The sequence below is a fragment of the Rhizobium sp. 05N430 genome, from assembly GCF_056396985.1.
This window is the reverse complement of the sequence record NZ_JBFTMO010000005.1, coordinates 1-56294: the sequence shown is the minus strand read 5'-3', so window position 1 is coordinate 56294 and position 56294 is coordinate 1. Positions and strand designations below refer to the sequence as shown.

Here is a 56294-nt window from a genome sequence, read left to right as displayed (position 1 = left end):
CCGCTTGCGGGAGGGCGTGAAGATGGCAATCGCCAAGCCGACGCCGGCAAGCTGCAGGATCGAGCCGCCCGCTTCGGCAATCGTCGGCAGCCGCTGCTCGAACAGGAAGCCGAAGATCAGGCCGAATACGGTTTCCGCCACGATCAGCTGCGCGGCAAGCGCCAGCGGCAGCCGCTTGGAGGCGATCATCCAGAGCAGGGTTGCAAGCCAGGCGCCGGCCAGCCCCATGATCAGCGACCAGAGGATGAAGCGCAGAAGTTCCGCTCCGGTGAAGACGATATCGGTCCCGATCGAGGTAAAGGGAATGAGCACCAGGCAGCCGATCCCGGCGCCGATGCCCTGCAAGCCCGTCCATTGCAGGATATCGGGCGCATCGGGCGATTGCATCGCTGCCGTGCTTGCCAGCCCGTAAATCACCCAGAGCGTCAGGCCAATCAGCGCCGATCCGATGCCGAGCCAGATCGCGCTCTGGTCGCCCGAAGGCGTTGCCGCGAAGATCGAGACATTGACCCAGCCGATGCCGATCGCGATCAGGATCAGCGGCAGCGCCAGCAGCTTCCAGGCAACCGAGCGGTCGCGCAGGTTGGCGATGATGGCGAGCAACACCGGCATGGTGCCGATAACGAGCGGCGGAATGGCCGCCCCCGCAAGCCGCACCGCATAGGCGACGCTGACGAAATAGCCGACATAGCCGATGCCGCCGAGCAATAGGGCGGTGATCGCCATGCGCGGCCTGATATTCTTCGGCCGGAACCGCGGGCTGACCATCAGCACGATGCTGGCCAGCGCAAATAGTCCGTAGCGCGTGACCGTCAAATCCATGGTCGTGAACGGCGCGATGGCGCGGGGCACGACGAAGGTCAGTCCCCACAACGCACAGGTGGCGAGGCCGCAAAGAATACCGAGAAGCATGGGGCACCGGAGGCGCGAAGGCCGGAAGATGAAATGGATTTCAGCATCGTTGATAGGCCTGGCCGCACCCGGAAACAAGTCTCACCCGCGACATCTAGCGGGCGATTTCGGCGCAGAAGTCGATGAAGGCCCGGACCTTGGCCGGCACATGATGCCGCGAGGGGTAGAAGCAGTGCAGCGGAAAGGTTTCGCCCGGCCAATCCGGGTAGAGATCGACCAATTGCCCGCTGTCGAGATAGGGCTTCATGCCGAGCGAAAACACCTGGGCAATGCCGATGCCGGCGAGACATGTGGCAAGCGTCGTCCCGGCATCGTTGACGAGGATCCGCCCGCGCGTGGCGATCGGCACCACTTCCTCGCCGCGCCGCAATTCCCATTCGAAGGGCTTTCCGGTCAGCGGATCCTGATACTGGATGCAGGTGTGGTCGGCGAGATCGGACGGAAGTCTGGGGCGTCCATAGCGTTCGAGATAGGCGGGGGCCGTGACCGTGATGACCCGTGTGCGAAACAGCTGCCGGGAAATCAGCGCGCTTCTGGCCGGGATCTCTCCGAAGCGCACCGCCACATCCATGCCATCGGCCACCAGGTCGCCGATCTCGTTGCGGGTGATGATTTCGAGCTGGAGATCAGGATAGCGATCAAGAAAGGTGCCAAGCTCCGGTGCCAGGATCAGCCTGGAGAAATAGGGATCGGCGTTGACACGAAGGCGCCCGCGCACCGTCTGTGCGGTGCCAGCGGCATAACTGGCCGCTTCTTCGATGCCGCCGAGCAGGGGTACGACTTGTTCGTAGAAGCGCGAGCCGTCATCGGTCAATCTGAGCGACCGCGTCGTCCTGTCGAGGAGCCGGACGCCGATCCGCCCCTCCAGCCGCGATACGGCACGGCTGACCCCCGATGCGGTCAAACCGAGTGCCTCGGCGGCACGCGCAAAACTGCCGCTTTCGACCACCGCCGCCAGCACGCTGACACCATTCAGCAGTCGTCCGTCCAACATCATCTAACCCGTGATTTTCTGTCATGAATAATATGACAAAATCGCAATTCAGTCAAAAATGAATTGCGTGCATCTTCCGCGCATCGCGGCAGCCTGTTGCTGCCGGAAAAGGAGCGTGACGATGTTTGCAGTAACTGGAGTGACGGGTCAGGTCGGCGCGGTGGTGGCCGGGCGATTGCTGGCTGAAGGCCATGCCGTGCGCGCCGTGACGCGCAATGCGGAAAAGGGAAAGACGTGGCGGGATCGCGGCGCTGAAATCGCGATCGCCGAGATGACGGATGCGGACGCGCTCGCCAAGGCTTTCGAGGGTGCCGAAGGCGTCTTCGTGCTGCTGCCGCCTGCCTTCAATCCGGCGCCGGGCTTTCCGCAGGCGCGCGCCATCATTGAGGCGGTGAAGGCAGCGGTGATTGCGGCAAGCCCGAGGAAGATCGTTTGCCTCTCCACCATCGGCGCTCAGGCGCAGCAGGAAAATCTTCTGACCCAGCTCGGTATTGCCGAGCAGGTCTTTTCCGCGCTGCCGGTGCCGGTCGCGTTCCTGCGGGCCGCCTGGTTCATGGAGAATTCCGCTTGGGATATCGCTTCAGCGCGGGAAAGCGGCGTCTTGCCGAGCTTCCTTCAGCCGCTCGACAAGCCGGTGCCGATGGTCGCGGTTCGCGATGTCGGCGCGACCGCCGCCGAAATGCTGCAGGAAACCTGGACGGGGAGCCGCATCGTCGAGCTGGAAGGTCCCTGCCGCATCACGCCGTTACAGATGGCGGAAGCTCTTTCGCTAGCACTCGGCCGGCAGGTCCATGCTGAGGCGGTTGCAAGGGAAAGCTGGAATGAACTGTTCCTTTCGCAGGGCATGCAGAACCCCGGCCCGCGTATGCGCATGCTCGATGGTTTCAACGAAGGCTGGATCGAGTTCGAAGCCGGCGCGAGCGCTTCGCGAAAGGCAAAGACGGATTTCGAAACGGCGATCCGCACGCTGATCGAAACCCGCTGACGCGAGAGGCCGCGGTGCTCTCGTGCCGCGGCCTTGCTTCGATGTTGAAAGGCTTACGTGCGGGTGATCGATGCGCCGCCATCGACCAGCGATGCCGTGCCGCTGACGAAGCTCGAGTCGTCGGAGGCGAGGTAGAGCACCGATTGGGCAATCTCTTCCGGCTTGGCGACGCGCTTCAGCGCATGCAGGTTGGTGATGAAGCCCTGCTTGTCTTCGGTGTCGTTCATCTCGCGATACATGTCAGTGTCGACGCCACCGGGCAGCACGGCATTGACGCGCACATTCTCCGCCCCGAATTCGGCGGCAAGCGTCTGTGTCAGGCCGATCAGGCCGGATTTGCTGGCTGCATAGCCGGCAACGCCGGGGAAGGAGAAGCTGTAGCCGACGAATGTCGAGGTGAAGATCACCGAGCCGCCGCCAGTCTTGACCATGGCGCCGATCTGGTGCTTGGCGGCAAGGAAGGAGGCGACGAGGTTGATCGTCAGCGCTTCGGTAAAGCCTGCTTCGGAAACCTCGGTGCTCGGGCCGGCTTCGCCGAGGATGCCGGCATTGTTGAAGGCGATGTCGAGCTTGCCGTAATTGCCGACGGCAGCGTCAACGAGTGCCTTGTGGTAATCCTCCGAGCGTACGTCGCCCGCAACCGCGATGGCAGTGCCACCGGCCTCCTTGATTTCGGCAACGAGGCTATCGAGCTCCGCCTGACGGCGGGCGCCGACCACGACCTTGGCGCCTTCGGCGGCAAACAGTTTGGCCGTCGAACGTCCGATACCCGAGCTTGCGCCGGTTACGATTGCAACTTTGTTGTTCAGGCGGTTCATAATTCCATCTCCTATTTGCGGGGCGTTGTGCCCCTTCGATGATTGGAAGATGGCATTTTCTATTTGTTCGGATTAGTCTGCAAATGGTGGAACTCGATTTCGGAAATACCGAACAATGATCAAGATTGAGGGAATTGCGGCTTTCGTCGCCGTGGTCGAGGCAGGTTCGGTGAGCGAAGCGGCACGTAGGCTCCGCCTGTCGAAATCCGTCGTCAGCGAACGCCTTGCGGAACTTGAGAAAACGCTGGGCGGCCTGCTTCTCCATCGCACCACCCGCAAGCTGACGCTGACGGAGGATGGGACTGCCTTTCTGGAGCGCGCGCTGCGCATCGTCCACGAGGTCGAGGAGGCGTCGGCCAGCATGGCGGAGCGCCGCGGCACGCTCGCCGGTCCGCTGCGGATTGCCGCCCCCGTCACTTTCGGGCGCATGCATCTTGGGCCTGCCCTCTATCCGTTTCTCGCCGAACATCCGGAGATCGCCCTGACGCTCGATATTGACGATCGCCGCGTCGATGCGGCATCGGAGGGCTACGACGCCATCATTCGCAACGGCCCCATCGCTGACTCGCGTCTTGTCGCCTGGAAGCTCGCTCCGAGCCGCCGCATGCTTGTCGCCTCGCCGGACTATCTTGCCAAGGCGGGCATCCCGCGCACTCTGGCTAGTCTTCAGGAGCACAGGGGACTATTCTACACCAATCGCGGTGTTGCCGACTGGCGCTTCCAGACCGCAGAGGGTATGGCTGTGGTGCGCGCTCAACTGGCGATGGGCATGAACAATGGCGACATGCTGCGCGATGCAGCGATCGCAGGTCTCGGGATTGCGCTTCTGCCGGCCTTCATCGCCGGACCGGCCATTCGCGAGGGTGCGCTTGCCGAGATCGACATCGGCAGCACGCCAGAACCGGAATTCATCTACATGGCCCATCCCGAAGGCCGCAATCCTTCTGCCAAGCTGCGCGCCATTGCCGATCACCTGAAGAAGGTTTTCGGCGATCCGCCCTATTGGGATCGGCCCGCATCCTGAAGCTGGAGATCTAGAGCAGGCTCATCAGGTTTTCTGTGACCGGCGAGCGCTGAGTCTTGAGTACTGCAAGCGCCAGCCGGGCAACGGCCGGCGGTCCCTCGATCGGCCGGTACGCGACGCCGTCGAGCCTGATCTGCGCTATCGATTCCGGAACGATGGACACGCCGAGTTCCGCGGCCACCAGATTGACGACCGATGAGATTTGCGGCGCTTCCTGCGCCACTTCAAGTTCGAAGCCCGCTTTCCGGCAGGCGAGCACAACGTCGTCGAACAGGCTGAGCCCCACAAGCCGCGGAAAGAGGATGAACGGCTCGTTGGCGAGCAGCGAGAGCGGCAGTGCGGCGCGCTTTGCCAGCGGATGACTTGCCGGAAGTGCGATAACCATCGGTTCGTCGGCAAGCCGCTTCAGCCGGACACCGGGCGGATCATCTAGGCTCGGGCGCATGAAAGTCGCGTCGAGTTCGCCGCGGTGCAGTTTCTCCATCAGCGCCAGCGTGTTCATCTCGGTCAATGACAGCCGTACCCCAGGCCATTGTGCCTGGAAGCGCCGGATCGTCGCGCTGACCACGGTGTTGAATGCCGAGGACGCGGTGAAGCCTAGTGCCAGCCGCCCAGTCTCGCCGCGGTTCGCCCGTTGCGCTGCAAGCTTGGCTTTCTCGGCGGCGGCGAGCGATGCTTTCGCCTCACCGAGAAAGGCTTCACCGGCCGCCGTCAGTTCCGCCCCGTGCGGCACTCGATGAAAAAGCGCAGCCCCCACTTCCGCCTCCAGATCGCGGATCTGCTGGCTGAGCGGAGGCTGGCCGATGCCGAGCTTGGCTGCGGCGCGGGTGAAATTGCGCTCCTCGGCAACGGCCAGGAAATAACGGATATGCCGGAGCTCCATCTGTGCTATCTCCGAAAGCTATCGAGAATGGTTGTTCCATATATTGGACAAATTGCGCACTGCTGGCTAGATCAAAGGCGAAAGGCGCCTGATATGCCAAAGACAGCAGCAAGAATGAGCGACATTTCTCCGGTTGAGGCGCAGGCGATGGCGCCTGCAAGGGATTATCTGACCCGCGGCACCGCGTCCTACCGGCGGGCGAGTCTTGCCTTGTTCCTGTCAGGCTTCTCGACCTTCTCGCTGCTTTATTGCGTCCAGCCGCTGCTTCCCGTCTTCGCCTCCGAGTTCGCCGTCAGCCCGGCGGAGAGCTCTCTGGCGCTGTCGCTTTCGACAGGATTTCTGGCAATCGCCATCGTCTGCGCCGCCGCCGTTTCCGAAGGTCTCGGCCGCCGCAGCCTGATGGCGATTTCGCTCATCGGTGCCGCGTTCCTGACGATCGCCGCCGCTTTCTCTCCGGATTGGCACTTGCTGCTGGTGCTGCGGGCCATGCAGGGCTTCGTTCTCGGCGGCGTGCCCGCTGTGGCAATGGCCTATCTCGCCGAAGAGATCGATCCGAAGGGGCTCGGCGCCACCATGGGCCTCTATGTCGGAGGAACCGCCTTCGGCGGCATGTCTGGCCGGGTGCTGACGGGAATTTTCGCCGAATATCTGAGCTGGCGCCTGGCGATGGCGCTGATGGGTGCGATCGGGCTGGCCGCAGCGATCGGTTTTATCCTGCTGCTCCCTGCGTCGCGCAATTTCATCCGCCGCGCGGGCTTCGACCCACGCTTTCATCTCCAGGCATGGATCGGCCACCTCCGCAATCCGGCACTTCCCTTCGTCTTCGCGATCGCCTTCCTGGCGATGGGCTCCTTCGTGACGATCTACAATTACACCGGCTTCCGGCTCGTCGCGCCGCCCTATGCGCTGACGCAGACCGAGCTTGGCCTGATCTTCACAGTCTACATGTTCGGCATCGGCGCCTCATCGATCGGCGGCATCCTCGGCGATCGTTTCGGCCATTTCGCCGTGCTGCTCGCCGGCCTTGCCGTCACCGCAGCCGGAAGCGCACTGACGCTCTCGGCCTCGCTGCCTTTCATCATCCTCGGCATCATCGTGCTGACCAGCGGCTTCTTCATGAGCCACTCGATCGCCAGCGGCCTGGTCGGCAAGCTGGCAAAGGGTACCAAGGGCCACGCGTCCTCGCTCTACATGCTCGCCTACTACGTCGGCTCCAGCGTCATGGGCTCGGCGGGAGGCTGGTTCTTCTCGGCTGAAGGATGGTCGGCGGTCGTCTTCTTCACGCTCGCCATGCTCGCCTGCGCTTTTGCCGCTGCCTATGCGGCAAGGCGGCTTTCGAGCGTTCAGAGTTAGGCGAAATCTCAACCAAGCCGGATATACGGCACGTCCTTCTTGGCAACCTCGTCAAGCGCATCCTCGTATCCGGCGTCCGCGTAGCGCATGACGCCGAGCGCGGTGTCGTTGGTCAGCGCGTGGTCGAGGCGCTCGTCGGCGTCATCGGTGCCGTCGGCAACGACGGTGACGCCACAGCTCGTCATGTAGCCGGCATAGCCGCCGCCGCCGGAATGGACGACGACAAGATCGGCCATCGACGAGCAGAGCATCATGGCGTCGATCAGAGGCCAGTCGGCGATCGCGTCGGAGCCGTCCTTCATCCGCTCGGTCATGATATTCGGATGTGCCATGGCGCCGGCATCCAGGTGGTCGCGGGAGAAGGCGACAGGCCCCTTCAATTCGCCACTGGCGACCAGCTGGTTGACCCTCCGCGCCAGCGCCGTGCGCTCGCCATGGCCAAGCCAGGCGATACGGGCGGGAAGGCCTTCGAAGGGCACATGTTCGCGCGCCAGCCGGATCCAGTTGGTGATGATCTTGTTGTCAGGAAACATCTCGAGCAGCAGATCGTCGATGCGGGCGATATCGCTCTCCTCACCCGACAGCGCCATCCAGCGGAAGGGACCGATGGCGCGGGCAAACAGCGGGCGCAGATAGGCCTCGGTGAAGATCGGAATGTCAAAGGCGTTCTGAACGCCGCCTTCCTTGGCCTGGGTGCGGATCAGGTTGCCGTTGTCGAAAACTTCGGAGCCCTTCCTCTGGAATTCCAGCATGGCCGTGACGTGCTGCACGATCGAGGCGCGGCTGGCCGCCATCAGTTGCCCCTGACCGTCGTCGCGCAATTCTTTCACCTGCGCGATGCTCATGCCCTTTGGCACGTAGCCATAGACGAGGTCGTGCGCCGAGGTCTGGTCGGTGACGACGTCGGGCACGATGCCGCGCCGGGCAATCTCCGGGTAGACTTCGGCCGCGTTGCCGACGAGGCCGACGGAAAGCGCGCGCTTTTCCTTCACTGCGTCATCGATCATCTGGAGAGCCGTATCGAGGTCAGGCGCGATTTCCTGCAGATAGCCGATCTCCTGGCGCTTTTTCGCCCTGTCGGCATCGATATCGACGCAGAGGATCGCGGCACCCGCCATGCGTCCGGCGAGCGGCTGCGCGCCGCCCATCCCGCCGAGGCCCGCCGTCAGCACGAAGCGGCCCGAGAGATCGCCGCCGAAACGGCGCTCGGCGATGCGCATGAAGATCTCGTAGGTGCCCTGGATAACGCCCTGGCTGCCGATATATTGCCAGGCGCCCGCCGTCAGCCCGCCCCAGCAGATCAGCCCCTTGCGCTGCAGTTCATAGAAAACCTCGGCTTTTGCCCATTGGCCGACAATGTTGCAGTTCGCCATGATCACCAGCGGTGCCTTGGCGTGTGTCTTCACCAGGCCGATCGGCTTGCCGGATTGGATCAGCAGCGTCTGGTCCTCGTCCATCTCGGTCAGCGCCTTGACGATGCCCTTGTGGGCCGCCCAGTTGCGTGCCGCTTTGCCGAGGGCCGCGTAGACGATGAGATTTTCCGGGTCTTCGCCGACCGAGAGCACGTTTTCGAGAAGCCGCAGCAATGCCTCCTGCCGCCAGCCCTTGGCGCGCAGCTCCGGCCCGCCGGGGATAGGAAATTTCGGGTGGCGTGGATTCTGCTTCGGCATCGTAATGTTCCTCGTAATATGGTTCCCGCTTCTCCCCGCTGGGGAGAAGGGAATGCTCAGGCCTTAGATGCCAGCGCGTAGCGCGCGATCTCGATGCCCATCGCCTTTTCGACGGAGGGATAGACCGTCGGGTCGAGAACGCTGGCCGAAAGCGGAATGATCTCCATCGGCACATGCAGGATGAAGATATGCATGCCTGCCTGCAGCTGGCCGACAGACAGCGGCTCGCCGTCGGGAGAGAGCGTGGTGATGACGGACGGGAAGGTCGCGACGCGCGTACCGCCAGCGTCGTCCACGGCCATATATTCGTTCATCACATGCATCGTCACTGCATTGTCGCCGGAGCCGACGACGATGGTGCCGATATCGAAGGCTTCCTTGGTATAGACCACGTCCTTCTTGGTGATGATGCCTTCGGTGAGAATGCTGCCGCCTGTTGTCTTGCAGATCGCGTCGATCACCGCCGATCCGCCCTTCTTCTCGGCAGCGATGATCGCCTCGCCGAGCGCCAGCGCCATCGAGATGCCGCCGAGTGCGGCATTCTTGCGCACATAGGAGGCACGCAGCGGGTTGCGGCAGGAGGCGATGAAACCGCCGGATTGATCGGATGCGGCGCGCAGGATCGGCGAGATCTTCGCCGTCGCACCCTTCACCACCAGTTCGATATAGCGGTTCTCGGCGCGATTGCCGCCGACCGCCGTCTGGATCATCTGCTCCGGAGAGCCGGCCATGCCGATCGAGCCCATATCGCCGGTCGGGTGCGCGCGGATATCGCCGACCGCGTCGACAACCTTGGTGCCGAGAATGGCTGAGGGCAGCCAGCCGTTCAGCGTCGAGGACTTGCCGTTCTGGCCGATGATCAGGCCGGACAGCTTCTCGCCGAGCTCTTCCTGCAGCAACTGCACGGCCTTGACGTAGTCGATGCCCTGCATTTCCCAGGGCGTGGTCGAGGCGGGCGCGCCGATGGCCGCGGCCGTCGCGATCCAGTCTTCGTCTTTGAGTTCGTCGATGGAAACGAGTTCCGGCTTGCCGACATTGACGGCGGCATAGCCGAGCATCCGGCCATGGTCGGCCCAGCCGCCTCCGCCTGCCGCATAGACGGAGCCACCCTTGACCGCAGCCTCGACGTCCTTCTCAACGAGTATGCGTCCCATCAGGCCTTCTCCTCATTCAAGCTCTTGTCCATGTCGCGGACCGCCTCAAACAGCACGGCAGCGCCGAGCGCGATATCGTCATTCTCCGCCCACTCGTCGGCGCAATGGCTGCGGCCTTCCTTGCAGGGCACGAAAATCATCGCGGCGGGCGCGACCTTGGCGACCCAGGCCGTATCGTGACCGGCACCGGACGCCATGCGGCGATGCTTGGCGCCGACGGTGTCGCAGGCCTGTTCCAGGATTTTCAGCAGCCGCGGATCGCCGGGCGTCGGATAATTGTCGGAAACGCGGTTCGGCGACTTGATGGTTACGCCCTGGGCGATCGCCAGCTTGATCACATGGGCATCCAGCCACTCGCAGAAGGCTTCCATGTCGCCGCGAATTTTAGCGCGTCCATCGATCAGTAGCACGACTTTCGACGGCACCACATTGGCGGCATTCGGTTCGATCCGGAATTCGCCGACCGTTGCCGCGAAATGCCCCGGCGTCTTCGCCCGCTGGGCCGCGGCTTCGCGAATGTCGAGCACCAACTGCGAGGCGGCGACCAGCGCATCGGCACGGCCATCCATCGGCGTCGTCCCGGCATGATCGGCACGTCCTTCAACGGTGATTTCGATCCGGGTGATCCCGGCGATCGCCGTGACGATGCCGACATCCTTCTTCTCGTTCTCGAGGATCGGCCCCTGCTCGATATGCAGCTCGAGGAAACCTTTCAGGTCGGGCCTGCTTTGGGAGAGCAGCGTTGCCGGATCGCCGCCGACTTCGGTGATGCCGTCGGCGAGCGTGCGGTCGCCATTGGTGCGCGACAGCCATGCTTCCGGGATCTGCCCGGTCATGCCGCGGCTGCCGATGCAGGAGACGCCGAAGATGCTGACTTCCTCGGCCAGGAAATCGATGATCTCCAGGTCGTGGTCCAGTTGAATGTTCTGATCCTTCAGGGAGCGCGCCACTTCCAGCGCCGTGATCGTTCCGGCAATGCCGTCGAACCGCCCGCCATCGGGCACGGTATCGGAATGCGAGCCGACCATGATCGTGCCAAGGCCCTGCCTCGCACCTGCGCGGCGGCCGATCAGGTTGCCGGCGGCGTCCATCCGCGTCTCAAGACCTGCAGCTTTCATCCGCGCCTCGATATAGGCACGGCCCTCAAGGAAGAGCGGCGAGAAAGCGCGGCGCGTCCAGGGGTGATCGGGTTCGGTGATCTTTGCCAGTGCATCGATGTCTTCGGCGATGCGTCCGGCGTTGACGGGCAGGTTGCGGCTCATGCGGATTCTCCAGAAAGGACGTGGCGGGGCAGCGGGCGGATGAACTTGCCGTTGCCCGGCTCGGAAAGCACCTTGGCGCCATCGGTTATTTTCTCGCCGCGCAGATAGGCGGCCGAAACGGTCCAGGGCAGGCGGATGCCGTGATAGGGGCTCCAGCCGACGATATTGTTGCCGCTCGCGGCTGCGTCGTAAACGGTCTCGCGTGGCTCGAGCACGACGATATCGGCGTCCTTGCCCGGTGTCAGAGCACCCTTGATGTGGCAGAGACGGAAATGCTTCGCGGGGTTTTCGGCCATCAGCTTTGCCGCCCAGGTGAGCGAGATACCGCGCTCCAGCGCGCCCTTCACGAACAGCGGCACCATCACTTCAAGGCCGGGAACGCCGGAAGAGTTCGCCAGCATATCCGGATTGGTTTTGCGGTTTTCCGACCAGCTGACGTGATCGGTCGAAACCAGCCAGACATTGCCCTCGGCGACCTTGCGCCACAGCGTCTCGACTTCGGCGCGCGGGCGGATCGGCGGATTGATCTTCGCCTTGCCGCCGAGCCGCTTCACGTCATTTTCCTCGTCCAGTGTCAGGTAGTGAATGCAGCACTCGACCGTCGCCTCGAAGCCGTCGCGGCGGTAGGCGCGGGCAATGTCGTAACCCCGGCCGAGCGAGCAATGCACGACATGCGACGGGCAGCCGGTATTGGCGCCGGTCTCGAAGATCGTGTGCATCGCCAGCAACTCGGTGATCGGCGGACGGGAGAGGCCATGGGCGCGCCAGTCATTGATGCCGCTCGCCTTGACCTTTTCCATGTAGGTGCGGACGGCCTCGTCATCCTCGTTGTGGACACCGGCCGTCAGCCCGGTTGGGGCGATCGCCGCAAAGCATTCGTCGAGTAGGGCAGGGGGAATGCGCGGAAAGCGCTTGGCATCCGTGCCGAAGGTGGAGAACTTGAAGGCCGCAACACCGGCATCCACCATCTCGCGGATGCGTGCTGCACCCTCTTCGGGATCGACGGTACCGTAGAGCGCGAAATCGACCCGCGCCTGCGGGCTGGCATGGTCGACTTTCTTCTTCACCGCTTCAGCCGAGCAGACCAGATTGCCCTCGTCATAGGGCATGTCGACGATCGTGGTGACGCCGCCTGCGGCAGCCGAGCGGGTCGACCAGATGAAGTCTTCCTGATCCTTTTGAGACAGCGAATGCGTCTGCGCATCGATCGCGCCGGGCAGGATCAGAGCCTTGCCGAGCAGGTGCCTTTCCCGGGCGGCAGGCGGGATGCCTTGGCCGACTTCGGCTATCTTGCCGTCGCGGACGGCGACATAGCCCTGCTCCAGAATGCGTTCCGGCAGAACGACCGTACCCTGTAGAACGAGATCGAAATCAGCCATGCCGCTTTCCTCTATGCTTGAATTTCAGAGAACCATCGGCTCGGTGGCGAGCCGTTCTTCGATGCGCTCCAGCGAGCCGAGCGCGAAGAAATCGTCGAAGGAGGCGATCGGCATTTCGGCTATCAGCTTCGAAACAAAGGCGTCAGAGCCCAGGTCCTCTTCGATCGCTTCGACCTCGGCCGAAAGCGGCCGGTCCACCGTATAGAATTCGGCATGGCTGCGAACGACGTCATAGATCATCCCCGCCACACCCTTCGGCTTGTCGCCAAGGATATCGGCCGCCTGCGCCGACAACAGGGCTTCCAATGCCGCGAGGCGGCGGAGCGCGCGCGTCTGGCGCTCGAAACGCTCGATGACCAGCGGCAGGAAAGCGGCTTCGTCTTCCAGACCGGCGGCGACCACGAGAGATTGCGCCGAGACAGGATTGGACATCGACAGCACGCGGGAGAAGATTTCGCCCGCGAGCTTGATGATCGGCCCGAAGCCCGTGGCGATCTTGCCGGGAGGAACGAGATTGACAGGAAGATCGCGGCGCTGTCCGTTGCCGAGGATGACGCAACGGTTGAAGGCGTTGCGCGCCGCATGCGCCATGCAGAGGGCTGCGGATTCGAGCAGGATCGTCACGTCCAGCGGCAGCGAACCGCCCGAGGTCATTACCCGGCCCTCGACAACAACAGGATTGTCGTCAGAACGGCCCGTTGCAGCCAGAATTTTATGCCCGGTGGAGAGAAGGTTCTCGATCACCGCGCCGAACACCTGTGCGATCATGCGCAGGCTGAGCGGGTCCTGAACATGCGTGGCGACCGGCCAGTCCCAAGGGTCAGACGCGTTGCAAAGCCATGATCCGATTAGCGCCTCGCGGGCCGTGCCCACATGGCGGACGGCTTTCCAGGGATCGCGTGAGGCGCCGAGCGCACCGGCCGCCATCATGCCCGTCGCAAGAAGGACGCGGATCGAAGCGGCAGCGTTCCGGGTCGCCTCGCCAGCGGCGGCAAAGCTCACAGCATTGACGCTAAGCGAGGCCAGGCTGTCACGCGGCGCCATCCTGACGGGCTCCAGCCCTGCCGCCTGGAAGGCTTCTGCCGCCTGCATGCGCTTGCCGCGATAGACGGCCTCGCCGACGCCTGTCAGCACCGCGCCGATCTGGCCCATCAGGCCGATATCGGCACAACCGATCGAGCCTGTCCGCCGCACCAGTGGAATAAGATCAGCGTCGAGAAGCCGCATATAGGCTTCGATCAGTTCCGCCGTGCAACCAACCTGGCCCGTCAGCGCCGTATTGATGCGGATCGCCATCGCATTGCGCACGACGGCGCAGGAAAAGGGAGTGCCGGTGCCGAAATGGTGGGCGCGCACCAGCCCGAGATTGAAGGCTTCAAGCTCGTCATTCGACCACTCGACATCCTTCATTGCGCCGACACCTGTCGTCGAACCATAGACCGGCACGCCGGAATTGATGGCCTCTTCGACGATCAAGCGGGCATGCTGGATCCGCGCCATGCCTGCTGCCGAAGCAGAAAGCGCCACTTTGCCCGATCCTATCCTCACCATCTCCGCAAAGCCGAGAGGTTGACCGGACAATTCTATGCCGGGGCGTTCATGCTTCATCTGCTGGTCTCCTTGAAGGCGAGACTAAGCGAGTGCGTCACACCATGGGATATCCCAAATGCCGAACACAGCATGCATTTGCTTTGCCTGAAGTCAGCTCAACGTCCAGGCAATATAGAGAAGCGTCAAGGCAATTATCCAGAGAGCGATGCGCGCCGAGCGGTTGTGCCGAGCCTCGGACTTGCCGATCGCCTCGGTGGTCTGCTCGTCGAAGCGCAATCCATGCTCGCTCATATGCAGCAGCTGGTGATGAAATTTCTCCGTCTGCGCCGCGATCTCGGGCACGGCTTCGGCAAGCTTCACCGCCGCTTTCAATCCGTCCTTCAGATCGGTGACGATGCGCTTCGGGCCGAGATTGTTGCGGATCCATTCGCCGACGACAGGCTCCGACGCCTTCCACATGTTGAAGCGCGGATTGAGCATGCGCGATACGCCTTCGACCACGACCATGGTCTTCTGAAGCATCACCAGCTCGGGACGCGTCTGCATGTCGAAGAGCTCGGTCACTTCGAAGAGCAGCGTCAGCAGCTTGCCCATCGAAATCGTCTCGGCCGGCTGGCCGTGGATCGGTTCGCCGATCGCGCGGATCGCCTGCGCAAAGCTCTCGACATTGTGGTGGCCGGGAACGTAACCGGCCTCGAAATGCACTTCGGCGACACGGATATAGTCGCGGGTGATGAAGCCGTAGAGGATCTCGGCCAGGAAGCGCCGTTCCTTCTTTCCGAGCCGTCCGACGATCCCCATATCGACGGCAACGATCATGCCCTGTGCATCGACGAAGAGATTGCCCGGATGCATGTCGGCATGGAAAAAGCCGTCGCGCAGCGTATGGCGCAGGAAGGACTGGATCAGCGTGTCGGCAAGCGCGTTGAGATCATGTCCGGCGGCCAGCAGTCCATCGACATCGGACATCTTCACGCCGTCGATCCACTCCATGGTGATGACGTCGCGGCCGGTTCGCTCCCAATCGACCTTCGGTACCCGGAAGCCCGGATCCTTTTCGGTATTTTCCGCAATCTCGGAAAGCGCTGCCGCCTCGAGGCGCAGATCCATCTCCACCTTGGTGGTCTGCTCCAGCGTCTTGGTCACTTCCACCGGCTGCAGACGCCGGCTGGAGGGCATGAAGCGCTCCTGCAGGTGAGCGACGAGATACATCGCCTCGATATCATGGCCGAAACGCTGCCGCACGCCGGGCCGGACAACCTTGACGGCCACCTTCTTGCGGCCATCCGTGCCATCGACTTCCGCCGGATGAACCTGGGCGATCGATGCCGCAGCAATCGGATCGCCGAAGCTTGCGTACAGCTCTTCGATGGGACGTCCGAGCGAGCCTTCGATATTGGCCTTTGCCGCCGCAATCGGGAAGAAGGTCATCCTGTCCTGCAGCTGCGACAGATCATTGGCAAAATCGACGCCGACGACATCGGGCCGGGTTGCCAGAAACTGTCCGATCTTCACATAGGACGGGCCGAGCCGCTCGACCGCCTGCGCCAGACGGTCGCTGCGCTTCTGGCGCTTTGCCTTGCTGCGTTCGAAGATCGTCACGGAGGATTTGGCGAGCGCCACCACGGGCGGAAGCCCTTCAGACGGCAGGGCCGATACGACACCCTCGCGCACCAGCACCCAGCCGACGCGCCAAAGCCGGAAATATGCGCCGAAAGCACTCATCTATTCTATAATTTCCAGCCCGAGTGCAGGGCTGCGATACCGCCCGTATAGTTGGTGTAGCTGACGCGCGAAAAGCCCGCGCCCCGGATCATCGCGGCAAAGTTATCCTGGTTGGGGAACTTGCGGATAGATTCCACCAGATACTGGTAGGGCTCGGCCTCGCCGGTGATCGCCTTGCCAAACTTCGGGATCGCGTTGAACGACCAGGCGTCATAGACCTTGTCCAGCAGCGGCAGATCGACTTCCGAGAATTCGAGAACGAGCAGACGTCCGCCGCGCTTCAGCACGCGATAGGCTTCCGACAGCGCCACGTCGATGCGCGGCACGTTGCGGATGCCGAAGGCGATCGTATAGGCATCGAAGCTGTTGGCCTCGAAGGGCAGGTCTTCGGCATTGGCCTCGACGAAGGTGAGATTGTCGGAGAGCTTCTTCTTCTCGGCCCGCTCGGCGCCGACGCCGAGCATCGAGCCGTTGATGTCGAGCACGGTCGCATGCGCCAGCCGGTTGGAAGCTTCGATGATCCGGAACGCGATGTCGCCGGTGCCGCCGGCAACGTCGAGCACTTTGTAGCCCGGTTCCTTGCGCGGGTTCAGCGATGCGATCATCGCGTCCTTCCAGACGCGGTGCATGCCGGCAGACATGACGTCGTTCATGATGTCGTAGCGCTTGGCGACCTTGTGGAAGACCTCGTTGACGAGGCCCTGCTTCTCGCCGTTCGACACTTCACGGAAACCGTAGGACGTTTCCATGCCGCCATCGGCGGAAGTGCGGCTGTCTGACATCGGAAAACTCCGTTACTCGAAATCGGTGCGGCGACCATAGCGAAACGATGCTTTGGACGCTATCTGTAGGCGCGGATCGCAAGCCGCGGCCTTCTGGCGCTATAGCGCACATCGCCAGCGGTTGAAATACGTTTAGCTACAGATGGGTAACGATGCCGGAATTGCCAGAAGTCGAAACCGTCAGGCGCGGCCTGACCCCCGCGATGGAGGGCACGCGCATCGAGCGGCTGGAGCTTCGCCGCGGCAATCTGCGCTTCCCCTTTCCGGAGAAATTCGAGGCCGATGTCACCGGCCGCACGATCATCGGTCTTGGGCGCCGCGCCAAATATCTGCTGATCGATCTCGATAGCGGCAAGACCATCATTTCGCATCTCGGCATGTCCGGCTCCTTCCGGATCGAGGAGGGCGCGCAGCAAACCGTACCAGGCGACTTCCATCACGAGCGCTCGAAAGACGAGAAGCACGACCACGCCATCTTCCATCTGGAGAGCAGCAAGGGACCAAGGCGCGTCATCTATAATGATCCGCGCCGTTTCGGCTTCATGGATATTGCCGAGCGTTCGGAACTGCAGACCAATCCGTTCCTTTTTGGCCTTGGACCCGAGCCGACAGGCAACGAACTCAGCGCCGCCTATCTCGCCGAACGTTTCGCAGGCAAGGCGCAGCCATTGAAGAGCGCACTGCTCGATCAGAAGAATATCGCCGGTCTCGGCAATATCTATGTCTGCGAAGCGCTATGGCGCTCGCATATCCTGCCGACGCAAGCCGCCAAGACCCTCGTCACCAAGAGCGGGAAACCGAAAGAATCGCTGGAGCTGCTCGTCTCGTCGATCCGCGATGTGATCGCCGATGCGATCAAGGCCGGCGGTTCGTCGCTGCGCGACCATATCCAGACGGACGGTTCGCTCGGCTATTTCCAGCATTCCTTCTCGGTCTATGACCGCGAAGGCGATCCTTGCCGCACGCCCAGCTGCGGCGGTACGGTCTCCCGTATCGTTCAGGCGGGCCGCTCCACCTTCTATTGCCCCGTCTGCCAGAAATAGGGAGAAACGCATGGCCTACGAAACCCTGATCGTCGAAACCCGCGGCAATGTCGGCCTGATCACCCTCAATCGCCCGCAGGCCCTCAATGCGCTGAATTCTAGGGTGCTGAGCGAGCTGAAGCAGGCCTATGCTGATTTTCATGCCGACGACGCCGTTGGCGCCATCGTCCTGACTGGCTCAGAACGGGCTTTCGCGGCAGGCGCTGACATCAAGGAAATGCAGCCGCTCGAATTCGCCGATATATATAAGGCCGAATTCATCGGCGGCTGGGACGAGATTGCCAAGGCACGCAAGCCTGTGATCGCCGCCGTCAGCGGCTTCGCACTCGGCGGCGGATGCGAACTGGCAATGATGTGCGATTTCATCATCGCTTCCGAGACGGCCAAGTTCGGCCAGCCGGAAATCACCCTCGGCGTCATTCCCGGGATGGGCGGCTCGCAGCGGCTCACAAGGGCGGTCGGCAAGGCGAAGGCCATGGATATGGTGCTGACCGGCCGGATGATGGATGCGGCCGAGGCTGAGCGCGCGGGACTCGTTTCGCGTGTGGTGGCGCCGGAGCGCCTGCTCGACGAGGCGCTGGAGGCCGCCGCCAAGATCGCCTCCCTGTCGCGCCCATCGGTGCTGATGGCCAAGGAAGCCGTCAGCCGCGCCTTCGAGGTGACGCTGGAGGAAGGTCTGCGTTTCGAGCGCCGTCTCTTCCACAGCCTGTTTGCCACCGCCGATCAGAAAGAGGGGATGACGGCGTTCATCGAAAAGCGTAAACCAGACTTCAAGCACCGCTGATGGGCATTCAGTGGAGAAAGGCTGCGTTTCCGTGAAAATCCGCGTTGACGCCGCCCAGCTTTAGAGTTATATGCCCGCCCACGGTTCGGGAAGCCGCTCTGGTTTTCCGATTATGCTCCCGCATTGCTGGATATTGTGGCCGCAGGGCCCGCGGTGATGGCGGAGTTTTGTTCGAATTCTTTTGAGAGGCATCCATGGCCAATACAGCTTCGGCGAAAAAAGCGACCCGCAAGATCGCCCGCCGCACCGACGTCAACAAGGCTCGTCGCTCGCGCGTTCGCACGTTCGTCCGCCAGGTCGAAGAGGCACTCGCATCCGGCGACGCTTCCAAGGCTAAAGAAGCCTTCCTCGCAGCGCAGCCGGAACTGGCACGCGCCGCAAGCAAGGGCGTGCTTCACGCCAACACGGCATCCCGCAAGATCTCGCGTCTTGCTGCTCGTCTGAAGACGCTCTCGGCGTCTGCAAGCGCATAACATTTCGTTAACGAACTGCTCGTTATGATTAGCCCGGTAATTTTACCGGGCTTTTTCGATTCCGCGATCTGGCCCTTGTATGGCGAATTCAGCGACGATTTCGTGTCGGACGGATGACACTAAAAATCGTTTAATATCAAATACTTGCGCTAGGTTCTTTCAACGCTGCGCGACTCTCCCCCCTCCGGAAGGGGGGCGAAATGAGTCAAGCGGATTTTTATTTTTTTTCTTTCATAGCGTGTCGAAAATACCCATTTTGGGAATCTCATTGATTCTTCTGCGATTCTTTTTTGACACCGGCGTGACGCCCTAAACCGGTGCCCGGAGTCAATGGCCCCTCCTTAATTTTGCGTAAAATTCATCGTTGATATCCGCAACCGATCCTGCCTAAATGACTTCCAGCAAAGGGCGCGGACATCACCTGAAAAGGTTCAGTCTTAACTGCCATACCGGCAGGGCGATGAGTTTGTATCTTTTGTCGCGGAGCAGTCTATCTCTCCGTTTTTTCAAGCACTTGAGCATATTTGCACCGCGGCCGTGGCTGGTCTCGGAACGGATAGCTTTTGTGCGCTCGACGGCTGCACGTTTAAGGTGAAGCCGAAGGGGATGGGGAAACTAAATTTGTGTTCCGGTTGGTTAGCGGGCGAACGAGGGCCGCCAGCCAGTACGGTTAAGAGACAACATGACGGAGGCCCCATGATGGCGGTTTCCGCCACGGGTTTCTGCGCCGCTCTCTTTTGGAGCTGGGACATCTGTATTGAGTGAACCGGCAAGCCTGCGGCTCATGAGGGGACGCCAGCCTGTCTAACGGGGAAAATTGATCGGGCGGCCGTTTTTTCGGATGACCGCCCGGTGAAATGAAATTGGAAGGCGGCATGATGCAGATGAATTCTATGGCAGCGGGTGCACTTGAGAACGGGGACAAGGCATCGGCATTTGGCTCTACTTCGCTTGAGGCGGCAGGAGAAAAGGGAGACATGAAACATGGCGTACTTTTTGAGCGCGTTAGCGCCCGTCTGAAGGCACAGGTCGGCCCGGACGTATATGCAAGCTGGTTCCAGCGTCTGAAGCTTCATTCGGTCTCCAAGAGCGTCGTACGGCTCACCGTTCCGACGACCTTCCTGAAGTCGTGGATCAACAACCGCTATCTGGATCTGATCACCAGCCTGTTCCAGCAGGAAGATGCGGAAATCCTGAAAGTCGAAATTCTCGTGCGCACCGCAACGCGCGCTGGCGTCAAGCCTGCCGATGAGGTGGCTACCCAAGAGCCGTCTTCGCAGGTTACGCCGATCCGCCGTCCGGCATCGGCCCAGCCGGCCGGTCACGCCGTCCAGCAGGCCGTTTCCGCTGCAGCAGCGGCACGTCCGGCAACCTTCGGCCAGCCGCTGTTCGGCTCGCCGCTGGATTCCCGCTTCACCTTCGACACCTTCGTCGAGGGTAGCTCCAACCGCGTTGCATTGGCAGCTGCCAAGACCATCGCGGAAGCAGGCCAGGGCGCCGTGCGCTTCAACCCGCTCTTCGTTCATTCGACGGTCGGCCTCGGCAAGACGCATCTGCTGCAGGCGATCGCCAATGCCGCCGTCCAGAATCCCCGCGCCCTGCGCGTGGTCTATCTGACGGCCGAATATTTCATGTGGCGCTTCGCAACGGCGATCCGCGACAATGACGCTCTGACGCTGAAGGACTCGCTGCGCAACATCGACCTCCTGATCATCGACGACATGCAGTTCCTGCAGGGCAAGATGATCCAGCACGAATTCTGCCACCTGCTCAACATGCTGCTCGACAGCGCCAAGCAGGTCGTGGTCGCTGCCGACCGCGCCCCCTGGGAGCTGGAATCGCTCGATCCGCGCGTCCGCTCTCGTCTGCAGGGTGGTGTGGCGATCGAGCTCGACGGCCCGGACTACGAGATGCGTCTCGAGATCCTCAAGCGCCGTCTGGCCGTTGCCCGCGTCGAAGATCCGTCATTGGAAATTCCGGCCGAGCTGATGTCGCATGTTGCCCGCAGCGTCACCGCCAGCGGCCGCGAACTGGAAGGCGCCTTCAACCAGCTGATCTTCCGCCGCTCCTTCGAGCCCAACCTGTCGATCGAACGCGTCGATGAGCTTCTCGCGCATCTGGTCGGCTCCGGCGAACCGCGCCGTGTTCGCATCGAGGACATCCAGCGCATCGTCGCGCGCCATTACAATGTCTCGCGCCAGGAACTGGTCTCGAACCGCCGCACGCGTGTCATCGTCAAGCCGCGCCAGATCGCCATGTATCTGTCCAAGACGCTGACGCCGCGCTCCTTCCCGGAGATCGGCCGCCGCTTCGGTGGACGTGACCACACGACCGTGCTTCACGCGGTTCGCAAGATCGAGGAACTGATCTCCGAAGACACCAAGCTGTCGCACGAGATCGAGCTGCTGAAGCGCCTGATCAACGAATAGTGCGTCCTTGAGCGCTGGAAATCTACGGCCGGGAGCAATCCCGGCCTTTTCTTTTTACGGGTCTTTTATCCTGTACATCCCCGGCAAAGACGGCTCAAAGTGAAGCGGTCGCTGCTTGGGAGGGAACAGGATGAGCTTCAGGAAAATCGCCGTTGTCGGTCTCGGCAAGGTCGGACGTCTCGCCGCAACGCTTCTGCATGAAGGCGGTTTCGAGGTCACCGGCGTCGATGCTCAGCTTCCGCTATCGGATGTGCCCTTCACCTGCCGGACCGGCGACATCTCGAACGCCGCTGTCGCGGCCGAACTCCTGTCCGGCGTCGAGGCCGTCCTGTCCTGCCTGCCCTATCACCTGAACATCGCGCTTGCTCGCGCTGCGCATGCCGCCGGCGTCCACTATTTCGATCTCACCGAAGACGTGCCGACGACGAATTTCATCATCGAGCTGTCGAAGACCGCGCGCGGCCTCATGGCGCCGCAATGCGGTCTGGCGCCGGGCTTCGTCGGCATCGTCGGCGCGAGCCTTGCCGACGGTTTCGAACGCTGCCGCTCGATCCGCATGCGCGTCGGCGCCTTGCCGCAGCATCCGACCGGGCTTCTGGGCTATGCCTTCAACTGGTCGCCCGAAGGCGTGGTCAACGAATATCTGAACGATTGCGAGGTTATCGAGGGCGGTGTGCGCAAGCTCGTTTCGCCGATGGAGTGGCACGAGACGATCTATGTCGAAGGCGTCAAGCTCGAGGCCTTCACCACCTCCGGCGGGCTCGGAACCATGTGCGATACGCTGCTCGGCAAGGTCGAGAACCTCGACTACAAGACCATGCGCTATCCCGGCCACATGGAGCTGATGAATTTCTTCTTCCATGAACTGTTGATGCGCGACCAGCGCAAGCTTGCCGGCCAGATTCTGACCGACGCCAAGCCGCCCGTCGATGACGACGTCGTCTATGTTCATGTCGCCGCCGAAGGCACCGAGCGCGGAAGCCTGCGCCGCAAGGAATTCGTCAGGGCCTATTATCCGATCGAAGTCGCCGGAGAGAGGCGGACGGCAATCGCCTGGACCACATCAGCCTCGGTCGTCGCCGTCATCGAAATGGTGCGCGACGGACTGTTGCCATCGACCGGTTTCCTGCACCAGGAACATATCCCGCTCGACACCTTCCTGCAGACCCCGACCGGTAGCCTGTTCAAGGCCAGAAGCGCCAGCCGGCATTAGGCGCAGGCGGAGATCGTATTTGAGCTACTGGTTGCGCCTTTCGGGGAGCGCACAGAGCTTGCCGCAGCTGGGTATGCCGGGCAGCATATAGCGAAGGCAGCAGACCTTTCGGCGCGCCACGCATTCGCCGTTCTCCTCCACGTGCCGGATACAGCCGGAGAGCGGATTGACGCCGCCATCGGGCAGGCAGCCGCGCACGAAAACCGGCAGGTCGGCCTGGGCCAGGTCGGGGTCGTCCTTGTCTGCGGTCAGCCGCAGCGCATAGTCGATATAGACGGCCGCATTGTTCCAGCAGAGCTTGGCGGAAATGCCGTGCTTCACCAACTGGCCTACGGCCTTGAAGAGATGGGTTTCAAGAAGCGGATCGATCGCCTCGAAAGAGCCGCGGGCAGCGCCATCATCCCAACCGCTATGCGGCACGCCGAAGGCGCGCGGCAATCCGTCCTCGTTGAGTGCAATGGTCATCTCATCGAAAGCAACCGGCAGCCGCCGGCCTCCGGCGTGTCTCGCAATCAGATAGGCGATCGTCAGAGCGGCGAAATAATAGAGCGTCCACATCGACACCGCAGCGCGGCGGTCGGCTCCGCCGGAGATTGCGGCATAGCGGTCGATCGCCTGCGCAAACGCTCCGTCGCTGAAGAAGCTGTTCAGAGCCATCCCGCCTTCCAGGTCTGCCGACAGCATGAGTTTTTCGGCACACCATGCATGCTCGCCGGTGAACAGCGATGCAATCCGCTCTGGTGGGCGGTAGGAGCCTCTCAGTGGCTCCGCTGCTGCAATCACTGCCATGCACTGCCCATACGGCAGGAGCGCGTCTCAACGCGTCGTACGGGTGGGATGGTGGAACAACGGATCTTCATGGCACCGTTCGGCTTCAATGCAGGCAGTCATTGGTTGATAACCGCATCTTCAGCGAAAAGGAAGATAAAGGTGATTATAAAAGTCACCTTTGATACGTCTGATGTCTAGCTCTGCGCCTCGGACAGAAGCCAGCGGCGGAACGCGGCCGCGGCCGGACGCTCCAAGGCGGCACCCGGATAGACGAGGTGGAAGGCAAGGCGGCTGGCGACGCCGATCGGGAAGGGTGCGATGACGGCGCCTTCCTTGAGCTCCGTATCGACGAAGGAGCGTCGCATCAGCGCGAAGCCAAGACCGGCCTTCATCGCCTCATAGGCGCCATTGCCATGCATGAAGATCGGCCCGCGGGACGCGTCGATGCCGGCCGCGCCTGCGGCCTCCAGCCAGAGCTGCCAGTCATGGCGGTAGACGTCGTGGATCAGCGTGAAGGGCGCCAGCGCCGCGGGAGCGGGGTGATCACCGAGCTCTCCGGCAAGCTTCGGTATGCAGACCGGCACGAGCTCGTCATCGACAAGCCGTTCGCTGACCAGCCCCTCATAGCCGCCGAGCCCATGACGGATCGCCAGATCGATCCCGTCGCGCTGGAAATCGAGGACGCGGTGTGAGGCGCTGATCCGCACGTCGATCTCCGGGTGCAGTGTTTCGAACCGGCCAAGCCGGGGCACCAGCCAGTAGGTGGCAAACCCGGCGGTACAGGTGACGTTGAGGATCGCGCCGCGCGCCCGGGCCGTGATCGCCGCCGTCGCTTCGCGCACCAGCCGGAATGCCGCCCTCAGCGTGGTGAAGTAGTCGGCGCCTTCGACGGTCAGCGCCAGCGCCCGCGGCTTGCGGTCGAACAGCTGCACACCAAGCGCGGCTTCCAGATCGCGTATCTGCAGACTGACGGCGCCGGGTGTCACATTCAGCTCCCGGGCTGCGAGCGTCATGCTGAGGTGGCGGGCTGCGGCTTCGAAGGCCCGCAAGGCCGATAGCGAGGGTAGATAGTCGCTCATGATTTAGCTCAGCTAAAGTGTAAGGCGAAAAAGACTCGTTTGCGGCGATCCGATTATCGAAATAATATCAGCATCAAACGGATCCGCAATGCACATTGCCTGCCGATCTCCGACGAGAATAAATCGAATGTAGCTGCATGCTGCGTCTGCAGGAATCGGGTGGCCGCTACCGCCTGGCCGCTCTATGACGCTTGCATGCGATGGAGGATGACGATGCAGAAGCAGATGGGCTTGGCCGAATGGGGCATGATGCTGGTTCTCTCCCTGCTCTGGGGCGGCTCCTTCCTTTTCAACGGCATCCTGGTCAAGGCGTTGCCGCCTTTCACCATCGTCACCGGCCGCGTGCTGCTGGCCGCCATCGCGCTTAATCTGATTGTGCGGATGATGGGCCATGCCATGCCGCGCGACGGCAAGAGCTGGATCGCATTCTTCGGCATGGGGGTGTTGAACAACATGATCCCCTTCTGCCTGATCGTTTGGGGCCAGACGCATATCGCCAGCGGGCTTGCCTCGATCCTCAATGCCACGACGCCGCTCTTCGCCGTCGTCGTTGCCCATTTCCTGACGGCGGATGAGAAGATGACGGCCAACCGGCTGATCGGTGTCGTGGTCGGCTTTGCTGGCGTGGCCTATATGATCGGCTTCGACGCGCTGCATGATCTCGGCTCGAACGTGCTGGCGCAGCTCGCCGTCCTCGGCGCGGCGATATCCTATTCCTTCGCCGGGATCTGGGGACGCCGCTTCCGCGCCATGGGCATGCCGCCGCTCTTGCCGGCTGCCGGCCAGGTCACGGCTTCTACTGTTTTGATGATCCCGATCGCCCTGATCGCCGACCGTCCGTGGACGCTGGCAATGCCCGGTGCGGAAACCTGGGTGGCGCTGTTCGGCCTCGCCATCCTCTCGACGGCGATCGCCTACATTCTGTTCTTCCGGATACTGGCGACGGCCGGTGCAACCAATCTGATGCTTGTCACCTTCCTGATCCCGGTCAGCGCCATCCTGCTCGGCGCGCTGATCCTGGGAGAACAGCTGCAGACAAAGCATCTGGTCGGCATGGCGATGATTGCCATCGGCCTTGCGGCGATCGACGGGCGGTTGCTGGCGCTCGGCCGCAAGCGCGCGGCCTGAGGATTAGCAGGCGAGATCGGCGACGACGGAATCGAGGATCAGCATCCCCGATGGCGTGCAGCGAAGCCGCGAATTGCCGAGCCGCTCGATGAATCCGTGTTCCAGCAGGAACTCCTCGCGCGCCGGATCCGGATCGCGTCCCGAGAGCTGCTGCCACCGGGCGAGATCGACGCCTTCCTTCAGCCGCAAACCCATCAGCAGCAATTCATCCGACTGCTCTTCGTAGCCGAGCCGTTCCTCTTCAAGAACGCCGTGTCCGTCACGCTCGACCATTTCGAGCCAGGATTCCGGCTTGCGCTCGGTTGCCGTGGCGAGCTTCTCGGAGCCGCGGGTCAGGCGGCCATGGGCGCCTGGGCCGATACCGGCGTAATCGCCATAGCGCCAATAGGTGAGGTTGTGGCGGCTTTCGGCGCCGGGGCGTGCGTGGTTGGACACCTCGTAAGCAGGCATGCCTTCGCGCTCGGTAATCTCCTGCGTTGCCTCGTAGAGCACGGCCGATTGCTCGCCGTCAGGCACGATGAGCTTGCCGGCCTTGTGCAGGCCGTAGAAAGGCGTGCCTTCCTCGATCGTCAGCTGGTAGAGCGACAGGTGATCGACGGCATAGGAGATGGCCTCCTTGAGCTCGCGTTCCCATTCGTCCACCGTCTGGTCGGGCCGGGCGTAGATGAGATCGAACGACATGCGCGGGAAGATATCGCGCGCCAGTTTGATCGCCTTCAGCGCGTCCTCGACATTGTGCAGGCGGCCAAGGAATTTCAGGTCGCGATCGTTCAGCGCCTGAACGCCGAGCGAGACGCGATTGACGCCGGCAACGCGATAGCCGCGGAACCGTTCTGCCTCGACGCTCGAAGGATTGGCCTCCATGGTGATCTCGATGCCCGAGGGCACGTGCCATTCCCGGGCAATCCCGTTCAGGACCGCGTCCACGGTCTCCGGCTTCATCAGCGAGGGCGTGCCGCCGCCGAGGAAGATGCTGGTCACCGTCTTCGGCCCGCTCAACTGGCGGATCGCGGCCATCTCCTTCAGGAAGGCGGCAACATAGCGCTCCTGATCGACGGGCTGGTGGCGCACATGGCTGTTGAAATCGCAATAGGGGCACTTCGCGGCGCAGAAGGGCCAGTGCACATAGACGCCGAAACCGGGCTCCCCGGTATCCGGCAGAAGCTTGGCATCACGCAGCGAAGTCAGGTTGTTCAGATCGTCCACGAGCCGACCTTACGCTTCCAGGCAGGTTTCGACAAAGATTTTGAAGGCGCGCGCACGATGCGACAGCGCCTGCTCATCACCGGGCTTCCAGCCATGTTTCTGTTCGGCGCTCATCTCGCCGAAGGTGGTGTCATAGCCTTGCGGCTGGAACACCGGATCGTAGCCGAAACCCCGCCTACCACGCGGCGGCCAGACGACAGTGCCCTCGACTTCGCCGCGGAAAAGCTCCGTATGTCCGTCCGGCCATGCAAGGCAGAGAACGCTGACGAAGCGGGCTGTGCGCTGCTCGGGCTTTGCCGCTCCGGCTTTCTCGAGTGCCGTCTCGACCTTCTGCATCGCCATCGCGAAATCGCGCGTGCCATCGGCGGTCTCGGCCCAATTGGCCGTATAGACGCCGGGATCGCCACCGAGCGCATCGACCACCAGACCGGAATCGTCGGAAAGTGCCGGCATGTTGGCAGCGCTGGCAGAGGCAAGCGCCTTGATCTTCGCATTCTCTTCGAAGGTCGTGCCGGTTTCCTCGGGCTCCTCGAACTTCAGTTCGGCTGCCGACTTGGCGGTAAAACCCAGCGGGCCGATCAGGTCCTGGATTTCGCGGATCTTGCCGGCATTGTGGCTGGCGACGATGATGGTCTTGGTGTCGAGCTTGCGCATTCTGTTTCCTATTCGATGCCCCAGATACGGGCTTCGGCGCATTCCAGGCTGTTGCCTTCCGGATCGCGAAAGTAGATCGAGCGGCCGCCATTCGGCCAGTGAACTTCGGATTCGATGGCGATGCCGGCCTCCGTCAGCCTGGCGGCCATCGCATCGATATTCCCGGCCGAAACGCGGAAGCAGGCGTGGCCCGGTCCCTTGGTGCCATGCGGCGGAACCTGAAGCGCGCCCGGCGCCGGTGGCTTGACCGTCTCGTCCGGGTTGAAGATCAGCAACACCCCAGGACCGCACCGAAAGAAGACATGCCGGTTGGCAGCCCGCGTGATTTTGGAAAGACCGAGAATGCCTTCATAGAAGGCTTCCGCTCCATCCAGATCCTTCGCGTAAAGCGCCGTTTCCAGCATGCCCTCAAGCATGTCGTTCACCCGGCGATGGCCTGCTTCTGCAGTTCCACGAGTTCGGCAATGCCGTTCTTTGCGAGGCCCATCAGCGATGCGAATTCGGCTTCGCTGAACGGCGTGCCTTCGGCCGTTCCCTGAATTTCGACGATGCCGCCGGCACCCGTCATGACAAAGTTCGCATCGGTCTCGGCCGAGGAGTCCTCGATATAGTCGAGATCGATGACCGGCTGGCTGGCGAAGATGCCGCAGGAGATGGCCGCGACGTGGTCCTTGAGAACACGATCGACCTTGATCATGTTGCGGCTTTCCATCCACTTCAGGCAGTCGTAAAGCGCGATCCAGCCACCGGTGATCGAGGCCGTGCGCGTGCCGCCGTCGGCCTGGATAACGTCGCAGTCGATGGTGATCTGGCGTTCGCCGAGCGCGGTGAGATCGACGACAGCGCGCAGCGAGCGGCCGATCAGGCGCTGAATTTCCTGCGTACGCCCACCCTGCTTGCCGGTCGCCGCTTCACGCTTCATGCGCTCGCCCGTGGCGCGCGGCAGCATGCCGTATTCGGATGTGACCCAGCCCTTGCCGGTGTTGCGCAGCCACGGCGGCGTCTTTTCTTCGAGGCTTGCCGTGCACAGCACATGCGTATCGCCGAATTTCACGAGACAGGAGCCTTCGGCATGCTTGGAAAAGTTGCGCTCGAAGCTGACCTTGCGCATCTGGTCGGTTTTTCTGCCTGACGGCCGCATTCTCTGTCTCCTGATGCATGAGGCCGTTAGGCCGCGGGTGGCGGCACGGCATGATCATGCGTTGTTTCGTGATGCTGCCCCGCTTCTACGATTGGCTGCGGTCATTTGCAAATTCCCTTTTGCCACGCGGGTGAGATTGATTATATTTTGCAGATTGTCATCAGCGTGGGTGTTTCAGAATTCATGGGCTTCAGATCTACGTCGGTTTCGGATGCCGTTGCTGCGCTGGATGAACGCTCGAAGGAAATCTTCCGCCGTATCGTCGAAGGCTATCTGGAAAACGGTGAGCCGCTCGGCTCGCGAAACCTCTCCCGTATTCTTCCTATGTCGCTGTCCCCGGCCTCGGTCCGCAATGTGATGAGCGATCTGGAAGAGCTGGGGCTCATCTATTCGCCGCATATCAGCGCCGGGCGTCTGCCGACCCAGGTCGGGCTCCGGTTCTTCGTCGATGCCTTCATGCAGGTCGGAGACCTCTCGGCCGAAGAGCGCGCCAGCATCGATCGCCAGGTGCGCGCCGAAAGCCGCGACAATCCGGTGGAATCGATGATGAACGAGGCAAGCCGGATGCTGTCGGGGATTTCCCGCGGCGCCGGCCTGGTCATCACCTCGAAGAACGATCCGGTGTTGAAACATGTCGAGTTCATCCGCCTGGAACCGACGAAGGCACTCGCGGTACTCGTCGGCGAACATGATCAGGTCGAAAACCGGATCATCGAGCTTCCGGCGGGCGTGACGTCGTCGCAGCTGACCGAAGCCGCCAACTTCCTCAACGCCCACATGACCGGCCAGACGCTGCCGGAATTGCGCAAGCAACTCGACCGGCTGAAAACGGATGTGCGCCACGAACTCGATGCCTTGTCGCGCGACCTTGTGGAGCGCGGCATTGCCGTCTGGTCCGGCAGCCCGGATGAAGGCAAGCCGGCGCAGCTGATCATCCGGGGCCGGGCCAACCTGCTCGAGGGTCTGGACAGCGTCGGTGACCTCGACCGCCTGCGCATGCTGTTCGATGATCTCGAAAAGAAGGACAGCCTGATCGAGCTGCTGAATCTGGCGGAAAGCGGCCCGGGCGTGCGCATCTTCATCGGTTCCGAAAACAAGCTCTTCTCGCTATCCGGCTCTTCGCTGATCGTCGCGCCCTATCGTGACGACGACGACCGCATCGTCGGTGCCGTCGGCGTCATCGGTCCGACCCGGCTGAATTACTCCCGTATCGTGCCGATGGTCGATTATACCGCCCAGCTGATTTCCCGCCTGTCGCGCGGGTCGCTCTGAAAAAGCCGGAATTTCCGGTTCTTTGTCACGCAGACTTGATTTTTTGCGGTCAAAGCTCGATATCGGGCGCATCCCGAAAGAACCCTTTACCCGGAGACCGTCATGACTGACGAAACGACGAAAAACGGACCTGAGGCTGTTGCGGCTGACGCTGCTGCGGACGCAGCCGCAAACGTCGAGAATGAAGCGGCCGCTGAGGCATCGTCCCAGCCGGATCCGTTGGAACTCGTGAAGGCAGAAAATGCCGAGCTGCGCGACCGCTATCTGCGCCTCGCCGCAGAGATGGACAACCTGCGCCGCCGCACCGAGCGTGAAGTGAAGGACGCGAAGTCCTATTCCGTTGCTGGTTTCGCGCGTGACATGCTCGCCGTATCCGACAACCTGCGCCGGGCGCTCGATGCCATTCCGGCCGAAGCCAAGGCTGCGGGCGAGGCTGGCCTGACGACCCTGATCGAAGGTGTCGAGATGACCGAGCGCTCCATGCTCTCGACGCTCGAGCGCCATGGCGTTCGCCAGCTCGATCCTGTCGGCCAGAAGTTCGACCCGAACTTCCATCAGGCGATGTTCGAAGTGCCGAACACGGAAGTTCCGAACAACACCGTCGTCCAGGTGGTGCAGGCCGGCTTCACGATCGGCGAGCGCGTGCTGCGCCCGGCCATGGTCGGCGTCGCCAAGGGCGGTCCGAAGCCCGAGGCAGAGGCTGCCAATTCCTATCTGGATCAGAAGGACGCATAATGAAAAAGGGCCGCTGAGAAGCGGCCCTTTTCTTTTGGTCTTTGTTCTTCGCTCAGATGCGGGCGAAACGCTCGATCAGCAGATCGAAGAAACCATCGGCATCGACAAAGCGCATCACCTTGGCATTGCGCTTACGGTCGGTCACATGCCACCAGTCGACGACCGTCATGCCGACGGTCAGTTCCGACTTCACCTCGATCTCGACATTGCATTCCCGGCCCTTGAAGAGCTCTGGCTTCAGGAGGTAGGCAACAACGGTCGGGTCGTGCAACGGGCCGCCGTCGGAACCGTATTTCTCGATATCGAAGCGCTCGAAGAACTCCAGCATCTCCACCATCGCCTGTGCAGGCGCCGTGCCGAGGTCGGCCATGCGCTTGACGCGGTCCTTGCGGGTCAGCAACTGGTGCGTCACGTCGAGCGGCATCATCACCACGGGCACGCCGGAGCGGAACACGATGTCGGCAGCCTCGGGATCGACATAGATGTTGAATTCGGCGGCCGGCGTGATGTTGCCGCCCTCGAAGAAGCCGCCGCCCATCATGACAAGCTCGCGGACGCGCGCAACGATGTCAGGCGCCTTCTGGAAGGCGAGGCCGATATTGGTGAGCGGGCCGAGCGTGCAGAGCGTCACGCTGCCTTCAGGCTCGCGGCGCAGCGTCTCGACGATGAAATCGACGGAATGCTGTGCCTGCAGCGGCATGGTCGGCTCCGGCAGCGTCGGGCCGTCGAGGCCGGTCTTGCCGTGGACGTGTTCAGCGGTGACGAGTTTGCGGGCGATCGGCTTGTCGGCGCCGGCAAAGACCTTGATATCGGTGCGCTGGCAGAGCTCGCAGATGATGCGCGCGTTGCGGCTGGTATAGGACAGCGGCACATTGCCGGCGACCGTGGTGATACCGAGAATTTCGAGTTCTTCGGGGCTGCCGAAGGCGAGCATGATCGCCGCGGCATCGTCCTGGCCGGGATCGGTATCGATGATGATCTTTCTGGGGTTTGCCATATACGTCGTCCCTCCTCAGGTGCACGTCGTTCTGGCAGGCACCATTTGTTTATGATTGCGTCGCAAATCGGCGCAGCCCTTACGGGTGACGATTTGATGCGAGCCCGCATGCGCTTTGTCAAGCAAGGACGAAGGCACCGTTTACCCTAAAATTTCCCAGTCCTGTCGCGAGGTCCGCAAAACCTTGCGCGGCTGCCCGCCAATTCCCATATTAGCAACAGCCGGATGCTAGTTTAGGTCCGGAAAGGTCGCTTGCATCAAGGACTTGAAACATGAGCCGTATCACTCCCTTCGCCAGCCCGCTGCTTCTGGGCTTCGACGCCATGGAAAAGACGCTGGAGCGTATTTCCAAGGCAAGCGATGGCTATCCCCCCTATAATATCGAGCGCATTGCCGCCGGTCATGACCAGCCCGAGCGTCTTCGAATCACGCTTGCCGTTGCCGGTTTCGGTGAGGATGAGCTGGATGTGACGACGGAAGAAAACCAGCTTTTGATCCGCGGCCGGCAGGTCGAGCAGGGCGAGCGCGAGTATCTCTACCGCGGTATCGCAGCCCGCCAGTTTCAACGTACTTTCGTGCTTGCCGATGGCATGCAAGTGCTTGGCGCAGGGCTAAAAAACGGTTTGCTTTCAGTCGATCTTATTCGGCCGGAGCCCGCCCGCATGGTCAAGAAAATTAACATTTCGGTCCCACAGTAGGACAACGGTTCGAGTTGAGCCGTTAGTCCCTTCTCTTGGAGGTACAGGAATGTTGATGAAAGAAGCGAATTCTCACCTGACCAAATCCGAACTTGCCGGTATCGGCAACGGCGAGGTCGCCTACGTCCGCAAGATGCGTAACGAAGAAGTATCGAAGTGCTTCCCCGAAGCGCCCGATATCGACCCTGGCGTCGATTTATGGGCCCTGTTCGGCGCGGACGGCACGCCGATCCTGTTGACAGACAATCGCTCGAGCACCTTCTTCAAGGCTGCCGAGGACGAACTGAAGACGGTAAGCCTGCACTAAGTTGCAGGCTTATATTTTCTTGAAAGTCAGATAGGCGGAAGAGCGGCCTTCACGCCGCGCCTTGGCTTCGTAGCGGGTGCTTGGCCAGCCCTCATAGGGCGTCAGCCAGTCGGTGGCATTGCTTGCCAGCCAGTCGAAGCCGCCGTGGTCGCGGCATTTCAGCAGCGTCCAGTTCACATAAGTATCGATATCCGAAGCGAAGCAGAACAGTCCGCCGGGCTTCAGCACGCGATGGAACCGCGCGAGGTTCGTCTGCGAGACGAAGCGGCGTTTCCAATGCTTCCGCTTGGGCCAGGGATCGGGATAGAGCAGATCGATCTGGTCAAGGCAGCCATCGGGCAGCCAGTCGAGCAGCTGCGTCGCATCGTCGTTATAGACGCGGACGTTTCTGGCACCCTTGTCCTGGACGCTGGCAAGCAGCTTCTGCATGGAATTGATGAACGGCTCAACACCGATAAAGCCGGTGGAGGACAATTCCTGGGCGCGGTGGATCAGATGCTCGCCGCCGCCGAAGCCGATTTCCAGGCGGAGTTTCTCCACTGGCACCGGGAAAAGGCTTTTCAGCGGCTCGGGATGAGCCGCTGAAAGATCGACGAGGAAAGCCGGGAGCAGAGTACTCAGCTTTTCCGCCTGTTGTCCGCGGAGGGCCTTTCCTTTGCGGCGGCCGAAGAAGGCTTCGGTCGCGCGTCCGCGGCGTTCCATATCCGTCATGCTACAGCCTTGACCTTGATCGCTTCCTTCAGGCCCTTCACCAGATCGGTGCGCTCCCAGGAGAACGAGCCGTCACGGCCAGCCTTGCGGCCGAAATGTCCGTAAGCGGAGGTCTTGGCATAGATCGGCTTGTTGAGGTCGAGGTGACGGCGGATACCCGTCGGCGACAGGTCCATGTTCTTGCGGATCGCCGCTTCGACCTGGTCTTCCGTCACGCCCTTACCGGTCTGGTGCAGATCGACATAAATCGACAGCGGCTGGGCAACGCCGATGGCGTAGGAAAGCTGGATCGTGCAGCTGTCTGCGAGACCGGCGGCAACGACGTTCTTGGCGAGGTAGCGGGCGGCGTAGGCGGCCGAACGGTCAACCTTGGTCGTGTCCTTGCCGGAGAATGCGCCGCCGCCATGCGGGGCTGCGCCGCCATAGGTATCGACGATGATCTTGCGGCCGGTGAGGCCGGCGTCACCATCCGGACCGCCGATGACGAACTTGCCGGTGGGGTTGATGTACCACTTGCAGTCGCTGGCGATCGGCAGGTCGCCGAGAGCTTCGCGGATATAGGGCTCGACGACGGCGCGAACCTTCTTCGAATCCCAGCTCTCGTCGAGATGCTGCGTTGACAGAACGATCGATGCGACTTCCGACGGGTTGCCGTTGACGTAGCGCACGGTCACCTGGCTCTTAGCATCGGGGCCGAGCTTGGCAACTTCGCCGTCGCCCTTCTTGCGGGCGGTGGCTAGCAGCTGCAGGATCTTGTGCGAATAGTAGATCGGCGCCGGCATGAGATCCGGGGTTTCCTTGCAGGCGTAACCGAACATGATGCCCTGGTCGCCGGCACCTTCGTCACCCTGCTGGTCGGCAGCGCTGTCAACGCCCTGGGCGATGTCGGCAGACTGCGAGTGCAGGAGAACGTCGATCTTCGCCGTCTTCCAGTGGAAGCCGTCCTGCTCGTAGCCGATGTCCTTGATGGCGCGGCGGGCGGCAGCCTTGAACTTCGACGGGTTGATAACGTCCTTGCCGTCCTTGTCCTTCTTCATCAGGCTCGGCGGCAGGCGAACCTCACCGGCGATGATGACGCGGTTTGTGGTTGCCAGGGTCTCGCAGGCAATGCGCACGCCCCATGGGTTTACGCCGGTTTTCGCCGCTTCGCGGTAAACCAGATCCACGATTTCGTCGGAGATACGGTCACACACCTTGTCCGGGTGACCTTCGGCAACAGACTCACTGGTGAAGAGGTAATTAGCGCGCATTCCGGGATTCCCCTCAAAGAATAAGTTCGACGAATTGGTACTCAGTTCACGCCTGAAAAACAAGCGCAGAAGGACATAAATATATCTTTATATCTGCGGTGAAATGACAAATTTTGCCTTAAAAACGTAAAAAAGGCGGCCTTTCGACCGCCTTTTCTAATTTACCTGCTTTAGGGAACGCTTAGTCGGCGTCCGCTTCCGCAGCCAGCGCCTTTACCAGTTCGACGACCTTCCGTCGAACCTTCGGATCGGAAATCTTGACGAATGCGCGGTTGAGCTGGAGACCCTCCGACGACGAAAGGAAGTCGACGACGTAGTTCGAGCTGGAAGCTTCCGCCAGACCGCTCATTCCGCCGCCATGCTCGCCTGGCGCGTCTTCGAAGAAAAAGGAAACAGGAACGTTCAGGATGCTCGAAATATTCTGCAGGCGGCTGGCGCCGACGCGGTTCGTGCCCTTTTCGTACTTCTGAATCTGCTGGAATGTAATGCCCAGGCTTTCGCCAAGTTTTTCCTGGCTCATGCCAAGCATAGTACGGCGAAGACGAATGCGACTGCCAACATGGATGTCGATCGGGTTCGGCTTCTTCTTGTTCTCAATCATGGTTGTGCCCTAACAAAAGATATTTCAACGAGTGAAACCGGCATCCCCTGAACCCATCCGTAACGCCACGTTGCAAGAGGCATTAACCCACTCTCAAGCATACGTTAACAACGCCGATCTGAACTACTATGCAATTTTAGGGGTTTTTGGTCAATTCTGCTTGAAAATAAAACCCATGCGAGAAATCAGCGCAATCATAAACAGCAACGTTTCAGTCAACCAAAAGTAGGCTTGATGTGGATAGCGCGCTGTGGAATCGCCCTGTTCGCCATCAAGAGTTGCGTCTATGAAACCGCTCTCATTGAGCCCAAGCCCGGCAATAATCTCTCCGCGTGAATTCACCAGCGCTGAAATGCCGCTATTGGCGTCGCGAATCAGCGGTAATCCTGTCTCAACTGCGCGGATTCGCGCCTGCTGAAAGTGCTGATAAGGCCCGGGCGTAGACCCAAACCATGCATCATTAGTAATATTGAGAATGGCGTTGGCCTGATTGATACCGGCCATTTCGCCGGGAAAGATGATTTCGTAGCAGATCAGCGGATATAGTGCGAGGCCACCTGGCAGGTTCAGCATTTCGCGACTTGCGGCTGCGGTAAAGCCTCCCGGCATCTCGACGATATTCTGAATGCCGAAATTATCCAGAATGTTCTCGAACGGCACATACTCGCCGAAGGGCACCAGATGCACCTTGTCGGATGCCGCGATGATCTGGCCGCGTCCATCGATGACATAGATCGAGTTATAGTAGCGCGGCGCATTTCCCGGACCGGTCTCCTCGACACGGACGGCGCCCGCAATCAGGATCTGGTTGTCGTCAAGCGTATCGGCGATCCGCGTCAAGGCATCCTGGTTGTCGGTCAGGATGAAAGGGATAGAGGTTTCCGGCCAGACGATGATGTCGGGCTTCTTGGCGCCATTCTTCGGGGCTTCCGCGGAGAGCTTCAGATGCTGTTCGAAAATCGCCGAGCGATCGGCATCGCTGTCGAGCTTGGCCGCCTGGTCGATCATCGGCTGCACCAGGCGGACGACAGGCAGGGCGGTCCCAGACGCCGGCGTTGGCTTCGGCAGATAGTAGAGGATGTAGCCGCCGTAACCGATATGCGCGGCAAACAGCAGGGCAGCGGCAAAGACACCCGTCCTGGCGCCCTGGCGGGTGCCAAGCAGCGCCGGTGCTGCAAAGACGAAGACGGAAAGCGCCGTGACGCCCATGACACCAAGCACATGGGCCGATTGCATCATCAGCGGCACCGGCATCATGCCGTAACCGATGGCATTCCACGGAAAGCCGGTGAACGCGACGCTGCGAAGCCATTCGAACAGGCCGAAACTGGCGGCTAGCGCGGCAATCCGGCCTAGACCTTCCGACCAGAAAATCCGGGCAGCGGCAGCGGCCAAGCCGTAGAAGATCGCCAGCACGGCGGGCAGCCCGAGAATGGCCAGCGGCAGCGCCCAGGCAAAGGCATCGGAATCGATCAGCAGCGCATGACCGAGCCACCAGAGACCGGCGACGAAATAGCCGAAGCCGAAAAGCCAGCCGGTGACGAAGGCCGGCCAGAGCCGGCCGATGAAGCTTGCCTCCGGCGAGGCAGCCGCGCCGTCGATCAGCCACACGAGCAGCGTGAAGGAGATGAACATCGCGGCAAAGAAGCCGATCGGGGGCAGGGCGATGACGCCGATGGCGCCCGCAAGGATTGCCAGCAACGCCCGTTTGAAACCCCAGAGCAGGATAACCCTGTCCGCAAGCCGCTCCATGCACAGTCCCCATCAAGCCGCGAATCAACCCGGCTCGCAGTCTTTCAAAAAAGCAGCTGTTTGTCGTGCCTTACGGGCGCTCAGTTTGCCGCAGAGGATTCTGCGGGCCTGTCGTCGCCCTGTTCGGAGCCGCCTGCGCCGTCTCCGTCCCTCACGCGACGGCGGATCGCCTGGCGCTTGCGGGTGATGCGGACACGCTTGATGCGCCGAGGATCGGCATCGAGAATGTGAAATTCGAAATCCGGCAGCGCCTGAACCACTTCGCCGCGGACCGGGATGCGGCCGAGTGCGGAGAAGATCAGCCCACCCAGCGTATCGACTTCGTCCACCTGTTCGGCAATGTCGAAATCCGGGCCGATCGCCGCGGCGATCTCTTCCAACTCGACGCGCGCATCGGCAACGAACATGTCTTCGGAGACGCGCTTGAACATCACCTCGTCATCGTCATGCTCGTCGTCGATATCGCCGACGACCATTTCAACGATGTCTTCGTGCGATGCCAGGCCGTCTGTGCCGCCATACTCGTCAATGACCAGCGCCATCTGCGTGCGGTTGACCTGCATGCGGCGCAGAAGGTCGGACGCCAGCATCGACGGCGGGACGAACAGGATCTTGCGGATGATGCCTGCCTCGGCCAGCGTCTTCTGCAGATCGACCCGTGCCAGATCGAAATTCGGCTTGGATGAGCGGCTGACCTTCTGGAGGTTTTCGGGCGCGATCTCGACGACCGGTTCGGCGGCTTTTGCCTTGATGCCGGTCCGGCGCTTGTTGCGCGCCTGCTTGGCGACATAGGAAAGAAGGTCGCGGATATGCACCATGCCGCGAGGATCATCGAGCGTGTCTGCGTAGACAGGCATGCGCGAGCGGCCGGACTCTTCGAACAGGATCATCAGCTCGCCGATGGTGATCGTCTGATCGACTGCCTCGATATCGGCGCGCGGCACCATCACGTCGGCAACACGAACTTCACGGAAGCGCAGGATATTGTGCAGCATCGCCCGCTCGTCGGGCGAAAAGGCGTCGTCGCCGGTATCGCTGGTCATCAGCGCGTCGGCGAGGTCCTCGCGCAGGCGCGAGCCTTGCTGTGGCCGGAGGATGCGGGCTGCGCGTGCCCAGAAAGATCGCCCGGCGTTTCTACTACTTCCACCCTCGTCAGAGGAGGAAGATTGGTCGGCATCCTTGCTGTCTGCCGTGGTCTTTGCTGAAAAGTCGCTCATGGTTCCAATTTAAGGTCTTGACCTTCGTAGGGGTCAGATAGGCCGAGATCTGCCAAAATACGAGTCTCCAACCCCTCCATAATTTCGGCTTCTGCATCATTCATATGGTCGTAGCCGAACAGATGCAAGAAACCATGCACCATCAAATGGGTCAGATGGTCTTCGAAAGGCTTCTCAAGCTCTTCCGCCTCGCGCGCCACGGTCTCCCTGGCGATGATGATGTCGCCGAGCATCGGCCCCGGAATCTTGCCCGGCGTGATCGGGTAGGCGGGAAAGGACAGGACGTTGGTCGCCTTGTCCTTCTGGCGCCATTCGGCATTGATCGCCCGGATCGACTCGTCGTCGGTGAAGACCAGCGAAACCTCGGTGGCCATCTTGGGAAACTTCTGCTTGGCACTGGCCTTGAGATAGTCCGCGGCCTTTTCCAGCACACGGTCCGTCAAAGGCTGCAACTCGTCCTCGGAAGGCCAGCCGCCTTCTTCCACGCTGATCTGAATGTCGAGTAAGGCCATAGTCCTATTTGATCGCGTCTTCTTCGCGCGCTGTGTAGGTGGCGTCATAAGCCCTGACGATGCGGCCGACAAGCGGATGACGAACGACATCGGCATCTTTGAAGCGGACGATCGAGATGCCCTCGACTTCGGTGAGCAGGTGAAGGGCCTCGACAAGGCCGGATTTCACGCCGCGCGGCAAGTCGATCTGGCTTGGGTCGCCGGTGATCATCATCCGCGAATTTTCGCCGAGACGGGTCAGGAACATCTTCATCTGCATCGATGTCGTGTTCTGCGCTTCGTCAAGGATGATTGCCGCGTTCGAAAGTGTGCGTCCGCGCATGAAGGCGAGCGGTGCGATTTCGATCACGCCCGCGGTAATCGCGCGTTCGACCTTGTCGCCCGGGATCATATCGTAGAGCGCATCATAAAGCGGGCGGAGATAGGGATCGACCTTTTCCTTCAGGTCGCCGGGCAGGAAGCCGAGGCGCTCGCCGGCTTCGACGGCCGGGCGGGTCAGGATGATCTTCTCGACCGCGCCGCGCTCCAGCAGCTGGGCGGCCTGGGCGACCGCGAGGTAGGTCTTGCCGGTACCGGCAGGGCCGACACCGAAGACCAGCTCGTTGCGCTCCAGCGCCCGCATATAGGCGTCCTGTGTCGGGGTCCGGGCAATGATGGTCTTCTTGCGCGTTGAAATCTGAGCCATGGTCAATTTGGCTTTCTTCTCCATCGTCGGCAGGCTCAACTGGTCGTCGGCCGCAACGGCCATGCGAATGGCACCCTCGACGTCGGATCGTTCCACGCTGCCGCCTTTCTGAAGTTTTTCATAGAGATAATCGAGCGTGCGCCGCGCCTGATTGGTGGTTACCACGTCGCCGGTAATGACGACGGAATTGCCGCGGGCACGCGCATCGATGTGGAGCCGCTCTTCGAGGAGCTTCAGGTTCTGATCGAACTGACCAAAAAGTTCGCTGGCGAACCGGTTGTTCTCGAACGTCAGGACAAAGTGATTGGCGTCGCTCGCAATGCGTGGGTGGCGCGGTGAAGAAGAAACCAATTCTTGTCCGTTCAAGCGGTCGAGCTCCTTTGTTGAACCTCAGCCCTCTGCAAATTCGGCAAACAGGCTGTTCGTTCCAGTTCCGGTGATTCGCACTTTAATAATGTCACCGATTTGCGATGCTTTTGCATCAACATTCACTGACTGAAGCCAGGGAGAACGCCCAATAAGCTGTCCTTCCATGCGACCGGGCTTTTCCAGCAACAGATCGATCGTTTTCCCGATGCAGGATTCGGCAAATTCCTGCTGCTGCTTCAGGAGAAGCGCCTGCAGGCGTTCGAGCCTTTCTGCCTTGACCTCTTCGGGCACTTGATCCTTCAAGTCCGCGCCGGGCGTGCCCGGCCTTGTCGAATATTTGAAGGAGAAAGCCTGCGCATATCGCACTTCCTCCACGAGTTTGAGTGTATCCTCAAAATCGCGATCTGTCTCCCCCGGGAAGCCGACGATGAAATCGCCCGATAGGGCTATGTCGGGGCGGGCGGCGCGGATGCGCTCTATCAGCGCCAGATATTCGGCAGCGGTATGACGGCGGTTCATCGCCTTCAGAATACGGTCCGATCCCGCCTGCACCGGGAGATGCAGATAGGGCATCAGCGCCCTGAGGTCGCGATGCGCGGCGATCAGCCGGTCGTCCATGTCGCGTGGATGGCTGGTGGTGTAGCGCAGCCGCGCGAGGCCGGGAATTTCAGCAAGCCGGTAGAGCAGGTCGCCGAGCGTCCATTCTTCGCCGTTCGAGCCCGTGCCGTGCCAGGCATTGACGTTCTGGCCGAGCAGCGTGATTTCGCGCACGCCGGCGTCCACAAGCTGTCTTGCTTCGTCGACGATCTGCGAAACCGGGCGCGACACTTCCGAGCCGCGCGTATAGGGCACGACACAGAACGTACAGAACTTGTCGCAGCCTTCCTGCACGGTGAGGAAAGCCGTGACGCCGCGCGAGCGGATCTTTTTCGCCTCGGCAATCGGCAGGTGCTCGAATTTGTCTTCGAGCGCATATTCCGTGTCGACGATGCGCTGGCCTTCCTTGGCCTTACGCAGCGCTTCCGGTAGGCGGTGATATGTCTGCGGGCCGATGACGACATCGACGGCGGGCGCCCGGCGCAGGATTTCCTCGCCTTCGGCCTGGGCAACGCAACCGGCAACGCCGATCATCATCTCCTTGCCCTTGGCAGCCTTTTTCTTTTTCATTTCGCGCAGGCGGCCAAGGGCGGAATAAACCTTCTCCGCCGCCTTCTCGCGGATATGACAGGTGTTGAGCAGGACGAGGTCGGCCTCTTCCATATCCTCGGTCGGCTCGTAGCCGTCGCGGGCCAGAGCGTCGCTCATCCGCGTCGAGTCATAGACGTTCATCTGACAGCCGTAGGTCTTGATGAAGACCTTGCGGCTGTTGCTGCCATCACGGAGGCTCTCGCTCGGGAGTTCCGGGGCCTGAAGAAGGGCGCTGTCTTGGGTCATGGCGCGCTATTTAGTGGTTTTTTGCCCGCTAGAAAATCGAAATCTTGCGTCAGTTGATCTCGCGTCCGCGCAGGCTGCTGTTCAGCATCGCGCGGATGCGCCGCGCGATGGTCGAACTCACGTCTTTGCGGTTCGAATCTGCGCGGTAATCGACGGGCTCGCCGAAGCGAACCTCGACATCGATGGCGCCGTTTTTCACGACGTCCATGAAATGCGGCATCAGCTCCACGTCGCCGGGCCAACCCGCGAGCGGGCGATGATAGCGGCCGAGTGCGACGCCGTGCGCCTTGGTATAGGCGATTGCCACAGGTTGAACGAAGACCGAACCGTTGGGCGAATGCGGAACCGCCATGGCGGCCGCGCCGAACAGAGACGATTTCACTTCCAGCAGGCGGTTGCCATCGGATGTCGTGCCCTCGGGAAACAGCACGACGATCTCGCCATCGGCCATGCGCCCGGCAATTTCATTGGCTTGGTTGCCGGTGTTGCGCTTTTCTTCGCGGACGATGAAGACGCTCTTTTGCAGCCTCGCAAGCTGTCCGAAGATTGGCCAGCTGCGCACTTCGGATTTGGCGATGAAGGCAACGTCGGCGACTGACGACATCACCATGATATCCATCCAGGATGCATGGTTGGCGCAGAGCATCAGCGGCCGGCGCCGTTCTAGGCTGCCGTGAACATGGACCCGGATGCCGAGTGCGCGACAGGCAATCCTGTGCCAGAACCGGGGAAGGGTGCGGCGCAGCTTCCAGTCAAAGTAGAGCGCGAGCAGCTGGAACGGCATCAGCAGCAGGCTCGCCAGCGCCACGACGATTGCGGCATAGACAATGCGCAGCCAGACCATCAGCGGGCACTCCCTGCGGCTGCGGTCATAGGATCAGCGTTCGTCTTTCTTCAGCGGTATGCCGTAGAGCTCCAGCCGGTGATCGACCAGCTTGAAGCCATGCTCGCGGGCGATGCGTTCCTGCAACGCCTCGATCTCCGGCGAGCGGAACTCAATGACGACGCCATTCTTCAGGTCGATCAGGTGATCGTGATGCTCTTCCGGTACCGTCTCGTAGCGCGAGCGGCCGTCGCGAAAATCGTGGCGGGCAATGATGCCTGCATCTTCGAACAGTTTGACGGTGCGGTAGACGGTCGAGATCGAGATTTTCGCATCGACCTTCACGGAGCGGCGATAGAGTTCCTCGACATCGGGATGGTCTTCCGATTCCTCGAGAATGCGTGCAATCACGCGACGCTGCTCGGTCATCCGCATGCCGCGTTCGGCGCAAAGCTCCTCAAGGGTCTTGGCTACGTCGGTCATTGGCGGCCTTCACAAGAGATTCCAGTTCCAAGAGGGAACTAGCGAAGAACGCGCTTCATGACAAGCGCCGTGGAAACCGCACCCTTGTCGTCCTTGTAATAGCCCCGGCGTTCGCCAACCTGCTCGAAGCCAAGCTTGCGGTAAAGACCGAGTGCCGGCACGTTGCCCGCATCGACTTCCAGGAACAGGCTTTCACCACCCCGCGCATGCGCTTCACGCATCGCCGCCTGCATCAGCCGCCAGCCGAGGCCGGAGCGCGCGGCCTTCGTCTGCACCGCGACCGTCAGGATTTCCGCCTCGCCTGCCACCTGCCGGGCAAGCACGAAACCGGGCAGAGGCTTCTTGAGGAAAGCGTTGGTCTGGCGCGCGACGAAACCGAAGACATTGTCCTGGCTGAGCAGGCTGTGAAACTCGCCGTCGCCCCAGGGGCGGGCAAATCGTTCGCCGTGGAGCACCGCAACCCCATGACAGTCGTCGCTGTCCATCGCGACAATCTCGAATTCCGGCTTAAGCGACAGATAGGCTTCCAGCATCGTCATACTCGCGCAATCGCAAACCCCGCCTGTGGCTTGGCGTCGGGTCCACGCAGATAAAGGGGCTTCGGCTTTCCGGAAGACGGATCAGCGGCAGCACCGAGGCGCGCCACGATGGAAATGGGAAATGCGTTGACATAGTCGCCAGTCAGTTCGGGCCGCAGCAGCGGCGCGGCCGAGCCGGTGATTTCGCCGTCGAAAGACGATGCGAAAGCGATGGCTTCCCCGACCGGCAAGGCGCGCGGATCATCGAGAGGCTCGCCTTCGGCCGAAAAGCTCTGGAGATAGATTTCGTCGCGCTTGGCATCCATGGCGGCGAGAACCGCGCGGCCAGGCGTCTTCAGCCGTTGTGCGGCTGCCATGGTTTCCAGCGTCGTGACGCCGACGGTTGGGATACCGAGTGCAAGAGCAAAACCGCGGGCTGCGGCCACGCCCACTCGAATGCCTGTAAAGGAGCCGGGGCCGATCGTCACGGCGATGCGTTCGACCATCGCGAGCTTCTTGCCGGCCTGCGACAATGCGCGGTCGACGATGCCCATCAGATGCTCTGCATGCCCCTTGCCAATCATCTCCGATGCCTCCCCAAGCACCGTCTCACTACCGCTGTCAAAAACAGCGGCAGCGCAATCCACACCTGCCGTGTCGAGCGCCAGAATTATCATGCCATCAATTTCCGAATAAATTCTTCCGCGCGCAGAATAAATTCATCCGGCCGTGCTGCAATAGCCCGGCCGGGTGAATTGATGCGCAAATACTGTTGTTTAGGCCGCGACGACTTCCTGCACTTCGGGAACGAAGTGGCGAAGCAGGTTCTGAACGCCATGCTTCAGCGTTGCGGTAGAGGAGGGGCAACCGGCGCAGGAGCCCTTCATGTTGAGATAGACCTTGCCGTCCTTGAAGCCGCGGAAGGTGATGTCGCCACCGTCCTGGGCCACGGCCGGACGCACACGTGTGTCCAGCAGCTCCTTGATGGTGAGGACGATCGACTCGTCGTCTGCATCGAAAAACTCGTCGCCTGCATCCGCATCCTCGGAAAGGATCGATGCATCGCCCATGACAGGCTTGCCCGACATGAAATGTTCCATGATCGAGCCGAGGATCGCCGGCTTCAGGTGCTGCCATTCGGCATTGTCCTTGGAGACGGAAATGAAATCATAGCCGAAATAGACGCCTGTCACGCCCGGGATTTCAAACAGGCGCGCAGCCAGCGGCGAGGCCTGTGCTTCGTCCGCGCTGCGGAATTCGGCCGTGCCGTTCTCCATCACCACCTTGCCCGGCAGGAACTTCTGCGTGGCGGGGTTCGGGGTGGCTTCGGTCTGAATGAACATTTCGCTCTCCATGCGGCCTAGCCGTCGCTCGGGGCCGTCTTTAGAATTCTTCAAAAGAAAATAGGCTGTTTGGCCGCGCCATTCAAGAGATAATGACTCCAGAATTGCCCTACTCAGGCAAGCGCGTCCAACTCTTCGTTCGTCAGCGTATCGGGAAGCACGGTGACGGGGATCGGAAAAGCCGCACCCTTGCCGGCAACCGAGGAGACCAGGGGGCCTGGTCCCTCTTTCGCCGAACTTGCCGCGAGCACCAGGATAGCAATATCTCGGTCTTCTTCGATCGCCAGATTGATCTGCTCGGCGGCGCTGCCTTCGCGGATAACGATTTCCGGTTCGATGCCGATCGTCTCGCGCACAACCTGCGCCGATTTGGCGACCACGGCTTCCGCCTCCTCGCGCGCTTCCGCACGCATGATCTCCTCGACCCCCAGCCACTGCTGGAAATCGCCTTCAGGAATCACGTAGACGAGGACGAGGCCGCCGTTGGAATTCTTGGCACGCCGGCCGGCATAGTGAACGGCGCGCTGGCATTCGGGTGTACCGTCGATGACCGCCATGAACTTGCGGCGATGACCTTCAAGACGGGAGAGTCGCTTTGATACCATGGCGCGGACTCTGACACCCTAACCCGAAAATTTGCAAGCCCCTCGTACGAGCGCAAGCCCTTCCGGACGGGTTCGCTCGGCACCTAGAGCTTATTGATCCTGGGGAGCCAGGCCGGCGGATCGTCGGCATGCAAAGCGAGGATCGGCTGCGATGCGATCGCGAAGCGGGCTTCCTTCCACGTCTCGAAACGTGAAGCGCCTTCACCTGCAATGCCATCGTTCTTTTTTGACCAGAGATCGAACAAAGCGCTGCCCATGCGGTCGCCGAATTTGCGGGCGAAGTCTTCGGCCTGGGGAACGAAACCGGCGACCTTCAGTCCGCTGGTGCGCGCGGAGGCGATGTAGAGGCCGAGAAGGCGCTCGATAACGAACGGCCGCATGCTCGTGTTCTTGTCGCGCGCATAATTGCCGTGGCCGATATAGGCCAGACCTGCCTGCCTGCCTGCGGCGGCCTCTTGCTCGAGAGCGTAGAGAATAGCCTCGCAATAGGAGAAGTAGCCTCTCCAGAAGCGGTCGTTTGCCACGAAATAATTGCAGAAGAAGAATGTGTCCGGGCCTTGTGGCTCGTCGACAGGGTAGCCGGTCGCGGCCAGGTAGTCGAAGATCTTGTCCATGCCGACATGGCCGGTCGCGATACCCTGATCCCAGGCGCTGAGAAAGATTGCGGCGTTGGCGAGCATCGGATTGTAGGCATAGCAGTCGAAACCGGCGCGTTGCGCTTCGCTCGCCTGAGATACGAAATGGGAAAATGGCGTGGCAGCCTTCAACGCGAACTTGCTGGAAACAAGACCCCAGAAGGCGGAAGGGTCGAACCCGATGGCTCTATGGTGATCGTAGAGCGTCCGGAACAGCTCGTATTCGCGCGTCGCGGCCTCGGTATTGAACGATATGTCGAGCGGCACGGCCTGCGGATCCAGCGAGGCGAGCTGCTGATCGTTCAGATAGGGCTGGTATACGAGGCATCCGTTCGCGGCGACCTTGGCCTTCAGCAGTTCGACGTCCGGCAAATGCGCCGCACCTGGAGTGGAGGCAGACGGGGTCATGGATGTTCCTTGCAGCGCGTCAGCGTTGGATGATCGTCCGGACTGTCCGGACAATGCTGGAAATCCATGGCAGGCAAAGCTTGAGCCGGGCTGACAACGCCCGGCTCGAACAATGTTTGCCTAGTAAAGAAATCCGATGATGTCGCGGACGTCCTTCATCGTGGCTTCGGCGCGGGCGCGGGCGCGCTCGCCGCCGTTGCGCAGGATCGTGTCGATATGGGTCGTGTCGTCCATCAACCGGCGCATCTCGCCCGTGATCGGCGCAAGAACCTGCACCGACAGATCGATAAGGGCCGGCTTGAAGACCGAGAACTGCTGACCGCCGAATTCGGCAAGAACTTCCGCCTTCGTCTTGTCGGCGAGCGCGGCATAGATGCCGACGAGGTTGTCGGCTTCCGGGCGGCCCTTCAGGCCCTCGATTTCGCTCGGCAAGCCATCGGGATCGGTCTTTGCCTTGCGGATCTTCTTGGAGATCGCCTCTTCGTCGTCCATCAAATTGATGCGCGACAGGTCGGACGGATCGGATTTCGACATCTTCTTCGTGCCGTCGCGCAGCGACATGACCCGCGGCGCCGGACCATCGATCAGCGGCTCGACCATCGGGAAATAGGCGTGAACAGGCTCGTTGCCGACCACGATATCGGTGCCATGACCGGCCCGGCGGATGTGATCCTGATAATCCAGATTGAACTTCATGGCGATGTCGCGCGCCAGCTCCAGGTGCTGCTTCTGATCGTCGCCAACAGGCACATGGGTTCCGCGATAGACGAGGATGTCGGCTGCCATCAGGCTCGGATAGGCAAGTAGGCCAAGCGAGGCATTCTCGCGGTCCTTGCCGGCCTTGTCCTTGAACTGCGTCATGCGGTTCATCCAGCCGATACGGGCGACGCAATTGAAGACCCAGGCAAGCTCGGCATGTTGTGGTACGGCGGACTGATTGAAGACGATATGCTTTTCGGGGTCGATGCCGGCGGCGATGAAGGCAGCAGCGATCGAACGGATCTGGCCGCGCAGGTCCTCGTGAACCAGCTGCGCGGTGATCGAGTGGAGGTCAACGACGCAATAGATGCAATCATTGCCGTCCTGCAGCGCTACGAACTTGCGGATCGCGCCGAGATAATTGCCGAGATGGAGATTGCCGGTCGGCTGAACGCCGGAGAATACGAGCTTCTTGAATTCGCCCATGATGATGTCCTCGATTAGGCTGGTGGAGGGCCCCAGGGCACGACGCCCATGTTGCTAACGGGCGCGCTTATGCACGCGTCAAACGCGGCAATCAAGAGCCTGCTGGTGCGGCGTGTTGGATGAGGTCGAAGGTGTTGCCGTAGGGATCCGAAAACACGGCGACGGTGCCATAAATCTCGTGCCGCGGCTCCTCTAGAAAGCGAACGCCGGCTGCAGTCATTCCCGCATGGTCGCGCGCGAAATCGTCGGTCTTCAGGAAGAAGCCGACGCGCCCTCCGGTCTGGTTGCCAATCGCGGTCTTCTGCCGCTCGTCCGCGGCCTGCGCAAGCAGGAAGGCCGCACCTTCGCCGCCGCGCGGCTTGACCACGACCCAGCGCTTGCCGTCCGGCATCGCCTCATCCTGCAGGCAGTCGAAGCCGAGCGAACCACAATAGAAAGCCTTCGCGCGATCATAGTCATCGACAACAAGCGTGACGAGAAACAGCGACTGCATGGGTCCGGGCTCCTGATTCAAGGCATCTCAACGGGATGAAGGCTCCCTTCTTAAACTTTTTTCAGCCGCCGAGCCGCATTTTTTGCGCGCCGGAAGCGATTTCGGATGGGCTATGCGCGCAAGGGGCAAAGCCTTGATTCCGTTTTGGGTGTCAGGAGTATTTTATACTCATTTATAGCTATGTTGAAAATGTGAATATCCTATAAATGAGGTATTTTCACATTTTCAATTGGTAGAAAATTTCACAAAATGGTCACAATTGAAACCAACGTTCCTGGCGCCATCCGGCCGGGCGCTGCCCTTTCAGCCCGGCCCTTTCCGGAGGGACGTCGATGCACACCATTCTATCCCTGGCGCTCGCCAGTCTTTTCGCCGTGTCTTGTTGCTTGAATGCCAATGCCCAGACCGCCAAGAAGCCATCCGTCAGGCTGCTCAAGAATGCCGCCACATCCGCCTACACGGTGCAGACCGTCAGCGTCCGTGTCGGCTGCTTTCCGCCGCGCCTGAGAGGAATTCTCGCCCATATCGCCGCCAAGACCGGCAGGCGCCCGATGGTCACATCTGGCTTCAGGCCGCGTTCCGGCCGGTCGCACTCCCAGCACCGGCATTGCAACGCCGCCGATATCCGGGTGCCCGGCGTTTCCGAGCGGGTGGTTATTGCCGCCGCTCAGAGCGCACCGGGCATCGGTGGTATCGGCCGCTACTGCAACGGCATCGTCCATGTCGATACCGGGCCGAAGCGGCGATGGACCTACTGTTGAGCCTCAGCCTTCGGTGGAAGGTGCCGGCTTGCGGTTGAGGTTGCGGCGGATCATGCCGAGATCGGCGCCGCCGATCAGGAATGCCGTGGCGAAATAGACGATCATCGAGATCGCAATCAGCAGTCCCAGCGTGCCGATCTTGGTCGTCAGATGAGCGCTTGAGGCGAGCCACGGCTCCCAGCGATGTTGCAGATAGATGATGACGCCACCCATGACGGCGGCCGAGACGACGAGCAGCGTAGCGCGTCGTGCCAGCGCCCATTCCCACGCGAGGTGGCCTCGCCGGATGAGGGTAGTGAACAGCAGAACCGTGCTGATCCAGCCCGCCGTCGCCTCGGCAACCGCGATGCCGGGAGCGCCGAGATGCGGGAAAAGCGTCAGCGCTGTCGCGCAGTTGACGCCGACGGCAACAGCTGAAAACCGCATCGGCGTCTTGGTGTCCTCGCGGGCGTAGAAGCCCGGCTGCAAGGCCTTGATCAGTACGAAAGCCGGAAGGCCGATACCGTAGATCGCCAGGATCGAGCCGACGATCGCGGTGTTTTCCTGGTGGAATGCGCCACGCTCGTAGAGCACGCGGATGATCTCGTCGGAGAGAATCCATAGGGCGAAGGCCGCCGGAATTGTCAGGAACAGCACGAATTCGATCGAGCGGTTCTGCAGGTTGCCGGCCTCGCGCAGATTGCCGCCCTTCAGAGCCCGCGCTAGCTCCGGCAGCAGGACGACGCCGACCGCGACGCCGACGACACCGAGCGGCAGCTGATAGATGCGGTCGGCATATTGAAGCGCCGCAATCGCGCCTTCGCGCGACGAGGCAATCGCCTGGCCGATCATCTGGTTGATCTGCGTGATACCGCCGGTGACGGCTGCGGGAACCGCGAGGATCAGCAACCGCTTGACGTTGGGCGTCATGCGCGGACGGCGCAGGCCGATACTCATGCCGGCATGGAGGACGCCGATATAGACGACGGCGAGCTGCAGGATACCCGCCGCCAGAACGCCCCAGGAAAGGTACCAGGCCGTCTGCAGCGGCTCGGAGCCCGTGTAGAGCGCATAAAACAGCGCGCCGATCATGACGACGTTGAGGAAAACAGGGGCAACCGCGGCGGCAAAGAAGTGATGCAGCGAATTCAGCATCCCGCTCATCATCGCCGTCAGCGACATGCACATCAGATACGGGAACATCACAGCCGCCATGCGCACGGTGATCGAAAACTTGTCCGGATCGTCGGTGAAGCCAGGCGCGATGATGAAGCGCACCAGAAGCGGCATGCAGAGCTCCATCACGATGGTGATGAGCAGCAGTACCGAGAAGAGTACGCCGAAGACTTCTTCCGAAAAACGCTTGGCGCCATCGGTACCGTTTGCCTCGATTTCCTTGGCAAACAGTGGCACGAAGGCGGCATTGAATGCGCCCTCGGCAAACAGCCGTCGGAAGAGGTTCGGAAAGCGGAAGGCGGCGTAGAACACGTCGGCCATCGGCCCGGTGCCGAGGGCGGCGGCCATCAGCGTTTCGCGGGCAAAACCGAAGATACGGCTGCCGAGGGTGGCGCCGCCGACGGTGGCAAATTTCTTGACGAGGCTCATGCGGGCGAACCGGCTTTCTTGTCGTTCGGCTGCGAAGTCCTGGTGGCAGCAGGCGCGATGATGCCCGAAGGCATGCGCTCGCGCAGTTCGTCCTCCTCGCCCGCCATGACGGCTTTCAGCCGGGCGGTGATGTTGGAGCGCTTGCTGTCGCTGGTGATCTTCTGACCGACGAGGTCTGTGACGTAGAAGGTATCGATCACCTTCTCTCCGAATGTTGTGATGCGGGCGGATTGAATGTCGAGTGACAGATCGGACAGCACGGCGGTGATTTCCGACAGCAGACCGGCGCGGTCGAGGCATTCGACCTCGATGACGGTGAACTTGTTCGACAGGTTGTTGGTGATGTTGACCGACGGCGGAATGACGAAAGCCTTGCTCTTCTTGCGGTTCTTGGTGCGTGTCGCGATGACTTCAGGCAGCCGCTTGCGGCCCGAAAGCACGTCCTCGATCATCCGGCCGATCGTCGCCGCACGGCGCAGCTCGTCTTCGTCGTTGGGAAATTCGCGGCTCACATGGATCGTGTCGAGCGCGCGTCCGTCCGATGTCGTGAAGATCTGTGCATCAACGATATTCGCTCCGGCCGCTGCGCAGGCGCCGGCGATGACGGCAAGCAGGCGCGGATGGTCGGGCGAAAGCACGGTGATCTCAGTGATCGCATGGAAGCTGTCGGTCCGAACGGTGGTCGCCAGCGCCTGACCGGCCTTGTCGGTCTGGCGGATGAAATGCGCATGGCGCACCTGGTCTTCCAGCGGAACGGAAAGCAGGTAGGGCTGGTAGTGCAGCTTCGTATAGGTCTTGCGGTCCTTTTGCGTCCAGTCGGAGAGCGCGTTGAACAATGCCTCGGCGGCGAAGCCGGCACGCTCCTTGCGTGACACTTCGGAGAAGCCGCCGGCGAGCAGCAGTTCGGTCTCGTAATAGAGCGTGCGCAGCAGCTGGCCCTTCCAGCCGTTCCAGACACCGGGGCCGACAGCGCGGATATCGCAGATCGTCAGGATCAGCAGCATCTTCAACCGTTCCAGCGACTGCACGCGATCGGCAAAATCGGTGATCGTCTTGCGGTCCGTCAGATCGCGGGTCTGGGCGACCATCGACATCGTCAGATGTTCCTCGATCAGCCAGACGACCGTCTCCGTCTGCTTTTGCGACAGGCCGAAGCGCGTGCAGAGTTTGCGGGCAACGCGCGCGCCTGCAATCGAGTGATCTTCTTGGCGGCCCTTGGCGATGTCATGCAGCAGCACCGCGACATAGAGCGACTCACGGTCCTCGATGCCCGGCATCAGCTTGTTGGAAAGCGGGTGCAGCTCCTCGGCCTTGCCCTTGTCGATTTCCGACAGAACGTCGACGCTGCGGATCAGATGCTCGTCCACCGTATAGTGGTGATACATGTTGAATTGCATCATCGCGACGATCTTGCCGAACTCGGGAATGAAGCGGCCAAGCACGCCGGCCTCGTTCATCCGCCGCAGGATCAGCGCAGGATCGCGGTGTGATGTCAGGATCGACAGGAAAAGCCGGTTCGCATCCTCGTTGTCGCGCAGATCGTTGTCGATCAGGCCGAGCGAGCGGCTGACCCGCTTCAGGGCATCGGGATGGAATTCCAGTCCATTCAGATCGGCCACATGGAAGAGCCGGATGATGGCGACAGGGTCACGCTTGAATACCTCAGGATCGGCAAGCGTAATGCGGCCGCGATCCTCGACGAATTCCGCACTTCCGGCGATCTTGCGGGTCCGGTGCGTGAAGCGGCTCAGCACGCCGCTCAATCCCGGGGTCGACTTCGCCTGCTGGTCTTCGAGCGCGGCGCAGAGAATGCGCGTCAGGTCACCGACATCCTTGGCCACCAGAAAGTAGTGCTTCATGAAGCGCTCGACGGCCGAAAGGCCAGGGCGCGGCTGATAGCCCAGCGCTTCGGCAATCTCGCGCTGGATGTCGAAGGAAAGCCTCTCTTCCGCCTTGTTGGTCAAGAAGTGCATGTGGCAGCGCACGGCCCACAGGAAATCCTCGGCGCGCATCAGCAGCCGGTATTCCTGCTTCGAGAGAACGCCAAGCTTGATGAGCTCGGCGGGATCGCGGACATGATAATAGTATTTCGAAATCCAGAAGAGCGTGTGCAGGTCGCGCAGACCGCCTTTGCCTTCCTTGACGTTGGGCTCGACGAGATAGCGCGTGTCGCCCGCCTTGCGGTGGCGCTCGTCGCGCTCGGCAAGCTTGGCGGCGATGAATTCCGGGCCGGTGCCGGTGACGATTTCCTTGTCGAAGCGCGCTTCGAGATCGGTCTCCAGCGATTGGAGGCCGCAGATATAGCGCATTTCGAGGATCGCCGTGCGTATGGTCATATCGGATTTCGACAGCGCGATACATTCTTCGACCGTGCGGGTCGCGTGGCCGACTTTGAAGCCCATGTCCCAGAGGATGTAGAGCATGAACTCCACGGCCTTGTGGGTCTCCTCGCCCGGCTTCGGCAGGAAGAGGAACAGCAGGTCGATATCGGAGCCCGGCGCCAGCGTGTCGCGGCCATAGCCGCCGACCGCGGTCACCGCGAACTTGTCCTTCTGCTTCGGAAAGACGTGAGTGATCGCGAAATTGTAGAGGACCGCGATGATCTGGTCCTGAAGCCAGGAGATGCGGTAGGCGCAATTCAGCCCGCTGCCGTCTTCCGAAAGCAGCGTCCGGGCTTTCTGGCGGCCCTCTGTGCTTGCTTTCTTGAGAAGCGCCAGAAGGTCGGAGCGCAGTAAATCCGGCCGGTTCCTGTTCGCCTCGGCGACGGCGTCGCATTGGCTCTGCAGATACGCGGTGTCGAGAATGCTGGAAAAGTCGATGTCCTGCTTCGCCATGCTCTGTTCGCGCGGCGCGGCTTGATCGTTCTGCGCCTCTCGTTTCGTCTGCATGCGCTATAGCCTCTCTGCCCGGCGAATGACACCGGCTTCATACCTCAAGAACCTTTAATTTTGGCGAAAAGGTGTTGGCGCGGGCTGTGGCGAGGCGGTTTGCCGCAAGTTCGGCGGGCGCCGGCTTTCAGGCGGCCTGGGCCTGGACCGAATACAGCACCTGCCGGGCTTCACCGGTGATCGCCTCGAGCGTCGGCCTGTCGCATTCGCGGTATCCCGCCTTGGCGATCATCGACGCCAGTTCGCAGATCAGTGCGCAGCTGCGCGTCACTTCCAGAAGGCCATAGGGCGAGTTCCAGCCGCGCGGATTGCCGTGCTCGTCGGCCTTGCGCAGCGCCTCGAGGATCGTGAACATATCGGAAAGCCGCTGTGTCTCGCGGACAAGGCTGCGCATGAACATCCGGCGGCTCCTACTTCACTTGCTTCTTCAGGGCGTAAAGCGCGTCCAGCGCCTCGCGCGGCGTCATGTCATCGAGGCTCATGCCCTTCAGCGATTCCTCGACCTTTGACGGGCCGCGATTGCCATCTTCGCGGCGCACCGCCACCTGGAAAAGCGGCAGGTCGTCGATCAGCTGGCTCGCCGGGTTCTTGCGGTCGGCGTCTTCCAGACGCGTCAGCACGTCGCGCGCGCGAGCAACCACCGAGGCCGGCAATCCGGCCAGCCGCGCAACTTGGATGCCATAGGAGCGATCCGCCGCGCCCGGGCCGACTTCATGCAGGAAGATGACGTCGCCATCCCATTCCTTCACGCGCATCGTGGCGTTCGATAGCCGGGCAAGCTTTTCGGACAGAACCGTCAGCTCGTGAAAATGCGTGGCAAAAAGGCCTCGGCACCGGTTGGCTTCATGCAGATGCTCGACGGCAGCCCAGGCGATCGACAGGCCGTCGAACGTCGCCGTTCCTCGACCGATCTCATCGAGGATCACGAGCGAGCGCTCCGTAGCCTGATTGAGGATCGCCGCGGTCTCGACCATCTCGACCATGAAGGTCGAGCGGCCACGGGCGAGGTCGTCGGATGCGCCGACGCGCGAAAACAGTCGATCAACGATGCCGATATGCGCCGATGCCGCCGGGACGAAACAGCCCATCTGCGCCAGGATCGCAATCAGGGCATTCTGGCGCAGGAAGGTCGATTTACCGCCCATGTTCGGGCCGGTGAGCAGCCAGATGGCGCCGTCCTTGCCATCGGAAGCGGGAGACAGATCGCAATTGTTGGCGACGAAAGGCCCGGACGACTGGCGGCGCAGCGCTTGCTCGACGACAGGATGCCTGCCACCTTCGATCGCAAACATCTTCGAGCCATCGACCATCGGGCGGCAATAGGCCTGCTCGTCGGCGAGCAGGGCCAAGGCCGCGGCAACGTCGATGATCGCGAGCGCCCGGGCGCCAGCCTTGATAGCTTCGGCCTCGGCAACGACGGCCGCGGTCATCCGGTCGAAGGCCTTCAGCTCGATCTGCAGCGCCCGGTCGGCGGCGTTGGCAATACGGCTTTCGAGATCGGCAAGCTCGGTCGTCGTGAAACGCATGGCATTGGCCATCGTCTGGCGATGGATGAAGCGCGCCTTGGCTTCGGCGGTATCCGTCATCGGCCCGGCATTGCCCGCCGTCACCTCGATGAAATAGCCGAGCACATTGTTGTGCTTGATCTTTAGCGACTTGATGCCGGTCTCATCTGCATATTGCAGCTGCAGTCCGGCAATCACGCGGCGGGACTGGTCGCGCAGTGCCCGGACTTCGTCGAGCTCGGCATCCGCACCATCGCGCAGGAAGCCGCCATCGCGCTTCAGCAGCGGCAATTCGTCGGCCAGCGTCTCGCCGAGCAGGGCTTCCAGCGCGGGCGGAAGCGCACTAAGCTCGGTCGAGGCGCTATCGAGTTCTGCGGGTAACAGGGCATCCGAAAGACGGCGCGCCAGTGCGCTGGCGGCACCAAGGCCCTGGCGGATCGCCCAGAGGTCGCGCGGTCCGCCGCGATCGAGCGCCAGGCGGGAGAGTGCACGCGGCATATCCGGCACGTGCTTCAAGGCATCCCTCAGATCGCCGCAAAGCGATGGCTCCTCGATCAGGAAGCCGATCGAATCCAGCCGCTCGTTGATCCTTACGGGATCGGTCAGCGGCGACATCAGCCGCTCGGCGAGCAACCGTGCGCCACCACCGGTGACCGTCCGGTCGATAGCCTTCAGAAGCGATCCGTTGCGGTCTCCCGAGAGTGTCTTTGCCAGTTCGAGATTGGCGCGCGTCGCCGGATCAATGAACAGCGTCGAAGCGCCGCTCTCGCGCTCGGGCTTTCCAAGTGGCGGCCGCTCGGCGATTTGGGTCTTCTCGACATAGGCGACAGCGGCGGCTGCAGCCGCAAGTTCGGCCCGCGAGAAAGTCCCGAAGCCATCGAGCGTCGAGACCCCGAAATAGCGGGTGATGCGGCCCTCGGCCGTGGCGCTGTCGAACAGCACGCCCGGCTGCGGCACAGCGACCCGGCCAAGCACGTCGAAGACAGGCTTCAGTTCCGGGTCGTAGAACATCGTATCCGGGACGATCAGCTCGCGCGGTTCGATGCGCAGGATATCGGCGAGCAGGCGGGAGGCCTCTGTTTCGGCGAGACGGAAAACACCGGTTGAAATGTCGATCCAGGCAAGGGCCATCAGCGGTTCGGATGCGCCGCGGATACGAGTGAGCGCCATCAGATAATTCGATTCCGATGGCGAGAGCAGTTTCTCTTCGGTGATCGTGCCCGGGGTCACAAGGCGGATGACGTCGCGCTTGACGACTGATTTCGAGCCCCGCTTCTTGGCCTCCGCCGGATCTTCGACCTGCTCGCAGACGGCAACGCGGAAGCCGAGCCCGATCAGCCGCTGCAGGTAGTCGTCGGCCGCATGAACGGGAACGCCACACATCGGGATATCCTGACCCATATGCTGGCCGCGCTTTGTCAGCGTGATGCCGAGCGCGCGGGAGGCATCGAGCGCGTCCTCGAAGAACAGCTCGTAGAAATCGCCCATGCGGTAGAACAGCAGCGAGTCCGGATTGTTCGCCTTGATCTCGATGAACTGCTCCATCATCGGCGTCGCCGAGGCGCGGCTTTCCTCCGTCGAAAGTTCGGCAGCCGAAAAGGCTTCGTGTCGAGGATCCATTCTGTCGTTCACGTCGGTCGGCTTTTCCCTAAAAAACAGGTGCCACCCTATCGAAGCGCGGCTATAGAAGACAACAGCTATCGGGAAATGGGAGCCGTTAGCCCACAGGAGGATTGAGGGAGGTATTCGGCGAACCGCGAGGTCAGGAACCCCTTGAGGGGACACCTGTCAGCTCCGGCGGATATTTTAATCGATTGTAGCCGTACGGCTTTTTCGCAAGGCGTCGTGTCGGCCCAAATAAGCGTGTCTATAGAGGGATAACGGCGCAATCGAAGATGGTTGCCAGGAGATTTGGAGGACATATGCCCGACATGAACAGCAAGCAGCGCCCCGCCAACGGCATCACCGACAAGGAAGCACTGGACTTCCACTCTATGGGGCGGCCGGGCAAGCTCGAGGTCAATCCAACCAAGCCGATGGCGACACAGCGTGATCTCTCATTGGCCTATTCGCCTGGTGTCGCCGTTCCGGTCAAGGCGATCGCCGCCGA

The 56294-nt window shown here is 61.5% G+C and carries 53 protein-coding genes and 1 pseudogene (1 of these 54 running past the window's edge); 15 read left to right on the top strand and 39 right to left on the bottom strand.

Translation table 11 applies throughout. The annotated features are described in order from the left end of the window. On the bottom strand, positions 1 to 912 hold the 5' portion of the coding sequence (locus AC1DJO_RS12950) for a DMT family transporter (protein WP_477970923.1). The gene continues 12 nt to the left of window position 1, outside the view; only the first 912 of its 924 coding nucleotides appear in the window; it begins with the start codon at positions 910 to 912; the stop codon falls past the left edge of the window. A gap of 94 nt (positions 913 to 1006) precedes the next feature. Next, positions 1007 to 1906: a LysR family transcriptional regulator gene (locus AC1DJO_RS12945; protein ID WP_477970921.1), complete on the bottom strand. Its 900-nt coding sequence runs from the start codon at positions 1904 to 1906 to the stop codon at positions 1007 to 1009. Between the two features lie 121 nt (positions 1907 to 2027). Here AC1DJO_RS12945 and AC1DJO_RS12940 point away from each other — a divergent pair, with 121 nt between their 5' ends. After that, the gene (locus AC1DJO_RS12940) at positions 2028 to 2891 is read left to right on the top strand and encodes an NmrA family NAD(P)-binding protein (RefSeq protein ID WP_477970919.1); all 864 of its coding nucleotides are present in this window, start codon (positions 2028 to 2030) and stop codon (positions 2889 to 2891) included. Positions 2892 to 2944: 53 nt separating this feature from the next. Here AC1DJO_RS12940 and AC1DJO_RS12935 read toward each other — a convergent pair whose 3' ends face one another. Next, the gene (locus AC1DJO_RS12935; protein WP_477970917.1) at positions 2945 to 3709 is read right to left on the bottom strand and encodes an SDR family oxidoreductase; all 765 of its coding nucleotides are present in this window, start codon (positions 3707 to 3709) and stop codon (positions 2945 to 2947) included. A 115-nt stretch (positions 3710 to 3824) separates the two neighbouring features. Here AC1DJO_RS12935 and AC1DJO_RS12930 point away from each other — a divergent pair, with 115 nt between their 5' ends. Next, positions 3825 to 4733 (top strand): LysR family transcriptional regulator, encoded by a 909-nt coding sequence (locus tag AC1DJO_RS12930; protein ID WP_477970915.1) that lies wholly within the window; start codon positions 3825 to 3827, stop codon positions 4731 to 4733. 10 nt (positions 4734 to 4743) lie between these two features. Here AC1DJO_RS12930 and AC1DJO_RS12925 read toward each other — a convergent pair whose 3' ends face one another. Beyond that, a complete protein-coding gene (locus tag AC1DJO_RS12925; protein ID WP_112538399.1) occupies positions 4744 to 5616 on the bottom strand; it encodes a LysR family transcriptional regulator in 873 nt (290 codons plus the stop codon). A gap of 114 nt (positions 5617 to 5730) precedes the next feature. On the opposite strand from AC1DJO_RS12925, the gene AC1DJO_RS12920 reads away from it, so the two are divergent. After that, positions 5731 to 6969, top strand: a complete 1239-nt coding sequence (locus tag AC1DJO_RS12920; RefSeq protein WP_477970912.1) for an MFS transporter — start codon at positions 5731 to 5733, stop codon at positions 6967 to 6969. A gap of 8 nt (positions 6970 to 6977) precedes the next feature. Here the strand turns inward: AC1DJO_RS12920 and AC1DJO_RS12915 are convergent, their stop codons facing one another. From AC1DJO_RS12915 to ubiE, 7 genes are all read right to left on the bottom strand, one after another. Then, a complete protein-coding gene (locus AC1DJO_RS12915) occupies positions 6978 to 8639 on the bottom strand; it encodes a urocanate hydratase (protein ID WP_477970910.1) in 1662 nt (553 codons plus the stop codon). A 56-nt stretch (positions 8640 to 8695) separates the two neighbouring features. After that, positions 8696 to 9793, bottom strand: coding sequence for a DUF917 domain-containing protein (locus AC1DJO_RS12910; protein WP_477970908.1), 1098 nt, complete (start codon positions 9791 to 9793; stop codon positions 8696 to 8698). Then, on the bottom strand, positions 9793 to 11055 hold the full coding sequence (locus AC1DJO_RS12905; RefSeq protein WP_477970906.1) for a Zn-dependent hydrolase: 1263 nt from the start codon (positions 11053 to 11055) through the stop codon (positions 9793 to 9795). The genes AC1DJO_RS12910 and AC1DJO_RS12905 overlap by 1 nt, the downstream gene beginning before the upstream one ends. Beyond that, positions 11052 to 12434, bottom strand: coding sequence for a dihydroorotase (locus AC1DJO_RS12900; RefSeq protein WP_477970904.1), 1383 nt, complete (start codon positions 12432 to 12434; stop codon positions 11052 to 11054). Before AC1DJO_RS12900 ends, AC1DJO_RS12905 begins: the two co-directional genes overlap by 4 nt. 24 nt (positions 12435 to 12458) lie before the next feature. Then, on the bottom strand, positions 12459 to 14042 hold the full coding sequence (locus AC1DJO_RS12895; RefSeq protein WP_310293339.1) for an aromatic amino acid lyase: 1584 nt from the start codon (positions 14040 to 14042) through the stop codon (positions 12459 to 12461). Positions 14043 to 14135: 93 nt separating this feature from the next. After that, positions 14136 to 15710 (bottom strand): 2-polyprenylphenol 6-hydroxylase, encoded by a 1575-nt coding sequence (gene ubiB / locus AC1DJO_RS12890; protein ID WP_477970902.1) that lies wholly within the window; start codon positions 15708 to 15710, stop codon positions 14136 to 14138. Between the two features lie 5 nt (positions 15711 to 15715). After that, complete coding sequence (ubiE, locus tag AC1DJO_RS12885; protein WP_477970900.1) at positions 15716 to 16492, bottom strand: bifunctional demethylmenaquinone methyltransferase/2-methoxy-6-polyprenyl-1,4-benzoquinol methylase UbiE; 777 nt, start codon at positions 16490 to 16492, stop codon at positions 15716 to 15718. 152 nt (positions 16493 to 16644) lie between these two features. Here ubiE and mutM point away from each other — a divergent pair, with 152 nt between their 5' ends. The 5 genes from mutM (at position 16645) to AC1DJO_RS12860 (ending at position 22434) form a co-directional block, all read left to right on the top strand. Then, positions 16645 to 17535 (top strand): bifunctional DNA-formamidopyrimidine glycosylase/DNA-(apurinic or apyrimidinic site) lyase, encoded by an 891-nt coding sequence (gene mutM / locus AC1DJO_RS12880; RefSeq protein WP_477970898.1) that lies wholly within the window; start codon positions 16645 to 16647, stop codon positions 17533 to 17535. Between the two features lie 10 nt (positions 17536 to 17545). Beyond that, positions 17546 to 18319, top strand: coding sequence for an enoyl-CoA hydratase (locus AC1DJO_RS12875; RefSeq protein WP_477970896.1), 774 nt, complete (start codon positions 17546 to 17548; stop codon positions 18317 to 18319). A gap of 194 nt (positions 18320 to 18513) precedes the next feature. After that, complete coding sequence (rpsT, locus tag AC1DJO_RS12870) at positions 18514 to 18792, top strand: 30S ribosomal protein S20 (RefSeq protein WP_112385227.1); 279 nt, start codon at positions 18514 to 18516, stop codon at positions 18790 to 18792. Between the two features lie 878 nt (positions 18793 to 19670). After that, positions 19671 to 21221 carry a chromosomal replication initiator protein DnaA gene (gene dnaA, locus AC1DJO_RS12865; protein WP_112385388.1) on the top strand — a complete coding sequence of 517 codons (1551 nt, stop codon included), beginning with the start codon at positions 19671 to 19673 and terminating at the stop codon, positions 21219 to 21221. 130 nt (positions 21222 to 21351) lie between these two features. After that, positions 21352 to 22434 (top strand): saccharopine dehydrogenase family protein, encoded by a 1083-nt coding sequence (locus tag AC1DJO_RS12860; RefSeq protein ID WP_112514122.1) that lies wholly within the window; start codon positions 21352 to 21354, stop codon positions 22432 to 22434. 24 nt (positions 22435 to 22458) lie between these two features. Here AC1DJO_RS12860 and fhuF read toward each other — a convergent pair whose 3' ends face one another. Beyond that, positions 22459 to 23223 carry a siderophore-iron reductase FhuF gene (gene fhuF, locus AC1DJO_RS12855; protein ID WP_477970893.1) on the bottom strand — a complete coding sequence of 255 codons (765 nt, stop codon included), beginning with the start codon at positions 23221 to 23223 and terminating at the stop codon, positions 22459 to 22461. A gap of 176 nt (positions 23224 to 23399) precedes the next feature. Beyond that, positions 23400 to 24284, bottom strand: coding sequence for a transcriptional regulator GcvA (gcvA, locus tag AC1DJO_RS12850; RefSeq protein ID WP_477970891.1), 885 nt, complete (start codon positions 24282 to 24284; stop codon positions 23400 to 23402). 207 nt (positions 24285 to 24491) lie between these two features. On the opposite strand from gcvA, the gene AC1DJO_RS12845 reads away from it, so the two are divergent. Next, on the top strand, positions 24492 to 25412 hold the full coding sequence (locus AC1DJO_RS12845; RefSeq protein WP_477970889.1) for a DMT family transporter: 921 nt from the start codon (positions 24492 to 24494) through the stop codon (positions 25410 to 25412). A gap of 3 nt (positions 25413 to 25415) precedes the next feature. On the opposite strand, the gene hemW is transcribed toward AC1DJO_RS12845, so the two are convergent. Genes hemW through rph form a run of 4 tightly spaced genes read right to left on the bottom strand, consistent with a single transcriptional unit; the run spans position 25416 to position 28413 of the window. Beyond that, a complete protein-coding gene (gene hemW, locus AC1DJO_RS12840; protein WP_112385231.1) occupies positions 25416 to 26618 on the bottom strand; it encodes a radical SAM family heme chaperone HemW in 1203 nt (400 codons plus the stop codon). Between the two features lie 9 nt (positions 26619 to 26627). Beyond that, the gene (gene rdgB, locus AC1DJO_RS12835) at positions 26628 to 27272 is read right to left on the bottom strand and encodes an RdgB/HAM1 family non-canonical purine NTP pyrophosphatase (protein ID WP_477970887.1); all 645 of its coding nucleotides are present in this window, start codon (positions 27270 to 27272) and stop codon (positions 26628 to 26630) included. Positions 27273 to 27280: 8 nt separating this feature from the next. Continuing rightward, positions 27281 to 27697, bottom strand: coding sequence for a VOC family protein (locus AC1DJO_RS12830; protein ID WP_477970885.1), 417 nt, complete (start codon positions 27695 to 27697; stop codon positions 27281 to 27283). Beyond that, positions 27694 to 28413: a ribonuclease PH gene (gene rph / locus AC1DJO_RS12825; RefSeq protein ID WP_310293323.1), complete on the bottom strand. Its 720-nt coding sequence runs from the start codon at positions 28411 to 28413 to the stop codon at positions 27694 to 27696. Before rph ends, AC1DJO_RS12830 begins: the two co-directional genes overlap by 4 nt. A 183-nt stretch (positions 28414 to 28596) precedes the next feature. Here rph and hrcA point away from each other — a divergent pair, with 183 nt between their 5' ends. Beyond that, entirely contained in the window at positions 28597 to 29685 is a 1089-nt protein-coding gene (gene hrcA, locus AC1DJO_RS12820; protein WP_112385235.1) for a heat-inducible transcriptional repressor HrcA, read from the top strand. A 102-nt stretch (positions 29686 to 29787) separates the two neighbouring features. Then, positions 29788 to 30420 (top strand): nucleotide exchange factor GrpE, encoded by a 633-nt coding sequence (gene grpE / locus AC1DJO_RS12815; protein WP_112385236.1) that lies wholly within the window; start codon positions 29788 to 29790, stop codon positions 30418 to 30420. A gap of 52 nt (positions 30421 to 30472) precedes the next feature. Here the strand turns inward: grpE and AC1DJO_RS12810 are convergent, their stop codons facing one another. After that, positions 30473 to 31417 carry a nucleoside hydrolase gene (locus AC1DJO_RS12810; protein WP_477970883.1) on the bottom strand — a complete coding sequence of 315 codons (945 nt, stop codon included), beginning with the start codon at positions 31415 to 31417 and terminating at the stop codon, positions 30473 to 30475. Between the two features lie 272 nt (positions 31418 to 31689). Between AC1DJO_RS12810 and AC1DJO_RS12805 the strand changes: the two genes are divergently transcribed. Together AC1DJO_RS12805 and AC1DJO_RS12800 are read left to right on the top strand one after the other, a co-directional pair. Further along, on the top strand, positions 31690 to 32115 hold the full coding sequence (locus AC1DJO_RS12805) for an Hsp20 family protein (protein ID WP_112385237.1): 426 nt from the start codon (positions 31690 to 31692) through the stop codon (positions 32113 to 32115). Between the two features lie 49 nt (positions 32116 to 32164). After that, positions 32165 to 32422 (top strand): BQ00720 family protein, encoded by a 258-nt coding sequence (locus AC1DJO_RS12800; RefSeq protein WP_112385238.1) that lies wholly within the window; start codon positions 32165 to 32167, stop codon positions 32420 to 32422. A 9-nt stretch (positions 32423 to 32431) separates the two neighbouring features. On the opposite strand, the gene trmB is transcribed toward AC1DJO_RS12800, so the two are convergent. From trmB to AC1DJO_RS12715, 17 genes are all read right to left on the bottom strand, one after another. Continuing rightward, positions 32432 to 33133: a tRNA (guanine(46)-N(7))-methyltransferase TrmB gene (gene trmB / locus AC1DJO_RS12795; RefSeq protein WP_477970881.1), complete on the bottom strand. Its 702-nt coding sequence runs from the start codon at positions 33131 to 33133 to the stop codon at positions 32432 to 32434. Beyond that, a complete protein-coding gene (gene metK, locus AC1DJO_RS12790; protein ID WP_477970879.1) occupies positions 33130 to 34383 on the bottom strand; it encodes a methionine adenosyltransferase in 1254 nt (417 codons plus the stop codon). The genes trmB and metK overlap by 4 nt, the downstream gene beginning before the upstream one ends. A gap of 181 nt (positions 34384 to 34564) precedes the next feature. Further along, entirely contained in the window at positions 34565 to 34984 is a 420-nt protein-coding gene (locus AC1DJO_RS12785) for a helix-turn-helix domain-containing protein (RefSeq protein ID WP_112385241.1), read from the bottom strand. 150 nt (positions 34985 to 35134) lie between these two features. Beyond that, positions 35135 to 36736 carry an apolipoprotein N-acyltransferase gene (lnt, locus tag AC1DJO_RS12780; protein WP_477970877.1) on the bottom strand — a complete coding sequence of 534 codons (1602 nt, stop codon included), beginning with the start codon at positions 36734 to 36736 and terminating at the stop codon, positions 35135 to 35137. 80 nt (positions 36737 to 36816) lie between these two features. Next, a complete protein-coding gene (locus tag AC1DJO_RS12775; RefSeq protein ID WP_112385243.1) occupies positions 36817 to 37953 on the bottom strand; it encodes a hemolysin family protein in 1137 nt (378 codons plus the stop codon). Further along, positions 37950 to 38465, bottom strand: coding sequence for an rRNA maturation RNase YbeY (ybeY, locus tag AC1DJO_RS12770; protein WP_112385244.1), 516 nt, complete (start codon positions 38463 to 38465; stop codon positions 37950 to 37952). Before ybeY ends, AC1DJO_RS12775 begins: the two co-directional genes overlap by 4 nt. A 4-nt stretch (positions 38466 to 38469) precedes the next feature. Then, positions 38470 to 39516, bottom strand: coding sequence for a PhoH family protein (locus AC1DJO_RS12765; protein ID WP_112385245.1), 1047 nt, complete (start codon positions 39514 to 39516; stop codon positions 38470 to 38472). A 24-nt stretch (positions 39517 to 39540) separates the two neighbouring features. Beyond that, positions 39541 to 40953, bottom strand: a complete 1413-nt coding sequence (gene miaB / locus AC1DJO_RS12760) for a tRNA (N6-isopentenyl adenosine(37)-C2)-methylthiotransferase MiaB (protein WP_477970875.1) — start codon at positions 40951 to 40953, stop codon at positions 39541 to 39543. 49 nt (positions 40954 to 41002) lie between these two features. Further along, positions 41003 to 41800, bottom strand: coding sequence for a lyso-ornithine lipid O-acyltransferase (gene olsA / locus AC1DJO_RS12755; RefSeq protein ID WP_477971261.1), 798 nt, complete (start codon positions 41798 to 41800; stop codon positions 41003 to 41005). Positions 41801 to 41830: 30 nt separating this feature from the next. Beyond that, on the bottom strand, positions 41831 to 42259 hold the full coding sequence (locus AC1DJO_RS12750) for a Fur family transcriptional regulator (RefSeq protein ID WP_112385248.1): 429 nt from the start codon (positions 42257 to 42259) through the stop codon (positions 41831 to 41833). Between the two features lie 38 nt (positions 42260 to 42297). Beyond that, positions 42298 to 42798, bottom strand: coding sequence for a GNAT family N-acetyltransferase (locus tag AC1DJO_RS12745; protein WP_442207921.1), 501 nt, complete (start codon positions 42796 to 42798; stop codon positions 42298 to 42300). Then, positions 42795 to 43454, bottom strand: coding sequence for a tRNA (adenosine(37)-N6)-threonylcarbamoyltransferase complex dimerization subunit type 1 TsaB (gene tsaB / locus AC1DJO_RS12740; protein ID WP_310293306.1), 660 nt, complete (start codon positions 43452 to 43454; stop codon positions 42795 to 42797). The genes AC1DJO_RS12745 and tsaB overlap by 4 nt, the downstream gene beginning before the upstream one ends. A gap of 99 nt (positions 43455 to 43553) precedes the next feature. After that, entirely contained in the window at positions 43554 to 44120 is a 567-nt protein-coding gene (locus tag AC1DJO_RS12735) for a NifU family protein (RefSeq protein WP_477970872.1), read from the bottom strand. A gap of 113 nt (positions 44121 to 44233) precedes the next feature. Then, positions 44234 to 44725, bottom strand: a complete 492-nt coding sequence (locus AC1DJO_RS12730; RefSeq protein ID WP_112385250.1) for a universal stress protein — start codon at positions 44723 to 44725, stop codon at positions 44234 to 44236. An 83-nt stretch (positions 44726 to 44808) separates the two neighbouring features. Then, complete coding sequence (locus AC1DJO_RS12725; protein ID WP_477970870.1) at positions 44809 to 45768, bottom strand: hypothetical protein; 960 nt, start codon at positions 45766 to 45768, stop codon at positions 44809 to 44811. A 120-nt stretch (positions 45769 to 45888) separates the two neighbouring features. Further along, complete coding sequence (gene trpS, locus AC1DJO_RS12720) at positions 45889 to 46953, bottom strand: tryptophan--tRNA ligase (RefSeq protein WP_477947149.1); 1065 nt, start codon at positions 46951 to 46953, stop codon at positions 45889 to 45891. A 91-nt stretch (positions 46954 to 47044) separates the two neighbouring features. After that, entirely contained in the window at positions 47045 to 47446 is a 402-nt protein-coding gene (locus AC1DJO_RS12715) for a VOC family protein (protein ID WP_477970868.1), read from the bottom strand. Between the two features lie 332 nt (positions 47447 to 47778). On the opposite strand from AC1DJO_RS12715, the gene AC1DJO_RS12710 reads away from it, so the two are divergent. After that, on the top strand, positions 47779 to 48207 hold the full coding sequence (locus tag AC1DJO_RS12710) for a D-Ala-D-Ala carboxypeptidase family metallohydrolase (RefSeq protein WP_112514100.1): 429 nt from the start codon (positions 47779 to 47781) through the stop codon (positions 48205 to 48207). Between the two features lie 3 nt (positions 48208 to 48210). Here the strand turns inward: AC1DJO_RS12710 and murJ are convergent, their stop codons facing one another. The 4 genes from murJ to mutS form a co-directional block, all read right to left on the bottom strand. Further along, on the bottom strand, positions 48211 to 49791 hold the full coding sequence (gene murJ / locus AC1DJO_RS12705) for a murein biosynthesis integral membrane protein MurJ (RefSeq protein ID WP_477970866.1): 1581 nt from the start codon (positions 49789 to 49791) through the stop codon (positions 48211 to 48213). Continuing rightward, positions 49788 to 52679, bottom strand: a complete 2892-nt coding sequence (locus AC1DJO_RS12700; protein ID WP_477970864.1) for a [protein-PII] uridylyltransferase — start codon at positions 52677 to 52679, stop codon at positions 49788 to 49790. Before AC1DJO_RS12700 ends, murJ begins: the two co-directional genes overlap by 4 nt. Before the next feature lie 127 nt (positions 52680 to 52806). Further along, entirely contained in the window at positions 52807 to 53079 is a 273-nt protein-coding gene (locus AC1DJO_RS12695) for a hypothetical protein (RefSeq protein ID WP_112385257.1), read from the bottom strand. 10 nt (positions 53080 to 53089) lie between these two features. After that, the gene (gene mutS / locus AC1DJO_RS12690; protein ID WP_477971259.1) at positions 53090 to 55804 is read right to left on the bottom strand and encodes a DNA mismatch repair protein MutS; all 2715 of its coding nucleotides are present in this window, start codon (positions 55802 to 55804) and stop codon (positions 53090 to 53092) included. Between the two features lie 302 nt (positions 55805 to 56106). Between mutS and AC1DJO_RS12685 the strand changes: the two are divergent. Further along, a pseudogene (locus AC1DJO_RS12685) lies at positions 56107 to 56294 on the top strand (hypothetical protein); the annotation flags it as partial.

What these genes read in the sequence shown, in the direction of transcription:
- AC1DJO_RS12945 (WP_477970921.1), bottom strand. Translation starts at nt 1,906, where the DNA reads ATGTTGGACGGACGACTGCTGAATGGTGTCAGCGTGCTGGCGGCGGTG.
- AC1DJO_RS12940 (WP_477970919.1), top strand. Translation starts at nt 2,028, where the DNA reads ATGTTTGCAGTAACTGGAGTGACGGGTCAGGTCGGCGCGGTGGTGGCC.
- AC1DJO_RS12935 (WP_477970917.1), bottom strand. Translation starts at nt 3,709, where the DNA reads ATGAACCGCCTGAACAACAAAGTTGCAATCGTAACCGGCGCAAGCTCG.
- AC1DJO_RS12930 (WP_477970915.1), top strand. Translation starts at nt 3,825, where the DNA reads ATGATCAAGATTGAGGGAATTGCGGCTTTCGTCGCCGTGGTCGAGGCA.
- AC1DJO_RS12925 (WP_112538399.1), bottom strand. Translation starts at nt 5,616, where the DNA reads ATGGAGCTCCGGCATATCCGTTATTTCCTGGCCGTTGCCGAGGAGCGC.
- AC1DJO_RS12920 (WP_477970912.1), top strand. Translation starts at nt 5,731, where the DNA reads ATGAGCGACATTTCTCCGGTTGAGGCGCAGGCGATGGCGCCTGCAAGG.
- AC1DJO_RS12915 (WP_477970910.1), bottom strand. Translation starts at nt 8,639, where the DNA reads ATGCCGAAGCAGAATCCACGCCACCCGAAATTTCCTATCCCCGGCGGG.
- AC1DJO_RS12910 (WP_477970908.1), bottom strand. Translation starts at nt 9,793, where the DNA reads ATGGGACGCATACTCGTTGAGAAGGACGTCGAGGCTGCGGTCAAGGGT.
- AC1DJO_RS12905 (WP_477970906.1), bottom strand. Translation starts at nt 11,055, where the DNA reads ATGAGCCGCAACCTGCCCGTCAACGCCGGACGCATCGCCGAAGACATC.
- AC1DJO_RS12900 (WP_477970904.1), bottom strand. Translation starts at nt 12,434, where the DNA reads ATGGCTGATTTCGATCTCGTTCTACAGGGTACGGTCGTTCTGCCGGAA.
- AC1DJO_RS12895 (WP_310293339.1), bottom strand. Translation starts at nt 14,042, where the DNA reads ATGAAGCATGAACGCCCCGGCATAGAATTGTCCGGTCAACCTCTCGGC.
- ubiB (WP_477970902.1), bottom strand. Translation starts at nt 15,710, where the DNA reads ATGAGTGCTTTCGGCGCATATTTCCGGCTTTGGCGCGTCGGCTGGGTG.
- ubiE (WP_477970900.1), bottom strand. Translation starts at nt 16,492, where the DNA reads ATGTCAGACAGCCGCACTTCCGCCGATGGCGGCATGGAAACGTCCTAC.
- mutM (WP_477970898.1), top strand. Translation starts at nt 16,645, where the DNA reads ATGCCGGAATTGCCAGAAGTCGAAACCGTCAGGCGCGGCCTGACCCCC.
- AC1DJO_RS12875 (WP_477970896.1), top strand. Translation starts at nt 17,546, where the DNA reads ATGGCCTACGAAACCCTGATCGTCGAAACCCGCGGCAATGTCGGCCTG.
- rpsT (WP_112385227.1), top strand. Translation starts at nt 18,514, where the DNA reads ATGGCCAATACAGCTTCGGCGAAAAAAGCGACCCGCAAGATCGCCCGC.
- dnaA (WP_112385388.1), top strand. Translation starts at nt 19,671, where the DNA reads ATGCAGATGAATTCTATGGCAGCGGGTGCACTTGAGAACGGGGACAAG.
- AC1DJO_RS12860 (WP_112514122.1), top strand. Translation starts at nt 21,352, where the DNA reads ATGAGCTTCAGGAAAATCGCCGTTGTCGGTCTCGGCAAGGTCGGACGT.
- fhuF (WP_477970893.1), bottom strand. Translation starts at nt 23,223, where the DNA reads ATGGCAGTGATTGCAGCAGCGGAGCCACTGAGAGGCTCCTACCGCCCA.
- gcvA (WP_477970891.1), bottom strand. Translation starts at nt 24,284, where the DNA reads ATGAGCGACTATCTACCCTCGCTATCGGCCTTGCGGGCCTTCGAAGCC.
- AC1DJO_RS12845 (WP_477970889.1), top strand. Translation starts at nt 24,492, where the DNA reads ATGACGATGCAGAAGCAGATGGGCTTGGCCGAATGGGGCATGATGCTG.
- rdgB (WP_477970887.1), bottom strand. Translation starts at nt 27,272, where the DNA reads ATGCGCAAGCTCGACACCAAGACCATCATCGTCGCCAGCCACAATGCC.
- rph (WP_310293323.1), bottom strand. Translation starts at nt 28,413, where the DNA reads ATGCGGCCGTCAGGCAGAAAAACCGACCAGATGCGCAAGGTCAGCTTC.
- hrcA (WP_112385235.1), top strand. Translation starts at nt 28,597, where the DNA reads ATGGGCTTCAGATCTACGTCGGTTTCGGATGCCGTTGCTGCGCTGGAT.
- grpE (WP_112385236.1), top strand. Translation starts at nt 29,788, where the DNA reads ATGACTGACGAAACGACGAAAAACGGACCTGAGGCTGTTGCGGCTGAC.
- AC1DJO_RS12810 (WP_477970883.1), bottom strand. Translation starts at nt 31,417, where the DNA reads ATGGCAAACCCCAGAAAGATCATCATCGATACCGATCCCGGCCAGGAC.
- AC1DJO_RS12805 (WP_112385237.1), top strand. Translation starts at nt 31,690, where the DNA reads ATGAGCCGTATCACTCCCTTCGCCAGCCCGCTGCTTCTGGGCTTCGAC.
- AC1DJO_RS12800 (WP_112385238.1), top strand. Translation starts at nt 32,165, where the DNA reads ATGTTGATGAAAGAAGCGAATTCTCACCTGACCAAATCCGAACTTGCC.
- trmB (WP_477970881.1), bottom strand. Translation starts at nt 33,133, where the DNA reads ATGACGGATATGGAACGCCGCGGACGCGCGACCGAAGCCTTCTTCGGC.
- metK (WP_477970879.1), bottom strand. Translation starts at nt 34,383, where the DNA reads ATGCGCGCTAATTACCTCTTCACCAGTGAGTCTGTTGCCGAAGGTCAC.
- AC1DJO_RS12785 (WP_112385241.1), bottom strand. Translation starts at nt 34,984, where the DNA reads ATGATTGAGAACAAGAAGAAGCCGAACCCGATCGACATCCATGTTGGC.
- lnt (WP_477970877.1), bottom strand. Translation starts at nt 36,736, where the DNA reads ATGGAGCGGCTTGCGGACAGGGTTATCCTGCTCTGGGGTTTCAAACGG.
- AC1DJO_RS12775 (WP_112385243.1), bottom strand. Translation starts at nt 37,953, where the DNA reads ATGAGCGACTTTTCAGCAAAGACCACGGCAGACAGCAAGGATGCCGAC.
- ybeY (WP_112385244.1), bottom strand. Translation starts at nt 38,465, where the DNA reads ATGGCCTTACTCGACATTCAGATCAGCGTGGAAGAAGGCGGCTGGCCT.
- miaB (WP_477970875.1), bottom strand. Translation starts at nt 40,953, where the DNA reads ATGACCCAAGACAGCGCCCTTCTTCAGGCCCCGGAACTCCCGAGCGAG.
- AC1DJO_RS12750 (WP_112385248.1), bottom strand. Translation starts at nt 42,259, where the DNA reads ATGACCGACGTAGCCAAGACCCTTGAGGAGCTTTGCGCCGAACGCGGC.
- AC1DJO_RS12745 (WP_442207921.1), bottom strand. Translation starts at nt 42,798, where the DNA reads ATGACGATGCTGGAAGCCTATCTGTCGCTTAAGCCGGAATTCGAGATT.
- tsaB (WP_310293306.1), bottom strand. Translation starts at nt 43,454, where the DNA reads ATGATAATTCTGGCGCTCGACACGGCAGGTGTGGATTGCGCTGCCGCT.
- AC1DJO_RS12735 (WP_477970872.1), bottom strand. Translation starts at nt 44,120, where the DNA reads ATGTTCATTCAGACCGAAGCCACCCCGAACCCCGCCACGCAGAAGTTC.
- AC1DJO_RS12730 (WP_112385250.1), bottom strand. Translation starts at nt 44,725, where the DNA reads ATGGTATCAAAGCGACTCTCCCGTCTTGAAGGTCATCGCCGCAAGTTC.
- AC1DJO_RS12725 (WP_477970870.1), bottom strand. Translation starts at nt 45,768, where the DNA reads ATGACCCCGTCTGCCTCCACTCCAGGTGCGGCGCATTTGCCGGACGTC.
- trpS (WP_477947149.1), bottom strand. Translation starts at nt 46,953, where the DNA reads ATGGGCGAATTCAAGAAGCTCGTATTCTCCGGCGTTCAGCCGACCGGC.
- AC1DJO_RS12715 (WP_477970868.1), bottom strand. Translation starts at nt 47,446, where the DNA reads ATGCAGTCGCTGTTTCTCGTCACGCTTGTTGTCGATGACTATGATCGC.
- AC1DJO_RS12710 (WP_112514100.1), top strand. Translation starts at nt 47,779, where the DNA reads ATGCACACCATTCTATCCCTGGCGCTCGCCAGTCTTTTCGCCGTGTCT.
- murJ (WP_477970866.1), bottom strand. Translation starts at nt 49,791, where the DNA reads ATGAGCCTCGTCAAGAAATTTGCCACCGTCGGCGGCGCCACCCTCGGC.
- AC1DJO_RS12700 (WP_477970864.1), bottom strand. Translation starts at nt 52,679, where the DNA reads ATGCAGACGAAACGAGAGGCGCAGAACGATCAAGCCGCGCCGCGCGAA.
- AC1DJO_RS12695 (WP_112385257.1), bottom strand. Translation starts at nt 53,079, where the DNA reads ATGTTCATGCGCAGCCTTGTCCGCGAGACACAGCGGCTTTCCGATATG.
- mutS (WP_477971259.1), bottom strand. Translation starts at nt 55,804, where the DNA reads ATGGATCCTCGACACGAAGCCTTTTCGGCTGCCGAACTTTCGACGGAG.